General features: G+C 58.7%; 53 protein-coding genes, 4 tRNA genes and 1 pseudogene (2 of these 58 running past the window's edge). 33 read left to right on the top strand and 25 right to left on the bottom strand.

Annotation, left to right across the window (positions count from 1 at the left end; genetic code table 11):
* Positions 1–402 carry the final stretch of an ABC transporter permease gene (locus JSS95_11765; protein ID MBS1800489.1) on the top strand. The gene continues 2,262 nt to the left of window position 1, outside the view, so the window shows 402 of its 2,664 coding nt (coding positions 2,263–2,664); the start codon falls outside the window, past its left edge; it ends in the stop codon at positions 400–402.
* Positions 403–409: 7 nt separating this feature from the next.
* On the opposite strand, the gene JSS95_11760 is transcribed toward JSS95_11765, so the two are convergent.
* The 3 genes from JSS95_11760 to JSS95_11750 all read right to left on the bottom strand — a co-directional run bounded on the left by JSS95_11760 (position 410) and on the right by JSS95_11750 (position 2,557).
* On the bottom strand, positions 410–1,075 hold the full coding sequence (locus JSS95_11760) for a BON domain-containing protein (GenBank protein MBS1800488.1): 666 nt from the start codon (positions 1,073–1,075) through the stop codon (positions 410–412).
* A gap of 112 nt (positions 1,076–1,187) precedes the next feature.
* On the bottom strand, positions 1,188–1,658 hold the full coding sequence (locus JSS95_11755) for a hypothetical protein (GenBank protein ID MBS1800487.1): 471 nt from the start codon (positions 1,656–1,658) through the stop codon (positions 1,188–1,190).
* 14 nt (positions 1,659–1,672) lie between these two features.
* Positions 1,673–2,557, bottom strand: coding sequence for a hypothetical protein (locus JSS95_11750; protein MBS1800486.1), 885 nt, complete (start codon positions 2,555–2,557; stop codon positions 1,673–1,675).
* Positions 2,558–2,691: 134 nt separating this feature from the next.
* Here JSS95_11750 and JSS95_11745 point away from each other — a divergent pair, with 134 nt between their 5' ends.
* From JSS95_11745 to JSS95_11730, 4 genes are all read left to right on the top strand, one after another.
* Positions 2,692–2,982, top strand: a complete 291-nt coding sequence (locus tag JSS95_11745) for a hypothetical protein (protein MBS1800485.1) — start codon at positions 2,692–2,694, stop codon at positions 2,980–2,982.
* 144 nt (positions 2,983–3,126) lie between these two features.
* Positions 3,127–3,471, top strand: a complete 345-nt coding sequence (locus JSS95_11740) for a DUF2934 domain-containing protein (protein MBS1800484.1) — start codon at positions 3,127–3,129, stop codon at positions 3,469–3,471.
* A gap of 93 nt (positions 3,472–3,564) precedes the next feature.
* Positions 3,565–3,951, top strand: a complete 387-nt coding sequence (locus JSS95_11735; GenBank protein MBS1800483.1) for an MliC family protein — start codon at positions 3,565–3,567, stop codon at positions 3,949–3,951.
* A 103-nt stretch (positions 3,952–4,054) separates the two neighbouring features.
* The gene (locus JSS95_11730; protein ID MBS1800482.1) at positions 4,055–4,498 is read left to right on the top strand and encodes a hypothetical protein; all 444 of its coding nucleotides are present in this window, start codon (positions 4,055–4,057) and stop codon (positions 4,496–4,498) included.
* Positions 4,499–4,568: 70 nt separating this feature from the next.
* Here JSS95_11730 and JSS95_11725 read toward each other — a convergent pair whose 3' ends face one another.
* Together JSS95_11725 and JSS95_11720 are read right to left on the bottom strand one after the other, a co-directional pair.
* A complete protein-coding gene (locus tag JSS95_11725) occupies positions 4,569–5,768 on the bottom strand; it encodes a DUF5009 domain-containing protein (GenBank protein MBS1800481.1) in 1,200 nt (399 codons plus the stop codon).
* Positions 5,769–5,858: 90 nt separating this feature from the next.
* Positions 5,859–6,389 (bottom strand): hypothetical protein, encoded by a 531-nt coding sequence (locus tag JSS95_11720; GenBank protein MBS1800480.1) that lies wholly within the window; start codon positions 6,387–6,389, stop codon positions 5,859–5,861.
* A 500-nt stretch (positions 6,390–6,889) separates the two neighbouring features.
* On the opposite strand from JSS95_11720, the gene JSS95_11715 reads away from it, so the two are divergent.
* Both JSS95_11715 and JSS95_11710 read left to right on the top strand, forming a co-directional pair.
* Positions 6,890–12,553: a hypothetical protein gene (locus JSS95_11715; GenBank protein ID MBS1800479.1), complete on the top strand. Its 5,664-nt coding sequence runs from the start codon at positions 6,890–6,892 to the stop codon at positions 12,551–12,553.
* Positions 12,554–12,580: 27 nt separating this feature from the next.
* Entirely contained in the window at positions 12,581–12,871 is a 291-nt protein-coding gene (locus JSS95_11710) for a hypothetical protein (GenBank protein ID MBS1800478.1), read from the top strand.
* A gap of 89 nt (positions 12,872–12,960) precedes the next feature.
* On the opposite strand, the gene JSS95_11705 is transcribed toward JSS95_11710, so the two are convergent.
* Entirely contained in the window at positions 12,961–13,101 is a 141-nt protein-coding gene (locus JSS95_11705; protein ID MBS1800477.1) for a transposase, read from the bottom strand.
* A 118-nt stretch (positions 13,102–13,219) separates the two neighbouring features.
* Positions 13,220–13,627, bottom strand: coding sequence for a hypothetical protein (locus JSS95_11700; protein MBS1800476.1), 408 nt, complete (start codon positions 13,625–13,627; stop codon positions 13,220–13,222).
* A gap of 635 nt (positions 13,628–14,262) precedes the next feature.
* On the opposite strand from JSS95_11700, the gene JSS95_11695 reads away from it, so the two are divergent.
* The gene (locus JSS95_11695; GenBank protein ID MBS1800475.1) at positions 14,263–15,351 is read left to right on the top strand and encodes a hypothetical protein; all 1,089 of its coding nucleotides are present in this window, start codon (positions 14,263–14,265) and stop codon (positions 15,349–15,351) included.
* A 130-nt stretch (positions 15,352–15,481) separates the two neighbouring features.
* On the opposite strand, the gene JSS95_11690 is transcribed toward JSS95_11695, so the two are convergent.
* Positions 15,482–15,823, bottom strand: a complete 342-nt coding sequence (locus tag JSS95_11690; protein ID MBS1800474.1) for a hypothetical protein — start codon at positions 15,821–15,823, stop codon at positions 15,482–15,484.
* 81 nt (positions 15,824–15,904) lie between these two features.
* On the opposite strand from JSS95_11690, the pseudogene JSS95_11685 reads away from it, so the two are divergent.
* Positions 15,905–16,288 (top strand): annotated as a pseudogene (locus tag JSS95_11685) (recombinase family protein).
* Between the two features lie 663 nt (positions 16,289–16,951).
* Here the strand turns inward: JSS95_11685 and JSS95_11680 are convergent.
* Both JSS95_11680 and JSS95_11675 read right to left on the bottom strand, forming a co-directional pair.
* Positions 16,952–17,028: transfer RNA gene (locus tag JSS95_11680), tRNA-Pro, on the bottom strand.
* A gap of 35 nt (positions 17,029–17,063) precedes the next feature.
* A complete protein-coding gene (locus JSS95_11675; GenBank protein MBS1800473.1) occupies positions 17,064–17,603 on the bottom strand; it encodes a DUF4112 domain-containing protein in 540 nt (179 codons plus the stop codon).
* A 74-nt stretch (positions 17,604–17,677) separates the two neighbouring features.
* On the opposite strand from JSS95_11675, the gene JSS95_11670 reads away from it, so the two are divergent.
* From JSS95_11670 to JSS95_11650, 5 genes are all read left to right on the top strand, one after another.
* Positions 17,678–17,752: transfer RNA gene (locus JSS95_11670), tRNA-His, on the top strand.
* A gap of 43 nt (positions 17,753–17,795) precedes the next feature.
* Positions 17,796–18,593 carry a DUF72 domain-containing protein gene (locus tag JSS95_11665; GenBank protein ID MBS1800472.1) on the top strand — a complete coding sequence of 266 codons (798 nt, stop codon included), beginning with the start codon at positions 17,796–17,798 and terminating at the stop codon, positions 18,591–18,593.
* On the top strand, positions 18,594–19,637 hold the full coding sequence (locus tag JSS95_11660) for an alpha/beta fold hydrolase (protein ID MBS1800471.1): 1,044 nt from the start codon (positions 18,594–18,596) through the stop codon (positions 19,635–19,637). It begins immediately after the preceding gene.
* Positions 19,638–19,676: 39 nt separating this feature from the next.
* Positions 19,677–20,270 (top strand): hypothetical protein, encoded by a 594-nt coding sequence (locus tag JSS95_11655; GenBank protein MBS1800470.1) that lies wholly within the window; start codon positions 19,677–19,679, stop codon positions 20,268–20,270.
* 106 nt (positions 20,271–20,376) lie between these two features.
* A tRNA-Arg gene (locus JSS95_11650) sits at positions 20,377–20,453 on the top strand.
* Positions 20,454–20,464: 11 nt separating this feature from the next.
* Here the strand turns inward: JSS95_11650 and JSS95_11645 are convergent.
* Entirely contained in the window at positions 20,465–21,703 is a 1,239-nt protein-coding gene (locus JSS95_11645; GenBank protein ID MBS1800469.1) for an MFS transporter, read from the bottom strand.
* A 178-nt stretch (positions 21,704–21,881) separates the two neighbouring features.
* On the opposite strand from JSS95_11645, the gene JSS95_11640 reads away from it, so the two are divergent.
* Positions 21,882–22,985, top strand: a complete 1,104-nt coding sequence (locus JSS95_11640) for an acyl-CoA dehydrogenase (protein ID MBS1800468.1) — start codon at positions 21,882–21,884, stop codon at positions 22,983–22,985.
* A 6-nt stretch (positions 22,986–22,991) separates the two neighbouring features.
* On the opposite strand, the gene JSS95_11635 is transcribed toward JSS95_11640, so the two are convergent.
* A complete protein-coding gene (locus tag JSS95_11635) occupies positions 22,992–23,954 on the bottom strand; it encodes a tetratricopeptide repeat protein (protein MBS1800467.1) in 963 nt (320 codons plus the stop codon).
* Between the two features lie 303 nt (positions 23,955–24,257).
* On the opposite strand from JSS95_11635, the gene JSS95_11630 reads away from it, so the two are divergent.
* On the top strand, positions 24,258–25,187 hold the full coding sequence (locus JSS95_11630) for a hypothetical protein (protein ID MBS1800466.1): 930 nt from the start codon (positions 24,258–24,260) through the stop codon (positions 25,185–25,187).
* Between the two features lie 29 nt (positions 25,188–25,216).
* Here JSS95_11630 and JSS95_11625 read toward each other — a convergent pair.
* Positions 25,217–25,292: transfer RNA gene (locus JSS95_11625), tRNA-Thr, on the bottom strand.
* A gap of 144 nt (positions 25,293–25,436) precedes the next feature.
* Between JSS95_11625 and JSS95_11620 the strand changes: the two genes are divergently transcribed.
* Positions 25,437–26,609: a glycoside hydrolase family 18 protein gene (locus tag JSS95_11620; protein MBS1800465.1), complete on the top strand. Its 1,173-nt coding sequence runs from the start codon at positions 25,437–25,439 to the stop codon at positions 26,607–26,609.
* Positions 26,609–27,817, top strand: a complete 1,209-nt coding sequence (locus JSS95_11615) for a DUF5009 domain-containing protein (protein ID MBS1800464.1) — start codon at positions 26,609–26,611, stop codon at positions 27,815–27,817. The genes JSS95_11620 and JSS95_11615 overlap by 1 nt, the downstream gene beginning before the upstream one ends.
* Here JSS95_11615 and JSS95_11610 read toward each other — a convergent pair.
* Positions 27,814–30,492, bottom strand: coding sequence for an RNB domain-containing ribonuclease (locus JSS95_11610; GenBank protein ID MBS1800463.1), 2,679 nt, complete (start codon positions 30,490–30,492; stop codon positions 27,814–27,816). The genes JSS95_11615 and JSS95_11610 overlap by 4 nt on opposite strands.
* Positions 30,493–30,531: 39 nt before the next feature.
* A complete protein-coding gene (locus JSS95_11605; GenBank protein ID MBS1800462.1) occupies positions 30,532–31,362 on the bottom strand; it encodes a hypothetical protein in 831 nt (276 codons plus the stop codon).
* Positions 31,363–31,890: 528 nt separating this feature from the next.
* Between JSS95_11605 and JSS95_11600 the strand changes: the two genes are divergently transcribed.
* Positions 31,891–32,604, top strand: a complete 714-nt coding sequence (locus JSS95_11600; GenBank protein MBS1800461.1) for a hypothetical protein — start codon at positions 31,891–31,893, stop codon at positions 32,602–32,604.
* 130 nt (positions 32,605–32,734) lie between these two features.
* Here the strand turns inward: JSS95_11600 and JSS95_11595 are convergent, their stop codons facing one another.
* Complete coding sequence (locus JSS95_11595) at positions 32,735–34,003, bottom strand: tyrosine--tRNA ligase (GenBank protein MBS1800460.1); 1,269 nt, start codon at positions 34,001–34,003, stop codon at positions 32,735–32,737.
* Positions 34,004–34,030: 27 nt separating this feature from the next.
* Between JSS95_11595 and JSS95_11590 the strand changes: the two genes are divergently transcribed.
* Both JSS95_11590 and JSS95_11585 read left to right on the top strand, forming a co-directional pair.
* Positions 34,031–34,441 carry a DUF3253 domain-containing protein gene (locus JSS95_11590; protein ID MBS1800459.1) on the top strand — a complete coding sequence of 137 codons (411 nt, stop codon included), beginning with the start codon at positions 34,031–34,033 and terminating at the stop codon, positions 34,439–34,441.
* Between the two features lie 118 nt (positions 34,442–34,559).
* Positions 34,560–34,985 (top strand): MmcQ/YjbR family DNA-binding protein, encoded by a 426-nt coding sequence (locus tag JSS95_11585; GenBank protein MBS1800458.1) that lies wholly within the window; start codon positions 34,560–34,562, stop codon positions 34,983–34,985.
* A 142-nt stretch (positions 34,986–35,127) separates the two neighbouring features.
* Here JSS95_11585 and JSS95_11580 read toward each other — a convergent pair whose 3' ends face one another.
* On the bottom strand, positions 35,128–35,502 hold the full coding sequence (locus JSS95_11580) for a DoxX family protein (protein MBS1800457.1): 375 nt from the start codon (positions 35,500–35,502) through the stop codon (positions 35,128–35,130).
* A 177-nt stretch (positions 35,503–35,679) separates the two neighbouring features.
* Here JSS95_11580 and JSS95_11575 point away from each other — a divergent pair, with 177 nt between their 5' ends.
* The 5 genes from JSS95_11575 to JSS95_11555 all read left to right on the top strand — a co-directional run bounded on the left by JSS95_11575 (position 35,680) and on the right by JSS95_11555 (position 39,874).
* On the top strand, positions 35,680–36,540 hold the full coding sequence (locus JSS95_11575; GenBank protein MBS1800456.1) for a hypothetical protein: 861 nt from the start codon (positions 35,680–35,682) through the stop codon (positions 36,538–36,540).
* A gap of 159 nt (positions 36,541–36,699) precedes the next feature.
* Positions 36,700–37,239, top strand: coding sequence for a 3-hydroxyacyl-ACP dehydratase FabZ (gene fabZ, locus JSS95_11570; protein ID MBS1800455.1), 540 nt, complete (start codon positions 36,700–36,702; stop codon positions 37,237–37,239).
* Positions 37,240–37,245: 6 nt separating this feature from the next.
* Positions 37,246–38,031 carry an acyl-ACP--UDP-N-acetylglucosamine O-acyltransferase gene (gene lpxA / locus JSS95_11565; protein MBS1800454.1) on the top strand — a complete coding sequence of 262 codons (786 nt, stop codon included), beginning with the start codon at positions 37,246–37,248 and terminating at the stop codon, positions 38,029–38,031.
* A 29-nt stretch (positions 38,032–38,060) separates the two neighbouring features.
* Complete coding sequence (lpxI, locus tag JSS95_11560; GenBank protein MBS1800453.1) at positions 38,061–38,942, top strand: UDP-2,3-diacylglucosamine diphosphatase LpxI; 882 nt, start codon at positions 38,061–38,063, stop codon at positions 38,940–38,942.
* Positions 38,943–39,331: 389 nt separating this feature from the next.
* Positions 39,332–39,874, top strand: a complete 543-nt coding sequence (locus JSS95_11555; GenBank protein MBS1800452.1) for a redoxin domain-containing protein — start codon at positions 39,332–39,334, stop codon at positions 39,872–39,874.
* A gap of 191 nt (positions 39,875–40,065) precedes the next feature.
* On the opposite strand, the gene JSS95_11550 is transcribed toward JSS95_11555, so the two are convergent.
* Positions 40,066–40,803 (bottom strand): hypothetical protein, encoded by a 738-nt coding sequence (locus JSS95_11550; protein MBS1800451.1) that lies wholly within the window; start codon positions 40,801–40,803, stop codon positions 40,066–40,068.
* 182 nt (positions 40,804–40,985) lie between these two features.
* A complete protein-coding gene (locus JSS95_11545; protein ID MBS1800450.1) occupies positions 40,986–42,824 on the bottom strand; it encodes a transglycosylase SLT domain-containing protein in 1,839 nt (612 codons plus the stop codon).
* Positions 42,825–43,012: 188 nt separating this feature from the next.
* Between JSS95_11545 and lepA the strand changes: the two genes are divergently transcribed.
* The gene (lepA, locus tag JSS95_11540; GenBank protein ID MBS1800449.1) at positions 43,013–44,815 is read left to right on the top strand and encodes an elongation factor 4; all 1,803 of its coding nucleotides are present in this window, start codon (positions 43,013–43,015) and stop codon (positions 44,813–44,815) included.
* Positions 44,816–45,157: 342 nt separating this feature from the next.
* Here the strand turns inward: lepA and JSS95_11535 are convergent, their stop codons facing one another.
* On the bottom strand, positions 45,158–45,865 hold the full coding sequence (locus tag JSS95_11535; protein MBS1800448.1) for an OmpH family outer membrane protein: 708 nt from the start codon (positions 45,863–45,865) through the stop codon (positions 45,158–45,160).
* A gap of 90 nt (positions 45,866–45,955) precedes the next feature.
* A complete protein-coding gene (locus tag JSS95_11530) occupies positions 45,956–46,627 on the bottom strand; it encodes an OmpH family outer membrane protein (GenBank protein MBS1800447.1) in 672 nt (223 codons plus the stop codon).
* A gap of 1,028 nt (positions 46,628–47,655) precedes the next feature.
* Between JSS95_11530 and JSS95_11525 the strand changes: the two genes are divergently transcribed.
* Positions 47,656–48,705, top strand: coding sequence for a response regulator (locus JSS95_11525; GenBank protein ID MBS1800446.1), 1,050 nt, complete (start codon positions 47,656–47,658; stop codon positions 48,703–48,705).
* A gap of 264 nt (positions 48,706–48,969) precedes the next feature.
* Here JSS95_11525 and JSS95_11520 read toward each other — a convergent pair whose 3' ends face one another.
* Positions 48,970–49,341, bottom strand: coding sequence for a histidine triad nucleotide-binding protein (locus JSS95_11520; protein MBS1800445.1), 372 nt, complete (start codon positions 49,339–49,341; stop codon positions 48,970–48,972).
* Between the two features lie 7 nt (positions 49,342–49,348).
* Positions 49,349–50,674: a M48 family metallopeptidase gene (locus JSS95_11515; GenBank protein MBS1800444.1), complete on the bottom strand. Its 1,326-nt coding sequence runs from the start codon at positions 50,672–50,674 to the stop codon at positions 49,349–49,351.
* A gap of 221 nt (positions 50,675–50,895) precedes the next feature.
* Here JSS95_11515 and JSS95_11510 point away from each other — a divergent pair, with 221 nt between their 5' ends.
* Genes JSS95_11510 through JSS95_11500 form a run of 3 tightly spaced genes read left to right on the top strand, consistent with a single transcriptional unit; the run spans position 50,896 to position 54,809 of the window.
* Positions 50,896–52,620: a peptidase U62 gene (locus tag JSS95_11510; protein ID MBS1800443.1), complete on the top strand. Its 1,725-nt coding sequence runs from the start codon at positions 50,896–50,898 to the stop codon at positions 52,618–52,620.
* Positions 52,620–54,275 carry a peptidase U62 gene (locus JSS95_11505; protein MBS1800442.1) on the top strand — a complete coding sequence of 552 codons (1,656 nt, stop codon included), beginning with the start codon at positions 52,620–52,622 and terminating at the stop codon, positions 54,273–54,275. The genes JSS95_11510 and JSS95_11505 overlap by 1 nt, the downstream gene beginning before the upstream one ends.
* Before the next feature lie 33 nt (positions 54,276–54,308).
* Positions 54,309–54,809: a hypothetical protein gene (locus JSS95_11500; protein ID MBS1800441.1), complete on the top strand. Its 501-nt coding sequence runs from the start codon at positions 54,309–54,311 to the stop codon at positions 54,807–54,809.
* Between the two features lie 12 nt (positions 54,810–54,821).
* On the opposite strand, the gene JSS95_11495 is transcribed toward JSS95_11500, so the two are convergent.
* The gene (locus JSS95_11495) at positions 54,822–55,595 is read right to left on the bottom strand and encodes a septal ring lytic transglycosylase RlpA family protein (GenBank protein MBS1800440.1); all 774 of its coding nucleotides are present in this window, start codon (positions 55,593–55,595) and stop codon (positions 54,822–54,824) included.
* Positions 55,592–55,834, bottom strand: coding sequence for a hypothetical protein (locus tag JSS95_11490; protein ID MBS1800439.1), 243 nt, complete (start codon positions 55,832–55,834; stop codon positions 55,592–55,594). The genes JSS95_11495 and JSS95_11490 overlap by 4 nt, the downstream gene beginning before the upstream one ends.
* A gap of 252 nt (positions 55,835–56,086) precedes the next feature.
* Here JSS95_11490 and JSS95_11485 point away from each other — a divergent pair, with 252 nt between their 5' ends.
* The gene (locus JSS95_11485; GenBank protein ID MBS1800438.1) at positions 56,087–56,902 is read left to right on the top strand and encodes a hypothetical protein; all 816 of its coding nucleotides are present in this window, start codon (positions 56,087–56,089) and stop codon (positions 56,900–56,902) included.
* 48 nt (positions 56,903–56,950) lie between these two features.
* A protein-coding gene (locus JSS95_11480) for a hypothetical protein (GenBank protein ID MBS1800437.1) crosses the window boundary here: on the top strand, positions 56,951–57,016 show its start. 903 nt of this gene lie beyond the right edge of the window; the window shows 66 of its 969 coding nt (coding positions 1–66); the start codon lies at positions 56,951–56,953; the stop codon falls past the right edge of the window.

The raw sequence follows: 57,016 nt of genomic DNA, 5'->3' as shown, positions 1-57,016 counted from the left end.
ACGGTGAACCAGAGCCTCTCCGCATCGCTGGTGCTGATCTTTGCGGGGCTCTCGCTGCTGCTGGCCGGTGTGGGATTGTACGGAGTTCTGTCGTATGTCGTTACGCAGCGGATCCCTGAGATTGGCATCCGCATTGCGCTTGGAGCGCAGCGAGGACAGGTGCTTGGTCTGGTGCTGCGCGATGGGCTGCGGCCCGTGGTGCTTGGACTTGTTGTGGGGATCGGCGGAGGCGTTGGGGTCGGGTATGTGATCCGTTCGCTGCTGTACCAGACAAAGCCCCTGGACCCGATGGTCTTTGCCGTGATGGCTGCTCTGCTGCTGGCGGTGGCTGCGCTTGCATGCGCAGCGCCAGCATGGCGGGCCTCAAGCGTTGACCCGATGCAGGCGCTGCGGACAGAGTGAGTGGGTCCTATTTTGGTGCGCTGCCGGGAGTGGAACCCTGGACGACGAGGTCGTTGTCGACGCCAAAGACGCCCGGCGCCCCATTGGCCTGGATGTATGCGATCGACGCATCACTCTGGTTGAGGACGACTCCATAGAGGGTGACGTGGCCGTTGTTCACGATGATGTGGATGGCGTGATAACCGATGGGAGGATTCTGCGTAATGCCGCCGGCCATCATGCCGAAGCTGCGTCCGCCCGGCCCCAGCGCGCGCGCGAGCGAACCCTGATTCGCGTTGTATTTGCGCAGCGCTGCCTGCGTATAGATGCGGTTGTAGACCGAGGCGCGAATGCGATCGTCGAAGTTGGACAGAGGCAGCACCTGAATCTCGTTCTCGACCTTTGCGACACCCGCGATATTTTTAACGGCATTGGCAGCATCGTCCTTAAGCGTCGGGCGCGAGGCATAGCCCTTCAGCACGAGGGTTTTTCCGTGCACGCCGAAGGTGATCCAGTCGAAGACGGAGTAGTTGACCAGTCCGCCCAGCTTCTTCTGAACATCGTGGACGATGCGTGTCGTGTCCTCCTGCGACCATGTCGGATCGGGTTGCTGTGCGAAGGCGGCGGGAGCGCCGACAGACAAGGTCAGGGTAAGTAAGGCAACTGCAAATCGCGGGCCAGCGAAACGAGCCATAAACTATCCTCCTGCAGATTTAAGAAGATTTCTCGATTCAAAAACATACTCGATACAACGAGTTGCGTCCAGCGAGAAACCTGGAAGTTGATAAAACTTTTACAACCCGTCCTTAGAACATGGCCGCTATGTTCAGCACCTTCGTAATTGCCGAGATGACGCTGGCGGCCGTCGTGACATTTCTGGTGATGTTGTTGATGTCGCCCTGAATTTTTTTCAGGGCTTCGTTGGAGTGCTTGATTTTGGGAATGAGCGCGAGATACAGGGCGGTGTTCGCCTGGAGCTTCGCAATGTTCAGGTCGGTCAGTATGTCGTAGATGGCATCGCGGGCCCCCTGAACGGTGTCCTTTGATTGCAGGTCCGATGCCTCCCAATATGCGCGGCCAAGCGTGTCGTAGAGGGCCTGATAGGTTGCGATCGCATCGGGCGTTGCAAGGGCTGGCGGGACCGTTGTTGCTGTTTGATCCGTTGGCGGAGCGGCTGGCGCGGAAGTCTGCACGGGCGCAGGCGTTGCAGCGATCTCTACCCTGGCAGATGCCAGGGGTAGAGCGCCTGGTTTCGTCTTTGATTTGGAGGGGGACATGGTTTCTCCAGTTCTTATTTGACGGGCAGCGAATAGTAATAACGAGAGAGGCGGCGGGCCGCGGCATGGAGATCGGCGAGCCTTGCGTTGAGCGACGGAGCATCCTTTGTGGTGGCTGCCGCAGCCAACGCATGATGGGCCAATGCGAGTTGTTTTACGGAATCGGCGAGATCGGCCAGCATGTCGTCGGTGGCCTGTTTGCTGGCGAGGATCTGCGGGAGCTTCTGAATCTCAGCGCGGCGGTCTATCGGAGAGAGGGCAGTGCCGGCGTGGCGAATAAAGGAGTCCTGCTGGGCGAGAAGCTGTTCGTAGTCGTGTCCCGACTGGTCGCGCAGAGTGTCGATGTCGCTGGTGAGTAAGTTGCAGATGGCCGCGACGCTGGGGTCCATCTCCTGAATGACCTTCGGCACGGAGGACTTGATCTTGCGCGCCGCAAGAAATTCACCGAGCGCCTTAAGCGCCGTGCTGGCGGCGTTTGCCTGCTGCGGCGAGATGTCGATGCCCACGGGCGTCGATTCCGAGACGGCGGTCCCCATCTTGACGAGGTTGGCTCCCGCGGCTGTCGCAGCATCGTCGAGTTGAGTGGAGGAGACGCCGCTGGCAAGGTCGGCGATGGTCTGCGCGTAGGTGCGGAGACCGTCTAGGACCTCGGCGCGGGCTTTGAGGCCTTCGGGGGCGATCAGGTGCTTCAACTGGTGGGGATCGAGCGGCTGCGCGGAGTCGTATCGAGCGACCAGCATGGAGGCCTGCGCCTGGTCATTGAGGCGCACGGCAGCGCGGTAGGCGTCTTCCGAGTTGTCGACGACGAGGCCGGTGGCGCTGGAAAAATCAGCCGTGTGCCGTGCCAGCGGCGAAAGAGAGCAGCCGGCCAGAAGGAGCACGCAGATCGAGGAGATCAAAGGGGCCCCAAATACCGGGTTACGCATAGTTGAGAGGAAAAATCGCCGGCTGCGCTTTTGTCAAGGCGCAAAGGTCGCGGTTTTGCGAAGATGCAGAGAGCGGGCGATGTGCTCGGCTGTTCGGAGGTACAGAATTGGGACGTCTAGTGGCAAGGGCCTTGATGTATCTTGCAATCGCGGTTGCAGCGGTATGGGCCGCGGACTGGCTGGTATGGCAGGGACGGGCGATCGCCGGCAGGGGCTACGGATCGATATCGGTCGACCGGATTGTGGTGGCTCCGCTGAAGGGTAACAAGGAGGAGTACTATCCCGATGGCAAGGTAGTCATCCGATGCACCCGCTCGCTGCTGCCGGAAGGGCTGCCGCAGGCGGGAGGACGGCCGTGCTGGTGGGTGGAACGGAGTCCAGTTGAGTTTGATCGATAGGGAGTGGCTACAATGCGGATCTCGCATCGCAGAAGCAGACCTGTCGCGTAGAACAGGCATCGGAGATAAATAGAGAGTGTTGAACCCGCTCTAAACTAATAGAGACACCGCCGGGCGGCGGCTAACCCATGCCAGGAGATAGCAATGAGCATCGACAAGGAGAAGAAGCCAGTCAAGACAGCGGCGAAGCCGAAGAAAGCGGCGGCAAAGGCGCCTGCGGCAAAAGCGGAAAAACCGAAGGCCGCTGCAAAGACGAAGGCCACTGCAAAGACAAAGACGGCTGCGACATCTACGACGAAGGCAGCTCCAAAGGCGGTGAAGGCAGAGGCAAGGTCTGCGGTGGCTGAGCCCCTCCAGGTGAAGCATCGTCCTACGCATGAGCAGATTGCACATGTCGCCTATGGCTACTTTCTCCAACGGCATGGGCAGCATGGTCATCATGAAGAGGATTGGCACAGGGCCGAGCAGGAGCTTCTACGGCTACTTTAGATGAGTTGGCCATATGGAGTCAGAGCCCGGCAGACGCCGGACTTTTCGCTATGGCATGATTTCTACGCCGCTTAAGGATGAGAGGACAAGCAGATGAACCGAAGATGCCGCTCTGTTGTGCCTGGAGTCGCAGTACTGGCCCTGAGTCTTTCTGCTGCCGCAAGCGACCTGACGCTGCATCTCGACGGCGGGCAGAAGTTTACTCGAATTGCCGCGAAGGTTCAGTGCGACGCCAACGGGGTGAAGATGGGCCTCCCCGCGCAGACCTTCACGGTCGAATACCTCAACAGCGCGGTCAACCATCTGGCAATCGTTCCGGTGAAGGGCAACTCGAAGATATTTGTGACCGTGCCATCGGCCGACGGGGCGAAGTATGCGGCCGAACAACTTACATGGTGGGATGCAGGTGGACGCGGGACGACATTTTCGTCGGATTTTCCGGGACCGAAGATGTCGTCTTCGTGCCATCAGGTCAGATGACACGTGCGGCTGTCTGTTTTCGTAAAGCGCTTCACCCGCAACCTGCATCAAACCGGATATGACTAGAAGCGGAAGATCTCCCCACCTTCGATCACTTGCACGCATCGCTCTTCCTGCGAGTTTGTTTGCTATCACCAGTGTTGCAATTGCGCAGGGACCTCCAGGACGCGACCCTTACAACCCGCCTCCGGGACACGGCGGTGTGCCTCCGGGGCAGGCGAAGAAGTATGACCGCGACAGGCATGATGACCGTGACAGGCATGATGATTGGCGATTCCGCGACGATGATCGCGGAAGGTTCTACTCGCACTACCGCAAAGATGCCGATCGTTGGCGCGGCCGCAAGCGCCCGGTATTTGTGCGGGGACAGGCGATTCCGAACGGCTATTATGTGCGCCCGGTGCCTCAATCTTACTGGCAGGGAGCGCCGCCTCCGCCTCCCAACTACCAGTATGGGTACTATGACGGCTACGTTGTGGCTTACAACCCGACGACGCGGATCATCGCGGACGTATTGGATCTTGTAACTGCAGCAGCGACACGCTAAACCACACGCAAATCGAACACGGCGGAGCATCGTCCCGCCGTGTTCTTTGCGTAGGTGCCCATGCGCAAGATCAGATGCGCAGGAAGATGTTTCTGCGATACATCCAATAGAGCGCATACCAGTAGATCAGCAGCGTGAGGCCACCGAGAACAAGCGGTTCGAGCCCGGCGCCGAGCAGGTAGAGGACGCGATCTCCAAGGTTTGTGCGCAGAGAGGACTCGACGAAGTCCTCCCACAGATGCGCAATCAGGTATGCCGCGATGGAGTTCATGCCGACGACGACGAGCGGAAAAGCAAGCCTGCGATGTCCGCGCTTGTCGATCAGCCATGAGAAGGCGGCGAGGAAGTAGAAACAGATGCCGCCGCTGAACAGGGTCCATGCCGGAGTCCAGATGCGTTTGACGATCGGGTTGATGCCGAGGACATGAAGTAGTATGCCGCCTGCGACAAGGCCGGTTCCCGCGATGAGGAAGCGGCGAAAGGGAATCTGCGGGGCAGCGGCGATGAGCCACCGTCCAGCGAAGAGGCCCAGCAACATGGTGCCCAGCGTGGGGATAAAGCTGAGCGTGAGATAGCCGCCGCTGTTGTAGGCAAACGGCGAAGTGCGTGGAAAGAGGTTGAGGAACCAGACGTCGAACGCTTGTCCGAGATTGGCGTTCTTGTTCCAGTGCGCGGCAAAGCCATGTAGAAGATGCGAGTGCCATTCGGGCGAAACGCCGACCGAGGCGTAGTCGAAGTTCGCAGGAGGCAGAGGATACAGCGCCCACGCCAGCCAGTAGCCGAAGAGTATCGCCGCAAACGCTGTCCACTGCCATCGCGGCTTGCAGAAGGCGAGCAGAAAGGCAAAGGTGTAGCCTAGGCCAATCTGCGTCAACGTGTCTTCAAAGGTGAAGTAGGTGATGGGGCGATGGATCGAACGCAGAAAGATTCCCAGTGCGACAAGAACGATGCTGCGCACGATGGTATGCACGAGGCTGTGGGCGAATGTTTCGCCCTTTCGTTGGCGGCTGCGGATGGAGTACGGCAGCGCCACGCCGACGAGGAAGGTGAACGACGGCTGGATCAGGTCGTGCAGCCCGAACCATGTCCATTCCACGTGAGTTTGGTTGAAGGCGAGCACGTGCCAGAAAGCGCTCTGGGGAAAGGCGCGAGCGACGGCGGAGAGGCGAAGCACCTCGGCCATCATGAGCAGCATGACGAGCCCGCGGTAGGCGTCGACCGCTACATTGCGAGGTGGCTTCAGCGCTGAGGTCTGCGTGGAAGGTTCGATATCTGCACCGCCTGATTCGATCTGCCACAGGCTACTCTAAATTCCGCGAGGCGGGAAGATCGAAGACAGATTCCGCGGCCTTTGCTTCGGCTATCTTGAAATGACGAACGACTTGAGGCGCGAGCCGTCGTAGTAGTACTGCGTCGCGGCTGAGATGATCTGCTCCGAGACGAACGAGTCACGCTTGATCGCGGCCTTCGTCCCGTAGAGCCCTCGCCAGTGGCCGGGAGGAAGTTTCCAGACGACGGCGAGAGCGGCCACCGGGGCCGCGGGAATGACATCTTCCGTTTGAAGGCGGTTCTTCTTCAACATGACGATGACGGTCCGCTCAAGCTGATGCTGCTGCTCGTCCTGTTTGATGAGTGCGATAACGAAGGACGAGTCGGCCTTGGGGTGGAAGTTGCCAACCGCGACGCCGGGGCACTCGCCGGGGTGATTTCCCTTCCAGACAGGGAGATCATTGGCTGCGAGATCCTGAGGCTGAAGAATCTTCCAGTTGTCCTGCTCGACTGCGGATCGTACGTAGTCGGGCATGACGTTGATGCAGGCTTTTGGCTGCGCATGGCAGCAGAGAGGGAGGGCTGTGAACGTCGCGATTGCGGCGCATCTCGTGAAGTTCATACCCCTATGTTGATCTGGGTCAGAGGTTTAAGCGATACATCATTTGTGGGAGAACTGCCGATCCGCGAGCCAATTTACTGAGTAAATGGTCGGCCTTAGAGGACGATTTTCGAAAAATTGACCCATTTCGACTGCAATGTCCAAATGGTGCGCCTCCGGTCGTCTCTAGCTCAATCGAAGTGCTGCAAAGGCCGCTCGAAGAGGTATTTAGGTCTTTGTGACAAGGGAGAAATAGCCTCTTGCTTCCTAAGTTCGCTCCCCCAATTTTGGAAATTGTTAAGAAACTTTAGATTAAACCCGACGGCCAGGACTTTTCCATTTAGGCATATCCGCAAGAACCTCCACAAGACCGCGAGCCACCCTTCTTTGAGCAATACCCATATCGGGGGATTAATACAGATTCTAGTTCCGACTACTTTACGGAAACGTTGTTTCCAAATCGAGTTTGTTCAATTTGATGTAACTCTGTTCCCCAGTTTGCTGAGAAAGGGACTGTTACGATGTTTATCTGCTTTGGTAATTCACGGGTGCTACGTGCGCTTTTTCCCAATAAATTTATCATAGCCTCCCCTTTTACGCGCATAGGCAAAAGGCATAGGAATAGCTGGCGCGACTACGTTAAGTATTTTGCTGTAGCGATTGCACTGTTGGCTGGCCTGCCATGCTCTGGTTGGGCACAGTATGATTTCCTGCCCCAGGTAGGAATCAAGACGTTTGCGACCTACCAAAACTCCGAAATCGATAGCGTCGATTTGTCTTCCGGTAATGTGAATCTGCACATACCCTTAGTCGGTTTCCCGCAAATTGGAGGAAAGCTCCGCCTCAATTTCGTTGTCCGGTATAACGAACCTCAATGGATGCTGGTTATGGGAGCCGTCCAAGGATCGCAGGGCGGCACTTATCCCTTTGTGTCAAGTGGATTCTGGAAACTCAACCTCAATCTTAGTAATGCGAGACCGCTTGGAGTAGTTGTATCCCGCGATCAAGGCGTCAGCTCTTATGAGAATGATACTGATCGAATAGGTTACTTATCAGACGGGACTCAGGTCCCCTATACGGTTTCAACCTTCGGGATTCGAGATAAGTCCGGTGCTGAGCACGTTGTAGGTGTGAACACAGGAAACGCTCAAGCAATCTCTTTCCAATCACCAGACGGCTCGGGATGGCGACCAATTGCAGGGGTAGGCTATCAAGACAAGGACGGCCTTATCTATACACCCCACAGTGCAGGCGTTTCTGGTACTACGCTTAGCACATGGGACATCAGTGATGCTCATGGACACACGATTGTTAGCGATGCCAATGGGTGGCTTGATTCGATGGGGCGCAGGATTCCGGGAGCCTGGCAAGGACCAGGGGCTGGGTTCTTCGGAAGTTATCCTCCATTAGAACAAGACCCATATCCAGGGGTTGTAACGAGTGATCTTTCGCATTGTGATTCGACGGCGATTTCAGCGCGACAGTGGGTGGTACCCACTTCTACCGACGCCGGTGGCACCCAATCTTATTATTTTTGCTATTCAACATACTCAGGAAAAACTGCGTTCAACTTCCTGGGACTTGTAGATGGCAGCATCTACTTAAAAGCCGACGACCAGCCGACGTCAGCGGTGCTTCTCTCAAGGATTGTATTGCCGAATAACACATTCTATTCGTTTCAATATGATCCCAATTTCCTTGAGCTTATTGGCGTAAACCTTCCGACCGGAGGCTCCGTTTCCTATGAATGGTCGACAAAGATTTGGGATGGTTGCTCGACTTCTCTTCCAGTGAAAAGGATGGTGACGAAACGCACTGTCACTTCCGATAGCGGAACTTCGGTATGGACCTATAAATGGGATTCCGGCAACTGCAATGCTGCGCCGGGAGATGCGCCGGATGTGATCATTAGCAGGCCCGACGGCAACGATGAGTGGCACCACCGTTATGTTGCAAACAGCATAGCTGATCCATCACATTGGATTGTCGATACCTATGCTGGAGCAACGAACGGCGATCCGGTCAACGCTATCGGCACTCTGCTGAAGCGCGTCGAAACTTTTACCTCCTTTCGCCAAAGTCCATTGTTCCAGGCAAATCCTTCCGCACCTTCTGGCTCCGACGCAAACGGAAACCCAACATGGTATCAAGATGGCTCTGTGCACGAATATTTTCCCGGGCCAGTCGAAAAGACGATTACAACTTTATATGACAAGACCAGTCAGCAAATTCAAACGAGTCAAGAAACCGACACAATTCCTGTAGCTTCAACGGGAACGTTAACTTATTGGAATCCAGACAACTACAGCAATCCGCAGGCGAACCAATGCACACCATGCACACACTACAACGATATAGCAACCGTTCGAGATTATGACCTTGTTCAAGGCTCAGGCAGTGGACCAGGAACGTTGCTCAAGCGAACAGAGACGTCCTATCGATTTCAGGATTCAAGTGGCCAAGCCTATGCTAATGCAGGGATGACAAGCCTTCCATCTCAAGTCCAAGTCTTCGATGGCAGTGGTACACAGGTAGCGCAAACGAAATACTCCTATGACGATCCTGGATATTCGTCAAATGTTACAGCGGGTGAATTGACGTCTACGACGAAATGGATTGATGCTTCTTCTTCTGTGCAGGCGTTTAACTACTACAGCGCCGACGGCACATGGGCTGGCAGTAAGGACGCAAAAGGAAACCTGACCACAGTGACTTCGTTCGACTGCTCGGGACTGTTTCCTTCGCAGGTGACAAGCGCCTCCGGGACTTCGGTTGCCGAATCAGTCACCTACAGCCACGATTGCAATACAGGAAAGGTGGTGTCATATCAGGATGCGAACGGCAAGACGACCACTTACCATTATGCAGACCCTCTGGATCGAATAAGAACGGTTGACTTCCCGGACGGCGGGCACGTCACCGTCAACTATACCGATGGAGCCAATTCAGCGGTAAATGTCGTGACAGATACCGGCGGACCCCAAGGGGTGATGTCGCAAACTGCGTCTTACGATCTACTAGGCCGCACGGTTAAAGTACAAACCAGTACAGGCAGCGACAGTATTTCCGTGGATACCACCTACGATCCGATGGGCCGGGTTTCTTCTACTTCAAATCCGTATTCCAGTACGGAAGGCTCGGCCAGTGACAAAGCCATCAACACCTACGATGCACTTGGAAGGCTGCATATTAGGACAAATCAGGATGGCACGACGCAGACAATCAATTATTCCGGCAATGTGACAACAACGACCGATGAGGCAACAAACTCCTGGCAGCGTACCGTTGACGGTCTTGGAAGGTTGATCCAAGTGGTCGAGCCGAATGGCGCTGCAACAAACTACACCTATACGGCGAGAGGCGATCTTGCTTCGGTGACACAGCCCGGTTTGATCGGCGAGACTGCCAGGAACCGTTACTTCTTTTACGACTGGCTTTCACGGCTAGACCAGACTTACAACCCGGAGTCTGGATGGATTTGTTACGGATATGGCTCCAATCCAGACATCGGCGGGCCTAAAAACTGCAATCCTGACTACGATGCCAACGGCAATGTGCTTCACAAGACGGATGGCCGTGGAGTTCTTACGAGCTATAGCTACGATGCGCTCAATCGCTTGACGCAAAAGTCATACAGTGATGGTACGCCGACGGCGACATTTGGTTACGATGGCAAGATGGCCGATGGAACGGCTTTATCGACTGTCGGAATAACGTCGAATAATTCCCTTGGCAGACTTTCCGCTATGAACGTCGGCTCGGATTTCGGTCAGGCATATAGCTACGACGAGATGGGCCGCATCACGCTTGAGACTTACAAGCTACCCAACTCGAATCAATTGGATTCGGTCAACGCCTGGTACGACCTGTCGGGCAATCTGGTGAACATTCGCTACCCGAACGGATACCTGATCAGCCAGGGATGGGACGTTGCCGGACGGCTCACCTCGTCTGCCCTCGTCAACGTTGCAGGTACACCGCAGTCTCAGAGCTATCTGCAATCTGCCCAGTACCACCCGGACGGGACTCCGGCCAGCTTTACTCTAGGCAACGGAGCGATCCAGACATTCACGGAAAACAACCGGTTGCAGCCGCAGTCGATCACTGTTGGCTCTACCCTGTCGAGTCTTGGCACGTCACCGTTCTTCTCGCACACTTATTGCTACTCCAATTGCGTCACCGGGGGCGGTGGTACAGCGAACAACGGCAACATCTGGCGAATCCAGGACAACCTCAATGCGGGTTTGACCCAGGATTTCGTTTACGACAGCCTGAACCGTATTCGCAGGTTCTCTCTCGGTGGAGCGGCCTATCAGGACTTCTCCATTGATTCGTTCGGCAACTCCAGCCCCGCAGCGGTGAATGGGCCTGCGGTCTTCAGCTTTGATCCGGGAACGAACCAGGTATCGAACCTGCAATGCGCCAGCTATGTCACGCAAGCTTTTGACGGCTCCGGTAACCAGATGTGCGATATGGACCCCAATGGCGCAGCCCGCAAATATGCTTATGACGCCGAAAGCCGTATCGGCTCCCTCTCCATGGCCAGCAGTTCCACGCCGTTCGAGACCTACAGCTATCTGCCTGACGGAAGCAGGATGGGAAAGAACGGAGCGGACGGAAGCTCAACAGGCTACGTAACCTTTGGTGGAAGTGTCCTTGCCGAAAGAAATCAGGATGGTGCGTGGACAAACTATATCTACGCCAATGGCGGTAGAATCGCCAGGGTGGATGCAAACGATATGGCGATGCACGCGCACGGCACGGCAACGAGCACGGCGGCAGGCTCTTCGGCAAGCTGGCTTATTCATCAGTTGGATGGCTACACGGTCAAAGCCGGAGACAAGCTGAGCTGGCGGCAGTACCAAAGCAACGTTACAGGCGGAATTCAGGACATCTTCTTCTGGGTCTGCGGCAGCAACTACCATCGCAACAATGTGGATACAAATGGTCAGGTAATCAACTATGGGAGCGCTCAAAACGTTTGGCAACAGCGCACCATGGATTTATCGGCATTTGCCGGTTGCATGGTTCAGACCTTCAGACTTGGAACGTGGAACTTCTCAAATCTCGGCGACTGGGATATTTGGTTTGCAGATATGGCTCTTACCAGCGGCGATGGAACGGTGGTTCCGCTCTATAACCGCCAAAGCTCGGTAGCTGCTGACTTCTACAGTAACTCCGCCAATGTCACCAACCCGAGTTTCACGGTCGATTCCACCACTGTCCCCACAGACTCCGGGATGAACTATGCGACAACCTTTTATGCTGGCGACCACTTGGGAACAGCGCAATTGGAAATTTCCTTTGGAGGATGGCCCGTCTGGAAAGGAACCTACTCTCCCTATGGCATGGAACTGACTTCACTCCCCACATCCAACCACTTCAAATTCACCGGCAAAGAACGGGATACAGAATCCGGAAACGACTACTTCGGGGCCAGGTACTACGGCTCAAGCATGGGTAGGTTCATGTCCCCTGACTGGAGCGACAAAGCTGAACCGGTCCCATATGCGAAACTCGACAATCCGCAGAGCCTGAACTTGTACGGATACGTAAACAACAATCCGTTGAGCCATGCTGATGCTGATGGTCATTGTTGTGAATCTGACTTCAACTCGTTCACTGATCATCCTGGTCGGTTCGCGGGAGGGCAAACCGCATACGATCGGCAATTCGCTTCAACATTAACCTCGACAACTAAAGCTATCTTAGGAGTAGCAGTTGTTGCGTATGCAGGGCCTGAGGTATTAGCTGAGGCGGGAGTAGCTCGCACTCTTGGGCAGTCTACTAACGTCGCCGTAAAAGCTCTCGGAGTCGCTGGTGCTGGAGTGAATGCTGCGGCAGATTCTATGAGTGCAGTTACAGGGAAAGACGTTGATACAGGGACAAATCATGTCACTGCCGTTACTAATCCACTGGCCGCATTGGTTTCGGCAACTTTGGGTTCGGCCAGTGCTGGCAGCAATGCCAACGATGCCGTGACAGCGGGCAAAGCGATTACCGCAGTTGCAAGCGGTAAGAGCGTAGGAAATCCAGCCGAAGCACTGGGGTCTCTCGGCGGCGCTGTTGACGCATTAAAGAGCACCGCTAAAGCAATTGGATCGTATATTACAGGTCCGCCAAATTTAGCGGCCCCGCAAGCACCCAAACCTCCAGGTTGCTCCGTTGCGGGAGCTTGCCCGTAAAATGTGATTGCCAGATAAAGGAGATTGATGGCGGAAGGAATGAAAACTTCAACGTTTGTGTTGGTTGAGCTTGGCTTGTTAGCCGGTATCGTGCTTGCAGCGTTTACAGTACCCAGAAGCACGTCTCTTCTTTCGTTTTTAATTATTAGTGGCGGTTTCTTTGCTCTTGCAAACGTGCTGCTCATCAGACGAAAAAGACGACTTCTCCGTACTGAAAGCAATGGAGGTAACTTAAAGAGACCCACAAATTATTGGCTATGGACGCTGCTTGCCCTGTATTGGGCGTGGACTCTTCTTGCACGATTTCATCACCAGTAACAATAGGCTATTAACAAGGGGATCGGGCCACCTGGGCGGGTGGCCCATACATCAAAACCCAACCAATCCCTCTGGGTGGCTGTAGAAGGTCAAGAGGTTGTTCCATTGCCGAGTCTGCTGCTTGGCGGCATTTGGTTGAGGCTAGCATGGGGTCGATGGAGGTTGTAGAAGTCGACCCATGGCTGGAGTTGGTCATTCTCTTTCCTCTGAGCTGGACCAGTGTTCGGCATAAGCCCATTCCCGGAGAGCGGTCTGATTGGGACATTCGAGCGAAAGCTCGAACCGCATTTTTACTCTCAGCCCTCATGAGCGGTTCAACTATTCGCTACGCTTTAGAGGCAAGAACTACTATTCAAGTGATTGCCACCAGTCGTTGACTGCATATTCGGCGTCTTCAATGGACATCTTGGCTTCACCACCTCGTTCGGCCCAGATTCGTTGAACGCTGCGTAAACTGATTCCCCATCTCATCGCCGCGCGCTTTTGCGCGTCAGTTAGTGAGACCCCGGCAGCATAGAGACCGCCGATGTAGTGGCAGATGGCCTGTTTTTGTGAGTCGTCCACTACCGGTTTAGGGCCTGAAGGACTTCCAGGAAGCCCTTTCGTCGCATCTTTGGCGATCTTCCTGACAAGCCGGTTGAGCAGGAATGGCGCGTATTGCAGAACGGATTCAAAGGCCCATAGCTTCGATACGGATGGTTCGGGTTCATCGTCGAGAAGCGCGGTGATCTGTTCTCTTGTACGAACATGCTCCATCTTCCGATGCACTCGTCCCGAAAACTCCCAGAGCCATTGGGCCACGCTTTCAATCGTTGAAAACTGCGTAAGTCTGGCAAAGGCATTGTCGATTGCGGCCAGGAGCCGGTCCCGCGTCTCAGGTTTCAAAGCCTAAATCCTCCGCCAAATCTATCCCCCACCCATTATGGCGGATGCAGCCGCAATGTTTTAGGGGCTTATTGTGGCGGACAGAATCCAAGATTCTTCTCTCCATGAGCAGGAGAGAGCGGAATGCGGCTGAGGTAAATTCCGGGAACGCGGTTGCCCCCTCCGCGCCGGTGCTGAACCAGCCTACAGGTCTACAACCGCCGGTCGAAAGCCGGAGGCTCTCTCCTGTTCAGCCTAAAAGGGGGTGGGAGTTTGAGGGCGAAGCCCTCAACAGCGCCGCAGGCGCTGTGCCTTCCCCATCCCAAGACGACGATACCCAAAGATTGATCGAATTCTTTCTCCTGCTGGACGCATGGGACCGGAGGCGCAATGACTCTCCGGTCATGTAGCGGCGATTTTCCGGCGCTGCTGAGTTGCAGGCTGTGTCTAATAGCCTGCAACTCACGTAAATTTACGCGATCCTCGACTCTTCTGATTTTCTTCCCGCCCTCCACGAAGGAAATCGAATGATCGATAAGACCGACGTTCGGATTGCCTGGGGCACACCCTTTTCAACAGAAATGGAAGAAATCGGGAAGCAGCTTCGACGTGGCCAAGTGGCACCGTTTCATCCCTCAAGGTTCTATTCCTTTGTAGGAAGCCTGCGCGAAACCCACAATATCGATGCGATATTGCACCTCAACTACCGAGGGAAGAACGGGAGGGCTAGCAGCAAACTGGAAATCATCGATGCTGGCAAGAAGACAATCCTTGAGATGGCGCAAATCATCAGGCGAGTCTTCGACATCGACCCGTTTCAATGTGAGTTAATGCGGCTCGATCTTGCTTCAGACATTTCTGGCGTGCCGGTTCATGTGTTCCGCGATTTAGCTCGATTCAAATACAAGCGATTTTCGAGTCGAATCGAAAAATCGTTTGAGACTGAAATGGAGTTTACAGCGATGGGAACTGCGGATGCGCAGACGTTCTACGCCGGACGCAGGCCGAACTTCGTAAGGATTTACAACAAGATTAAGGAACTTTATAAGCAATGGCTCAAGCTAAAACAGAGCTGTGAGCGGTTCAATAAGCAGATGCAACGCCTTGAAATGTCGGAAGAACAACGCTATTACGGATCACGGTACTATCCAACGTTTGAAGAATTTTTGAAAAACGAAGGCATTGAGCACGGCCAGGGCCTAACCCTCACACGCATCGAGCGGCAGATCAGTGGTTCAAGGTTTCCGAAGGAATTGCGCCTTTTCGGAGACCTCCGTCGCGCTCATCTTTTCAATCCATACGCATCCATGACTATCATGCCGTCGACGAAGATTCGTTCCTTTGAAAGTCCACCAAAAGGCGTCTCGATACGCGACTGGCTTGCCGCCTATGGCTTGAATGCCTTATGGAATGCGTGTGGTGATGCTCAACAAGCCTTTTCGTTTGTTCAGAAGCATGGAAATGGAAATGGCAAACGTGTACTAGATTCGTTATTGAAGATATTGCCGTCCGAACGTCCACCGATCACAGCAGCAGAGATATTGGACTCCTACGTTCGCTCCATTGAGCGTCAGCAAGTCGGATTATCTGCGAGTCAGGATATACTAACCCCCTAGGCATGGTGAAACGAAGCAAATTTCCGAAGGCTGCATTGGAGTTTTTTCGGCAACAAGGTCGAATTGGCGGCCTCAAGCGTGCTCAAAGCCTCACAGCCAAGCAGCGGAGCGAAATGGCACGAAAAGCTGTTCAAGTGCGATGGGCCAAGCAAAAGGCGGACAAATCAAAGGAGCCATTGTCATGACTGAAGCCGTGATCTACACTCGCGTATCCAGCCGCGAACAGCAGGATGGATATTCTCTCGATGCGCAGTCCAAGCTGCTGCGCGAATACGCGCAACGAAACGGATTGCGTATCGTGCAAGCGTTCGAGGATGTGCAGACGGCAAAGGAAAAAGGCCGCAAGCAGTTTGCCAAGCTGGTGGAGTTCTTTAAGCGCAACCGCACATGCCGCATTTTGCTGGTCGAGAAGACAGACCGGATTTCTCGCAACTTCCACGACGCCGTGACACTGGAAGACCTCGACATTCAAGTCCATTTCGTAAAAGAAGGACAGGTCATCTCGAAGGATTCGAAATCACAAGCAACGCTTGTCTACGGTTTCAACCTCGTGATGGCGCGCCATTATTCGAATAACCTGCGCGAAGAGGTGAAGAAAGGTATGCACGAGAAAGCATCTCAAGGTATCTTTCCCGGCCATGCTCCATTCGGCTATAGGAATAACAAAGCGGAACGCACCATCGAAATCGATCCTGAAGATTCCATTACGGTGCAGCGGATGTTTGAGTGGTACGCGACTGGCGCACACACGCTCACGACGATAGCTAAAAAGATACGTATCGAGACGGGTAAGACGATTAGCCGCGCAAACATCCATCGTATTCTCACGAACCGCTTCTACATCGGTACGTTTCTTTGGCGAGGGGAAAGGTATCCCGGCACACATCCGGTATTCGTAAAGACTGAACTATTCGAGCGTGTGCAAGCTGTCCTCACAGGCCACAACAGGCCGAAGTATTCCAAGCGCGAAATTGCCTTCCGTGGACTCATGCAGTGCGCCTATGACGGCTGTATGGTCACAGGCGATATTCAGAAGCAAAAATACGTTTATTACCGCTGCACGGGGCATCGCGGCAAGTGCGACCTGCCGCGTTTCAGGGAGGAAGACCTTGCCCAACGCCTGGGAGAGCCGCTGAAGGGCCTCCAGGTGCCGCAGGAAGTCGTCTCTCGCATCGTTTCGACGCTAAGCAAAGACAAGCAGCAGGCCGCCAGCAGAGCAAACGCAGAGCAGTCGCGCCTTGAGGCTCGATTGGTTGCTATCCGTAAGCGGCTGGACGGGGCCTATGCGGATAAGCTCGACGGAAAAATCCCGGAAGACTTCTGGGAACGGAAGATGAGCGACTGGCGGATGGAAGAGCAGCAGGTCAGAATGGCAATGGACGGCCTGAATAACGCCGAAACCGGCGACCGGGCCTTAGACGCGCAAAAGATTTTCGAACTCGCAAATAAGGCCTATTTACTGTATGTTTCGCAGGATTCCGCCGAAAAAGCCAAATTGCTCAGAATGCTATTTTCGAACTGCGCCGTTGACGCCGTAAGTGTAATGCCCACATACAGAAAGCCCTTCGACATCATCTTCAAAAGGGCCAAATTGGAAGAATGGTCGGGGCGGAGGGATTCGAACCCCCGACCCTCTGCTCCCAAAGCAGATGCGCTACCAGGCTGCGCTACGCCCCGACTGACTTCAGTTTATCGCATCTCCAGCGACGGGCCTAAAACCAGGTGTGGAACTGGACATTGACTCCAAAGAGCTGGTGCATCAACCCATTTGCCAGCCAGGCTAACAGCAGCATCGGAAGCAACATGATCGCGAAGAGCAACGTACAGAGAACGCCCAGGAATATCCAGCTCTGGATGCTGTGTTTTCTTGGTTCATACAAGCTTCCGGTCAGCAACGCGTAGTTTCGCCGGTTGGCGCGCCATGCGATGTCGAACATATCTCCTACAATGGGGATTGATCCCACCACAACCTCGATGCCCACATTGGCGACCATGCGCGCCACGGTGACATAGGGCACACCGCGGATCCACGCGGCGAGAATGATGATGCACGATGCGATCCCACCGATGACATCCCCAATCCCCGGAACAACGCCAACGATGCCATCGAGTCCAAAGCGAATGGAGGTGCCGGGAATCCTGATAAAGTCATCGAGCACATGCGACAGAATGTCGAGATTCTCATCGTCGAATATCCCGCGAGCGCGACGCACACGGGGGGAGAGTATCTCGGGCTGGGCGGGAGGCTGCATTCCTGTATCCGTTCCGGGGCGGGGGGACAATTTCTCCGCAAACCTCGCTATGATGCTACAATTTAAGTCATACGGCGGCTATAGTTCAGTGGCAGAACGCCGCTCTGTGGCAGCGGATGTCGTGGGTTCGAACCCCACTAGCCGCCCCAAACATCCTTACGACTCCACCGAGCACCCCAGCGGAACCCTTTCGTGCCCCGCGCCCCCCAAGCCGCACTTCCCGATTCAGTAACAGCACAGGCAGCTGCCTCTACACGCATCTTTGGCGGGACTTCAGGTTGGGCATATCCCACCTGGAAACCCGCGTTTTATCCCGACAAGCTTCCTACCAAACGATTCCTCGAGTTCTACGCCACACAACTCAGCTCTGTTGAGGTGAACTACACCTTTCGCGCCCTTCCGACGGCGACGATGCTCGAGAACTGGCTCGCCGCGACGCCTGACTTTTTTCGTTTCAGCTTCAAGGCTCCGCAACGCATCACCCACATCAAGAGGCTGGCAAACGTCGAGGCAGACGTAGCTTACTTTGTCTCTGCCCTGGAACCTGTACGCCAGGCGGGCAAGCTCGGCCTGCTGCTCTTCCAGCTTCCACCGAACATGAAGGCGGACGTTACTCGCTTGACTGCCTTCCTCGCTACTCCCGCTTTGCGTGCTGCGGGAGCGCCCGCCATCGCGTTCGAGTTCCGCCACGAGTCCTGGTTCACAGGCGAGATCTACGATGTGATGCGCGCAAATAATGCCGCGCTTTGTATCGCCGAGAGCGACGGTCTTGCCACACCTGAAGTACACACTGCCTCCACTCACACCAGTTTCCGCCTGCGTCGCACGGGAGCCTACACACAGGCTGAGATTGAGTCATTCGCTGCGCGCTTCTCTGCCCTGGCGAAGGACCGCGATACGTACATCTACTTCAAACACGAGGATGAACCGACCGGAGCACTCAACGCTGTCTCCTTCCTCGAAGCGCTCCGCAAGCAGGCGCACGGCTAGATGGCTACTGTACTCGAGTCCATCGCCGGTCACACGGCACACGCAACGAACTTTGCTCCACGCCGCTTCGTTGCAAACGGCCATCTACAGACCATTCTCGGCAACTTCCTTCCACGGGCCAGCTCGCTTCCCCCGGCTGAGACTGTTCTCGTCGAGGCCGCTCCAGCAATCGACAATCAGATCGCCAGCCGCGTGCGCTGCGACTGCCACTGGCAACCCGCAGACGTTCGCGCACACCGGCCGACGGCCATCATCGTGCACGGGCTGGAAGGCTCTTCCAGCTCACAGTACGTTATCGGCAACGCCAATAAGCTATGGCGGGCGGGCGGAAATGTCATTCGCATGAACATGCGCAACTGTGGCGGAACGGAGGGGCAGACGCCAACGCTGTATCACTCCGGACTATCGAACGACGTTGGAGCTGTGATGCGTCACTTCATCGCAGAGCAGCAGCTTACATCGATCTCGCTCATCGGTTACTCCATGGGTGGCAATCTGGTTCTAAAGCTGGCCGGTGAACTTGGCTCCAATGCTCCCGCACAACTTCATTCCGTTATTGGCGTCTCTCCGGCGATCGACCTTGGCCCTTCGGCGGATGCGCTGCACGAGCCCTGGAACCGCATCTACGAGATGAAGTTTCTCCGGGCATTGCTTGCGCGTTATCGCCGCAAAGTGGCCCTCTTCCCGCAAGCGTACGATCCTGATCGCGCAGACGGCATTCGTTCTATTCGAGAGTTCGACGACCGCATCACCGCGTTCTACTCAGGCTTTACCGGGGCGGACGACTATTATCACCGCGCCGCAAGTGCGCGGGTAGTCGACCGAATCGCCGTTCCAACGCTGCTCATCAACGCTGCCGACGATCCCTTCGTGCGCCTTCTCCCGGCGAGCCGCAAGACGATCACTGCAAATCCGCACATCACCTTGATCGAGAGCCGCAATGGCGGTCATTGCGCCTTTCTTGCCGCTGCCGATACAGCAACCGGCTACGATGGCTATTGGGCTGAGCATACTCTGCTGCAGTATCTGCTCGAACACGCCTGAACGCCGCTTCTTCAGCCCCTTAGCGGATAAGATAAAGAGATGCTTTCCGACTGGACCGTTGAATGTGGCCCCGACGATCCCGTTCTCGTCGTCCCATGGAGCGACCCTGACGACGCAACCCGTCACTTCATCGACCTTCGCGAAAATCCCTACGATCTCGACTGGCTTGAAGAGGCGGCGCAGCACCCACCGCTGCTCCACGCTCTGCGCGCTCTCAACGCTGCCCGGTCACCTGTTTTCAGTGCAAAGTGCGATGTATGGCAGATGGCGGATGACGATCTTGACGCGCTGCGCATGGAACTGGATCTGATCCCCGAAGATTCGCCCGCAGGTATCGCCAGCTATGTCGATCTTGTCTGGCGCGAGCGATCTGTCTTCGTCTCGTTTCATCAGCACGAACAGCTCATGCACCGAATGGCGCGGCTGGCCGCACCGCTCGATCATCATTACGCCATGATGGAGTGCGTGCTACGGCCAGCGCTGGTTGACCTTGCCGGCCCGCGGGAGGGCTTCGCGATCAGCCTTTACATCAAAGCAGCAGGTCACAACCGCGAAACCGCAGAGCAGCATTGGGGAGCGGCATTGAACGACGTCGCCACACTCATTCGCAGCCGCGCCTTCACGGCCGTCTAACTCTCGCCCGCAGGCATCTCGGCGGTTCCTCGGGCAACTGACATACCGCTCATTTAGAATGAAACAAGAAGCGACTCCGGCCACGTAAGAGTCCTTCAACAGGTGTGGGCGAGTAGCTCAATCGGATAGAGCACGAGCCTTCTAAGCTCGGGGTTGCAGGTTCGATCCCTGCCTCGCCTACCACACGCTGCCCGTCAGGCTTCCATCAATTCGTCTTCTCTGGTGTGATGGCAGTGATCCTCAGAAGCATCGCGCCGGCCCATGGCATGACGAACTCCCGCAAGCAGCATCAGGCAGATCGCCAGGCCACACACTCCATTCCACTGCCAGTGGACCCAGGCCAGGGTCGCCAAAGCCGAACCGATCGCTGCGCCGATGAAGTACACCGTCATATAGACCGTATTCAGCCGGCTGCGCGCCGATGGATCCAGTCCGAAGATGCGGGTCTGGTTCGCAAGCTGACACATCTGGGCGCCGATATCCAATGCGACGACTCCAACCGACAGCGCGACCAGATGCCATCCCGTCGAGACGTGCATGAGCTCCTGCCCCCAGAGAAAGAGGTACGAGACCGTCAGCACGATCATGCCCACGGACAGCACCCAGCGCGAGCCATGCTTGTCGGATAGCCGCCCCGCCAAGGGAGCAACCAGCGCGCCTGCCGCTCCTACCAGTCCGAAGGTTCCCGCAACTCCGGCCCCCAGGTGGTAGTGACTCTTCAGCAAAAATGCCAGTGTCGTCCAGAAGCAGCTGAACGAGGCAAACACCAGTGCTCCGACGTGACCCGACTCACGAAGCAGCGGCTGGGTGCGGTAGAGCGTCCACAACGAGCGCATCGCGTCGCCATACTTCAGGTCCTGTTTTGGTGGAAGCTTCGGCATGATGCGCCATAACAGCGGAACAAAAACAGCGTTCATCACGGCCGCAACCACAAAGACGTATCTCCAGCCATGAATGTGGCTGACCCAGCCTGCAAACGTGCGCGCCAGCAGGATGCCAAGCAGCAAGCCAGTCATCACTGTGCCGATGGCGCGGCCTCGCTGGTCATGACTCACCAGGTCCGGCGCAATTGGCAGCGCCACGTGGGTTACAGAGGAGAACGCGCCAATCACCACCGATCCGGCAATCATCCACGCCAGGGAAGGAGCTGCCGCGACGAGCAGCAGCGCAATAGCCACCGCAGCGTACATCCGCATCATCAGCGAACGCCGCTCCAGCACGTCGCCCAGTGGAACAAAGCACAGCAGCCCGATCGCATAGCCAACCTGAGTTGCTACCGCGATGAAACCGGTCTGCCCTGCGGCAGCCCCGTATGTCCGGCCAATCTCCTCCAGCAGCGGCTGGTTGTAGTACATCGTCGAGACGCCGACGGCGCAGGCCAGCCCCAGAAAGGGCAGCGGCGCTCTCGGAGCTGTATGGGATTTCTTCGTCATTCGTTCACGATGTGCAATACCAGTGTAGAACCTTCACTCCGCTACGTCGTTAGAACTCTATTCACTCGGCCCGCGCCGGATGCTAGACTCGCTTCTTTCGCGGTTTGATTGGAGATTGGAGCAACGGATGCACGAGCAACATCGGTCCGCGCTCACACAAGTGAGTGAAGATGAGCGGATGTTTCGCGATACAGTGCGCGACTTCGCCACCAGGGAAATTGCACCTCTCGTCCGTCGGATGGACGAGTCGCAGCAGATGAACGCGGAGTTGCTCCGGCAGCTCTTCTCGCTGGGCCTGATGGGAATCGAAATTCCCGAACAATACGGCGGCGCGGGAGGAACGTTCTTTGAAGCAATCCTCGCCGTTGAGGAGATCTCGACCGTCGACCCCGCCGTAGGCGTGCTCGTCGACGTGCAGAACACGCTTTGCATTAACGCCCTCGCTCGATGGGCAAATGAAGATCAGAAGAAAAAATACCTGTCGATGCTGGCCTCGAACACGATCGGCGCCTATGCGCTCAGCGAGGCCAGCTCCGGCTCTGACGCATTCGCCCTTGAAACACGCGCCGTAAAACAGGGCGGCAACTACGTTCTCAATGGACAGAAGCTCTGGATCACCAACGCGAAAGAGGCTGGTCTCTTCATTGTCTTCGCGACCATCGATCGCTCTGCCGGCTACAAAGGCATCACAGCCTTTCTCGTCGAGAAGGACACGCCCGGCTTCTCGCTCGGCAAAAAGGAAGACAAGCTGGGCATACGCGCATCGAGCACATGCGAACTGATATTCCGCGACTGCCTTATTCCCGCCTCGCAGGTCCTGGGAGAACCTGGCAAAGGCTACAAAATTGCCATCGAGACGCTGAACGAAGGCCGCATCGGGATCGGCGCGCAAATGCTGGGCCTTGCGCAAGGAGCCTGGGGCCACGCTGTTCGCTGGGCCAAAGAGCGCAAGCAGTTCGGTAAACCGATCGTCGATTTCCAGGCCATGCAGTTCCAACTCGCTGAAATGGCAACCGACATCGAAGCCGCGCGCCTGCTCGTCTATAACGCCGCACGGTTGAAAGATGCGAAGCAGGAGTTTCTCAAGGAAGCAGCCATGTGCAAGTACTTCGCCTCGCAGGTCGCTGAGCGCGTCGCATCGCTTGCAGTAGAGGTTTACGGAGGATCGGGTTTTGTGAAGGATTACCCGGTGGAAAAGCTCTATCGCGACGCCAAGATCGGGAAAATCTACGAAGGCACCAGCTTCATGCAATTGGCAACGATCGCAAAGCTGACTCTGTAGCGCCGTTCAGCCGGCGCGAACCAGCCGTCCCCGCCGGCTCACGATGGAAAGCTTCTCGGCCTTCATGATCTTCCGCGCCTGATCGCGCGCATGGCTGGCCCACGGACCCACAGGATCGAGACGCACATACGTCAGCCAGTGGCGAAGCGCCCGGCGTCGATGCCCCTGCCGTTCGTAGGCCAAGGCAAGGTTGTAGTGTGCATCGGCATACTGCGGGACCAACGCAACCGCTTTCTGATATGCCACGATCGCCTCGTTAAGCTGCTGCATCTCGTCCAGCACGTTACCAAGATCGAAGAAGGCCAGAGCGTACTCCGGATCGGCGCTCGTCGCACGGCGATAGAGTCTCTCAGCCTTCGCAAACTGCCGCAGGTTGTAGTGGATTGTGCCCAGATTGATCAACGCCGGAGCATGTTCCGGCTGAACGGAAAGAATCACCTCGTAGAGCTCGATAGCGTGTGAGATCGTCGCCGGGTCCTCTTCCATCTGGACAGCACGCAGAAACATCTCCTGCAGGTCCGCCGCCCGCTGCGAAGGAGTCGCGGTCTTCTGCTCGCTGGCATGAACGATCTCCAGCCGCTGCCCTGACAATGAATCGAAGTCGAAGGCAAGCTGCTGCGTCAGCGGATCGACCAGCGCGCCGTGATGGCGAAACGTCAACCGTGAACCGCGCCGTACCGCAGAGGCTTCCAACAGCGGATTGCGCAAACCGGCGGCGCGCTGCATTGCCTCGACGGAGGCGCGAATACTCTCCGCGGTAATCCGCGTCCGTGCCTTGGCCGCGCTCGATTGCAGATCGCGCAGCGTCCGAAGCTGTCCCAGATCTTCAAACGTGTATTGTTCAGCAGGGGAGATCAGCCCTGCCCGCTCCCACGACGATATCTGTCGCGTATGCAGGTGCAGGATACGAAGCGCGTCTTGACGGCTATATCGGGTCACGTTGGCGTCTCGCAGGTAACCGTCTTTCATAGCAGAGGCTGAAATCTATTTGGAGTATGCGGTGAAGAAGCCGCGCCAATCAAGCCTTTTACGGCCCACCGCATTAAATTTCCGTGGATAACCTGTACCAAATCGGGTTCCCCACGCATTCTCCTACTCAACACCGTGACGCCCTTGCCATCGACGGCCTCATTCTCTATAACTTTGCCGAGGAGAACTACACCGATGCTTCGTTCCCGGCTTCATACTGCGCTCTTTCTCACACTACTCATCGCCACACCAGCAGTCCGCGCGCAGAAGGCCGACCTCAATTTCCTGAATCACAATCAACCTATCCTGGATGCGCACAACTGCTACCCCGGCGACCACGTGCAGCGAGCCCTCAACTCCGGCTTTCCCGTTTCTATCGAGCAGGACCTCGCCTGGTATGTAGACCCAACGACGCACAAAGGCCGCGTCGTCGTCACGCACACCGACAAGCCTGTAGGCACTGAGCCGACGCTCCGCGCATACTTCTTCGACCAGGTTAAGCCCATCGTCGAAAAGGCTCTCGCCGAGCACAAGACAGAGCAGTGGCCGCTCATCGTGCTCCACTTCGACTTCAAAACCAACCAGCCGGAGCTTCTCAGGACCGTATGGCAGTTGCTGGGCGAGTACGAGCCCTGGCTCTCGACGGCGAAGAAGACCGCCGACCCCAGCGTGCTCACGCCCATCGAGCGGCGACCCATTCTCGCCATCACCGAGGACTCCGACGAGCAGGAGAAGGTCTTCTACAACGATGTTCCGGTCGGCGCGAAGCTGCGCCTCTTCGGCTCGGCCCACGCCAGCAAGATCGCGGCCGACTCACCCGAACAACTGCACCATCGTCAGGCGACGATTCCTCCTGAAGAGCTTCTGACCGAGCACCCGACCACCTACCGCCGCTGGTGGAACAACTCCTGGTACGTCGTCGAAGAGGGCGGGGCGAGCCGCGCCGGCGACTGGACCGACACTGACAACAAACGTCTTCGTGCGCTGGTTGACCACGCCCATAAACAAGGCTTCTGGATTCGCTTCTACACACTCGACGGCTTCGACCCTGCGAAGAACCAGGGATGGGGCAGCGACTACAACTTCGGCTCCATGAACGCTGTCATCCCGCGCTGGAAGGCCGCGATCGCAGCCGGCGTGAACTTCATCGCCGTCGATCAGTACGAAGATGTGGCGCCTTACATGAACCAATACGCCAGGTATCTGCGGCCATCGGCAAGCGCACGTCACTGATTCTGAAAGGTTTGCCACTAAAGGAGGAATGGAGCCGATGAGCGGATTTGAACCGCTGACCTACTGATTACGAATCAGTTGCTCTACCAGCTGAGCTACATCGGCATTGCTTTGGGAGTCGTCGGAGGGCCACCCGCCCGTCCGGAAACTCCTTGATTTGCATCTGTAAGTTTACCGGGATTACTCCTCTCGCGCAACGGCCCTCCGCCTTACGAAAATCTCTCCGGATCGGTTAGCCTCATAGCCATCATGAGCTTTATTGCAGGAAAATTCACTCTGCCGCTGTTGCGCGGTGCAGCCCGTATGGCGTTTGCCGCCGCGGTCTTCGGCGCGTCCAGTCTCCATGCCTCCGCTGCTGAGAAAAAAGAGATCATCGGCTACGTCTTTCCACAGGATCGCGTGCTGGCGCCGGCTGAAGTCGCGGGCGGCAAACTGACGCGCATCAACTACGCCTTCGCCAACATCAAGGGCGGGGAGATCGTCCCTGGCTTCTCCCATGACGAAGAAAACTTCGCCATCCTGAACGCACTAAAGCGCAACAACCCATCACTGAAGGTTCTCGTCTCGGTCGGCGGATGGACATGGTCGGGCGGCTTCTCCGACGCCGCGCTCACCCGCCAGTCGCGCGCACGCTTCATCGAGAGCGCGGTGCGCTTCGTCGAGCGCTACAAGCTCGACGGCCTCGACATCGACTGGGAGTACCCCGGACAGGTAGGCAACGGCAACGTCTTTCGCCCTGAAGACAAGCACAACTTCACGCTGCTGCTGGCCGAACTGCGCCAGCGCTTCGACCGGGAGCAGTCGCGCCTGCACAGAACACTGCTGACCTCCATCGCGACCGGAGCGTCCGCAAAGTTTCTAGACAACACCGAGATGGACAAGGTGCAACGCTACGTGGACACCATCAACCTGATGACCTACGACTTCTACGTCGGCGGCCCGGCCACGGGACACGACGCTCCGCTGTTTCACAACGCGGCAGACCCGAAGCGCGGCTCGGCCGATGGAGCGGTTAAACTGTATATTCAGGCCGGGGTCTCCCCACGTAAGATCGTCCTCGGCGTTCCCTTCTACGGAAGAAGCTGGGGCGAGGTCCCGGACGTGAACCATGGTCTGTTCCAGCCAGGCAAAGCGGCCAAGGGTGTCCACTTCTCGTACCCGCAGCTTCCGGATCTTCTGGCGACGGGCTTCTCCCGTTATTGGGATGCAGAGGCAGGAGTGCCGTATCTCTACAACCCGCAGACAAAGGTGTTCGTCACCTACGAGGACCCCCAGTCGCTTGCCGGTAAATGCCAGTACGTAACCGAGCAGAAGCTGGGCGGCATCATGTTCTGGGAGTACTTCAACGACACGACCGGCATCCTGCTCGACGCCGTCCATGCCGGGCTCACTTCCAAAGCCACATACGGAGGCGCGGACTAATGACAACCACCGCGCAGGCGCCGCGCGTCGCCTCGATCGACGTCTTTCGCGGCCTCACGATGATCGTCATGATCTTCGTCAACGATCTTGCATCGATCAAGGGCCTGCCCTGGTGGACCTATCACGCGCCGACGCGCGTCGACGCCATGACCTACGTCGACATGGTCTTCCCCGCCTTCCTCTTCATCCTCGGCATGGCCATCCCGCTGGCGACGGAGCAGAGGCTGCGCAAAGACCCCTCCGTGCTGCGCATGTGGTTTCACATTCTCCTGCGGTCCGCGTCGCTGCTGGTGCTTGGCCTCATCCTCACCAACGCCAGCGCAGGCGATCCCGCATTGATGCACATCGGCACAAGGGTATGGGCCATTGTTGCGCTGCTCGGCGCGATGCTCTTCCTCATGGTGTATCCGCGGACGGAGAAGTATCAGCGCCTCTTCACCATCCTGCGCTACACAGGGCTGGCCGTCGTCATCGTCATGTTCGCGGTCTTCCGCCGCACCACAAGGGACGGCAACGTGGCATGGATCAGAACGGCGTACCCGGAGATCCTCGGTCTACTGGCGTTCGCTTACTTCTGCGTCTGCCTGCTGTATGTGCCGACTCGCCGGTGGCGATGGGCCTCCCTGACATGGTTTGTCCTGCTCACTGCATTCTGTGCCGCATGTACGGCAAGGTGGATCACCTTTCCTTCGCACATGTCCATCTACACATGGCCTCTTGGCAATGGATCATCTGCTTCGCTCGCGATGGCTGGCGTAGCGACCTCGATCATCTTCGTCGGCCCGCACAGCACGCGCTGGCCCTCGTTCTCCGACAAGGCGAAGCTTGCGCTTCCCTTCGCCGCTGCCACGCTGCTCGCGGGCTGGCTGCTGACTCCGCTCGGCATCTCGAAGAACCGCGCAACGCCGACGTGGTGCCTCTACAGCGTCGGCTGCTTCGTGCTGATCTTCACCTTGCTCTACTGGATCTGCGACGTAAAGCGCCGCACACGCTGGGCCGCCTTTACGCACGCGCCGGGAGCCAACACGCTGCTCACCTACCTGTTGCCCGATCTCTGGTACTTCGTCGTCGGAGCACTGGGCATCACCTGGTTTCAGAACCACTTTGCCTGGGGGATCCCCGGCGTCATCCGCGCAACGATCTTTACGGCGGTCATGGTTGCAATTGCGGCGCTATTCACGCGCTGGAAGTTGCGGCTACAGCTCTAGCGGCGTTTTCCCTTCGCCTTCTTGTTGCGAACGCGGTTTTTCGCCTTCCCCTTCTTCGGTTTGCCGGAGCGGTCGGGGCTTGTATGCGCTGCGTCCTTTTCTTTCTTGGACTGGCGCAGCGAACGTGGCGCGGCTGCGTTCGCGTACTCCTCGGGCATCAGCGCGAACTGAAGCCGCCGTGCCTGGCGGTCGATGCGGTCGAGCAGAACGTGGACGTGCTGACCGATCTTGAAGACGCGCCCGTTGCGGCCGCCGACGATCGTGCGATCGGTATCGCGGAAGAAGTAGCGGTCGTCCTCGAGGCTGGCGATCGGCACCATGCCCTCGATGAAGATATCGTCGAGCTCCACGAAGAAGCCGTACTTCGTGCACGAGAGGATGATGCCCTTGAAGTCCTCGCCCACGCGGTCCTGCATGAAGCGGATCTTCTTCCACTCGATCAACTCGCGCTCGGCGTCGTCGGCGCGGCGCTCGGCCTGGCTCGATTCGGCGGCCATCGCGTTGAGCTCGTCTTCCGGCAGCGGGCCTTGAGCGTCCTGCTCTCCCACCCTTCGCTGCGCGAAGGATGGGGCACCCGGACGTCCATGGCTGGCCTTCTCTCCCCAGGGCTGCGGCTCGGTGCTGAGGATCGGAAATCCCTGCTGCTTCGCGCCTGCGCGAAGCAGCGAGCGCAGCAGGCGATGAACGATCAGGTCGGGATAGCGGCGGATCGGCGAGGTGAAGTGCGTGTAGCTGGGCGAGGCCAGCGCGAAGTGTCCGGCGTTCGCCTCGCTGTAACGCGCCTGCTTGAGCGAGCGCAGCATCAGGTACGAGAGGATGCGTTCCTCGGGCTTGCCCTGAATCTTCGCCGTCAGCCGCTGATACATCTGCGGCGTGACAGGAATCGCGTCGGGGACCTCGTGCGTCTGCGCTGCCCTGCCGGAACCTCGCGCATCGCGACGGCCGCCCTTCGTCTGCACGCGCTTGACGGACAGACTTGAGAAACCGAGCGTGTAGCCAAACTGCGCGGCGGTCTCCTCGAACTCGACGATGCGCTTCGGATCCGGCGTCTCATGGATACGGTAGATACCCGGAATTCCCTGCGCTTCAATCCAGTGCGCGACGCACTCGTTGGCTGAGAGCATGAACTCTTCGATCAGCCGGTTCGACCACCCGCGCTCGGAGCGGACGATGGCCTTCATGTTGCCCTCGGGGTCGAACTGCACCACTGGCTCGGGCAGGTCGAAGTCGATGGAGCCGCGACGCTTGCGCTTGGCGTTCAGGCGCAGCGCAAGGTCGTGCATGCGATCGAACTCCGCCGTGAGTTCACCGAACTCTGCGCGCGTCGGCTCATCGCCGTCGAGGATGGCCTGCACCTGCGTGTACGTCATGCGCCGGGCGCTGCGAATGATGCCCTCGCAGACCTCGAAGCCGACGATCTCGCCGCGCGGGTCGATCTCCATGAGGCAGCTCATCACCAGTCGATCTTCATCGGGACGCAGGCTGCACATGCCGCTCGATAGATCGTTGGGCAGCATCGGAATCGCACGATCGGGAAAGTAGACCGACGTCGCGCGCAGTCGTGCCTCGAGATCGAGCGACGTTCCGGGAGTCACGTAATGACTGACGTCTGCGATGTGCACCTGAAGCTGCCAGTTGCCGTTCTTGAGCGGCTCGACGTAGACGGCGTCGTCGAAGTCGCGCGCCGTCTCGCCGTCGATGGTGACGATAGGCAGGCCGCGGAAGTCACGACGCTTCGCCAACTCATCGGGCGCAAGCGTCGCGACGGTCTGCTTCGCGGAGTCTGCCGCTTCGGCAAGGACGTTCGCAGGAAAGACGTGCGGCAGATGGTGCTTGCGGATGACGATCTCGACGTCGACACCAAATGCATCCGGTGGTCCGAGTACCTCGATGACGCGGCCGCGCGCCGGACGGCCAGGCGAGGGGTAGTCGGTAATTTCGACGTCGACGGCGAGACCTTCGAGCGGAGTAAGCGGATTCTCTTCGGCGGTCCACTTACGCTTCTGCTCCTCGGCCTCTTCGCCGAGCACGCGATGCGGCGAGACCGCAGACTCAGGCACCACCTCGTCGCCCTCTACGATGAGGATGGGCTGCGTCATGCGTTCGTCGAAGGGCATGACGTAGTTGCCTTTGGCCAGCGGAAGGTTCTCCCATGGGCTGCGTCGGTGCGAACGCGCGTAGTGGAAGATGCCTACGACGGTTGGGTTGCGGCGCGTGAGGACGCGGGCGACGCGGCCGGAGCGGCGCCCGTCACGTCCGCGCGGAGCTTCATCGACCAGCACTTCGTCGCCCTGCATCGCTCCGTTCAGCTCGTTCGGAGGGATGAAGAGGTCGTCGTCGCGGTTCGCGCTTCCGTTGGGACGGACGAAAGCGTAACCGTCGCGGTGCAGGTCGATGCGTCCGGCGACGAGGCGGTCGCGGGTGGGATGAAGACCCGCAGTTCGTGCAGTGCGCTCGGGTATTGCAGAGGGCAGGCTCCAGTGGTCGCCGTCGATCTTGACCAGGGCGCCGCGCGCGGTGATGCGGGCGAGCTGCTCGAGGAGCAGGCGGCGCTCGCGTCCGCCGCCGAGGCCGAGCTCGCGGATGAGCTGCTTGTAGCCGGCACGCTGTCCGGCGGAACGCTCGATGCGACCGATGAGCTCGCGGTCGGTGTACTTGTAAGGGTGGCCGGACATTTCACCAAGGATAGCGCGGTTCGCTCGAGCGGGCTTCGGTCAGCGCCTGGCGTCGAGCGATGTGGGCTCGCCGCGCAGAAGGTTGGCCGCCTGCTCGAGCGTCGTGGCCGGAGGCGTCTGGCGGAAGTTGGTCTTCACCTCGTCCTCCTGCTCGTTGATGGTGTGGAAGAAGAGCACGTGGCCGCTGAAGTGAATATGCGACTCGGTGATCTGCCAGACCGTGGGCGCGATCTCGCGGCGTTCGATGTTGAAGGTTCCTCCCTGCTCCATCCTGCCGAGGATGCCGTAGCCGAACTTTACGTCGTAGAGCAGGTGGCCTTTGAGCGACTTCATGCGGTTGCCGGGCTTGGTGACAACGATCTCGCCGGCCATGGCGGCGAAGACGCGCGCTTCCATCGAGGGCGCGCTGAAGCTGGGGTCGGGCGTGAAGTCGAGCGTCGTCTCGGTCGGCGTGTCGCTCTTGATGGTCCAGAGAAAGGCGTCGGGCAACATGCGCAGCATCTTCTCGGCGCGAGCGTCGTCGGCGCTGCTGTCCTTGCGCTGTCTGGCTTGCTGCGAGGGGTCGTGGACGAAGGAGTCGATGCGCTGCATCTCGGCGTTGAGCGCGGCGGAGTCGAGCGGCTTGCCGTTCTGCTCGATCTTCTTCTTCACGGAACCCTTGTCGGTCTCGACGACGATGAAGACGAAGTGGCCCTCGGGGCGGATGACGTCGGACTTATAGCGCCAGCGGGACTGGTCTGCCTTGTCGGCGTCCAGCTCCGTCTGGACGGAGACGCGGACGATGGCCTGCGCCCTGGGATCCTGCCGCTGCTGCGCGTGTGCAATCGACCCGGCCAAAGTGGAGAAGACAGAAAGCGTGCAGGCAATCAAACACGATCTCATTAACGTTCGTGACCTCGTTCTATTGAAGTTGGATGCGAACGGGTGGGAATCGTCAACCCATCCCCCCACGTGTTTCCTGTAAAGGATTGATTCAGCTACGCTTATCGGTGGACTTATTCTGCAAAGCATTGATTCCAGATGATTTAGGAAACAAAGCCATGATTCTAAAGGGGAAGGTGCCTATTTTGCATGTCAGCCACTGTTTATTTCCTGCCCTTATGGTTTTAAGCATAGCAAAGTGACTATAACTAATCGGCAACCTATATTTCGTTTGGAATGATAGAGATGCGTAGTTTTTGGGCTTGACAAGATTTCTAAGGAGGGGTCAGTGGCGGCTCGAGCTAAATGCGGGATTGCTCGGCTTTGCCCGGAATGGCACCTCCGGCGTGGTTTGACGCGGGATGACGCCCCTGCGAGTGGTTCGAGCTTCGCTCGGGCAAGAGCGTTTAACGGTGCTCAGCCGAAAACCGTGACGCCCTGCGATATGATCGGCCCATAACTACATTCGGAGAACGAATGAAAGCCGGTTTTCTTTGCCTGTACCTGTCCCTCGTATGCTTCTCGACTGCTACCCCGATGATCGCCCAGGCACCGACCCTGGGAATCCCAACCTACCGCTCTGGGTTGAAATCAATCGCCATTCCTCCGCCCACGCCTGAACTGAACGAGGTCGGCTCCGACTACCGCGTGCTCATGGAATACTTGGCCCCTGATACCAACCGACTGATCGCAGGGTTCTTGCTTGCCGACGATGCTGCTAATCTTCGCGCGAGGGTCGCAAAAGGCGCTTCCCGTTTCGCGCTTGTGGAGACGCTGCGCCGTGCCGAGTTTACTGAGGTGGATGCCACTTCTTTCAAACAGATTTCGGCCACGCTTACCCAGCAATACGGAACCGATAAGAACAACCCGCAGACAGATTTCAAAGCCATGCAAGATGAACTCAACCACAAGCTAAAGGCGCTGGGAGCTACGACCGAAGTTGCGCTCAACAGGCCTGTTCCGATTGGCGCGTTCTTCTCCAAACCTGACGTTTTCTGTTTCGGCATGATCACACCAATTTCAAGTGGAGGGTCTTCGGCCAACATGGTTTCGGCAGTTATCATTCTCCGAGTTCAGAATCGGCTGCTGTACGCCTATCTTGATTCCCGTTATGAAGGTGAAGAGTCACTCAAGTGGGTGCGGAACACCAGCGAACAGTGGGCTGATGCCATTTTGAAAGCCAATCAGTGAGCACAGAACGACAGCATCTTCCCCAATTCGCTTTGTCGTCCACAGCAGCGCGACCAGTTACGAATAGCGAGGAATCTCCCCGTAAACGGAGTTAACGGAAACTTCTCACGTCTTGGATGCGAGGCATTCACTACTCAGTCCATTCAATGCGGACGGCACGTTTGCCTAGGCGGAGGGTGGGCGCGTCGCCTAGCTTGTCGAGGGTGATGGTGCGGTTGGAGAATTTTTCGCCGTTGATGCTGACGGCGTTTTCGCCGAGCTTGCGGGTGGCTTCGCCGGTGGAGGCGGCTAGTCCGGCGAGGACTAGGAGCCTGGGTGTACGGAGGGCTTCGGCGGGCTGGGCGGCGGAATCGGTGGAGGCGGAGAGGCCTTCGGCGGATTTGGAGATTTGGACTACGGGGATGTCGTCGCCTACGGATTTTTGCTGGAACTGTTTGGCCCAGCCTTCGGCGGCGGCATCGGCGGCTTCGTTTGAGTGGAAGTCTACGGTGATGGCGTGAGCGAGGTTCTTCTTGGCCTGCATCGGATGCAGAGCACCTGAGGCGACGTCGGCCTTCATCTGCTCGATCTCGGAGCCGCGGAGGTCGGTGAGCAGGGTGTAGTAGCGCCACATGAGGGCGTCGGAGATGGACATGAGCTTGCCATACATCTCGGCGGGGGGCTCGTGGATGCCGATGGCGTTGTTGAGCGACTTCGACATCTTCTGGACGCCGTCGAGACCTTCGATGATGGGCATCATGAGGATGCTCTGTTGGGGCTGGCCGAAGTGGCGTTGCAGGTCGCGTCCGCGCATGAGGTTGAACTTCTGGTCGGTGCCTCCGAGTTCGACGTCGGCATAGAGTGCAACGGAGTCATAGCCCTGCGCTATCGGGTAGATCATCTCGTGAACGCCGATGGGCTGTTCATCGTTGAAGCGCTTATGGAACTCTTCGCGCTCAAGCATCTGTGAGAGCGTGAACTGCGCCATGAGTTTGACGAGGTCGTAGTAGGAGAGCTTGTTGAGCCACTCGGAGTTGTAGCGGACCTCGGTGAGCTTGGGGTCGAGGATCTTGAAGACCTGCTCCTTGTAGGTCTCGGCGTTGGCGGCGATCTGCTCGGGCGTGAGGGGCTTTCTTGTTACATTTCGCCCGGTGGGGTCGCCGATGAGCGCGGTGGAGTCGCCGATGAGGAAGATGACGGTGTGGCCGAGCTGCTGGAAGTGGCGCAGCTTGCGGATGAGTACGGTGTGGCCGAGGTGGAGGTCGGGTGCGGTGGGGTCGAAGCCAGCTTTGATGCGCATGGGCTTGCCGGAGGCGATGGACTGCTGGATGCGCTCCTTGAGCGATTCAAGGGGGAGGATCTCGGCGGTGCCCTTGGTGATGAGGTCGAGCTGGTCTTCAAGAGATGGGAATGTCGGCATGGTCTGTTTATTCAGTATAAAGAGGCTATGCCGGACAGGGTGAGGAAGCGCGAGCGGGAGACTCCGAAGAAGGAGAAGCTGTGCAGGACCTGCGGGAAGGCGTTTGCGTGGAGTGATGCCCGGGCGCGGGACTGGGATGTGGCGAAGTATTGCAGCCAGGCTTGTAGCGGCTACGCAAAGGGCGAGAAGGCCGCCGAACTGGAAGCAGCAATTCTGGAGCTTCTGGAGGAGTGTGGCAAGGGGAAGACGATCTGTCCTTCTGACGCGGCGAAGAGGGTAGGAGGAACGGGCGCTCGTCGCGATTGGGAGGGGTTGATGCAGCCTGCACGAGAGGCGGCTCGGAGGCTGGTAAAGGCGGGGAAGATTGTCGTGATGCAGAACGGCAGGGTGGTGGATGCGGAGGAGGCGAAGGGGGCGTTGCGGCTTCGGTTGGGGTGAAGGATGGAGCTACGGCGGCATAGGCAAAATGCAGGTCCTTCGACTTCGCTGCGCTTCGCTCAGGATGACAGATTTCAGATCACATCATTACGAGCGAGGGCCCATTATACTCGTGCGCATGGATGCGGAGAGGTTACGCACGATGCTTCTGAAGCTACCGCACGTGGCGGAGACGATGCAGTGGGGTGCGAACCTTGTCTTCTGGGTGGGCGACAAGGCCATCGGTGGAAAGATGTTTGCCCTGGTCGATCTGGATGACAAGGGTGGTCCGGTCATCTCTTATGCGGCTGGCCCTGAGAGGTTTGCAGAGCTGGTCGAGCAGGAGGGTATTCGTCCGGCGCCATATCTGGCGCGTGCACACTGGGTGGCTGTAGAACGATGGGACGTCTTCCGCGCGCATGAGTGGACGCGCGAGCTTGAGGCGGCCCATGCAATCATCTACGCGAAGTTGCCGAAGCGAACGCGCGATGTGCTGGCGATGCCTAACCGCAAACAGGTCGCCGCGAGAAAAAAGAAGCCGGCAGCGATGGGAGAGACGCATTAGCGCAGCTTAGCGTTTCCCAAGTTCCGCCACCTAAATTGAGATTGCAAACCGCAGGTCCTTCGACTCCGTTTGACGCCAAAAGCGCGCCAAACTCCGCTCAGAATGACACGATATTTATGCTACGAACTTTTGGGACACTACACTAGCGATGTTTGACCACGGCGTCGAATTGATGCCAGTAGGAATATATGAGGAAGATCTCAAGCAGAGCAACGAAGAGAGCCAAGGGGAGGCCTTTTGGGTCCATCGTGAAGTGATAGAGAAGAATCACGACGATGATTGGACCGAGGATAGTGAGTGCGGCACCGATGTAACGGCCTATGAGCAGGAACACGCCTGCGATGACGTAGAGCCCGCTGATAAAGGTGATCCAGCCGTATTTGAACATGATGGTGAAGAGGGCTCCCGCGTCTCCGGGTGGCAGCAGCATCGGCAGAAAGTGAAAGAAGCCGTTGAGGCCGAAGACGGTGAAGATGAGGCCGAGCAGGATGCGGGCGATGAGAGTAGCGATCTTCACGAGCAATTCCCCCTTTGAGTGGCGAACTGAACTGTGGACCGTGCTGAGGTTGCACTATCATAGCCGATTTGGATAGCGTCAGCGTATGGGCAGACGTGGTGGCCTGGTAGCCTTCGCTGCCCTGACACATCGGTAGACGTCAAAACGAAGGTGCTTTGCTGGATGACTGGAGTTTCGATGAAGCAGATTTTTTCGCTGGTTCTGGTTTTAGGGATTTTGCTTTTAGGTACGTCTGCTGCTCCAAAGTTGCTGGCGCAGGCGAGCGATATCCCGAGCGCTGCTCCAAGCCAGCCCAAGGGGACGCAGGAGCAGATTGGCAAGAAGCTGATGGACGAGATGGTGGAGGCGCTGGGCGGGCAGGCCTGGCTCGACCGCAAGGACATGCAGGTGTCGGGGAGGACGGCGGCGTTCTTTCGCGGCCAGCCAAACGGCACTGTAATCGAATTCACCGGATGGCGACGGTTTCCCGGCTCAGGACAACCGGAGGCTGAGCGCATCGGCTATCTCACAGATAAAAGCATGATCCTGCCGGGCAAGAAGATCGATGTCGTGCAGATCTACACGACGGACAACATCTACGAGGTGACCTACAAGGGGCGAAAGGAACTTCCGAAGGACATTGTGGCGGAGTACCTGCGCCGGAAGAGCCACTCCATTGAAAGCGTGGTGAGGGAGTGGATCAAGGCGCCTGGGGTGATGATCCTCTCAGAGGGGCAGACGATGGTGGAGCGGCGGATGGCCGACAAGGTCACCGTGTTGAGCGCGAATAACGACGCCGTCACTATCGAGCTGGATGCAACGACTCATCTGCCGCTGCGGCGAACCTTTAAATGGCGCAACGAGCAGTTCAAGGACTTCGACGAAGACGCTGAGACCTACGACGACTACCATACCGTCGACGGCCTGCCGACCGCCTACACGTTGACGCGCTATCGCAATGGCGACATGGTGAACCAGCGGTTCTACACGAAGGTGGCTTACAACCAGGGACTGTCGCCGGACCTCTTCAATCCGGACAACCTGTTGAAGAAGAAGTAGGCGTCAGTTGAAAATGGGGATGGAGGCGCACCCCGATTCGAGGTAGAGAAGCAGATTCCTCCGCTGCGCGGCTGCGCCGCTTCGGTCGGAATGACAATAATCGGCTTTGTTCGCGGCAGCGTCGAAAACGTCGCATGCCGGTTTATACTCAGGGCTGCCATGAGTGAACCGACTGAAAACTCCGCAGTTGCCGTTGCGGCGCCCGAGACGCCTGCGGCGAAGCAGACGATGGATATCAACGAGATCATGTCCATCCTGCCGCACCGCTATCCGTTTTTGCTGATCGACCGCGTGGTCGAGATCGAGCGCAGGCAGCGCATCGTCGCCATCAAGAACATCTCGTTCAACGAGCCGCAGTTCCAGGGACACTTTCCCGACTACCCGATCATGCCGGGTGTACTGATGGTGGAGGCGATCGCGCAGGCCGGCGGGGCACTGCTGCTGACGGAGATTCCCGACCGCGACAGCAAGCTGATGGTCTTCACGGGAATCGACAGCGCGAAGTTTCGCAGGCCGGTTGTGCCGGGTGACCAGTTGCGCATCGAAGTCAAGGTGCTGAACTGGCGCTCGAACGCGGTGAGGATGCAGGGTACGGCGACGGTCGAGGGTAAGGTAGCGTGCGAGGCAACGGTGATGTGCGCGCTGGTGGCCCGCGCGGCTAAAAAAGCTGAAGCCGCAGCGCCAAAGGCCGAGGGCTAGCCGCAGGTGAGCATCCATCCCACAGCCATCATTGCAGAAGGTGCGAAGGTTCCTGCGAGCTGCTCGGTGGGGCCCTACTGCACCATAGGCGCGAACGTGGTGATGGGCGAACGCTGCGAGTTGATCTCGCATGTTGTGCTCGATGGCCACCTGACGATGGGCGACGACAATCGAGTCTTCTCCTTCACATGCCTGGGCATCGCGCCGCAGGACCTGAAGTACAAGGGCGAGCCGACGCAGTTGGTGATCGGCGACAAAAACGATATCCGCGAGTACGTGACCATCTCGCGCGGCACAGTGGGCGGTGGAGGCATCACGCGGCTTGGCTCCGGCTGCCTGATCATGGCCTACGTGCATATCGGCCACGACTCCGTCATCGGCGACGGGTGCATCTTGCCCAACGGCTCTACGCTGGCTGGTCACGTCACGGTGGAGGACTTTGCCGTGCTCAGCGCGAACGCACCCGTGCACCAGTTCTGCACGATCGGCAAGTACGCCTACATTGGAGGCGGAACGACGATCACGCAGGATGTGCTTCCCTACTCGCTGACGAGCGTAGAACGCAACAACCACGCCTACGGCATCAACAAAGTGGGGCTTGAGCGCAAGGGTTTTACGCCGGAGGAGCTGAAGCAGCTTCGCGCTGCCTACAAGCTGTTGCAGCACTCGAAGCTGAATACGGCGGATGCTCTTGCCGCCATCCGAGAGAAGATTGCTTCGGGCGAGTTTGGCGACAAGGTGGCGTACCTCGCCGACTTCATTGCGAAGAGTGAGCGCGGAGTCATCAAGTAATCCTTCGATCAGGACTTCTCAGATAACGAATGACGACGAACGATAAGCTCGGTCTAATCGCTGGTAACGGACGCTTCCCTTTTCTTCTGCTGGATGCGGCGCGAGCGCATGGATTGACTGTCGTTGTCGCAGCGATCAAGGAAGAGACCGACCCGGCGATGAACGATCGCGCCAAGGCGGACGCGAACGTCCATGTGCACTGGATGTCTCTGGGCGATCTGTCGCGGCTGATCGAGACCTTTCAAGCCGAGGGAGTGACGCGCGCCGTGATGGCCGGACAGGTGAAGCACAAGCAGATCTTTTCAAGCATCAGGCCAGACTGGCGGCTGGCGAAGTTGCTTCTCAGCCTGCGCACGCGCTCGACCGACATGCTGCTGGGCGCGGTGGCGAAGGTGCTGGGCGACGAGGGCATCGAGCTGATCTCGTCGACCGAGTTTCTGGAGCCGCTGCTGGCAAAGGCCGGCGTGATGACGAAGCGCGCTCCGGACGACGAAGAGAAGAAAGACATTGTTTATGGGCGCACGGTCGCCCGCGCCATCGCGGGCTACGACCTTGGTCAGACAGTGGTGATTGCCGCCCAGGCCTGCGTTGCGGTTGAGGCAATGGAGGGAACGGACGCTACCATCGAACGGGCAGGCGCTCTGTTTCGCACGCTCGATGCCGAGGACGCTGTCCGCGAGCACAGCGCGGATGGCACGACTCTGCGACGCGCGCTTACGGTGGTCAAGGTTGCTAAACCGAACCAGGACATGCGTTTCGACGTGCCCGTCGTCGGCGTTCCGACGATACGCGCGATGGAGCTGGCAGGCGCCACCTGCCTCGCGCTGGAGGCCGGGCGGACGTTGATGTTCGACCCCTCGGCCATCGTTGCAGCCGCTGACGCAGCGGGAATCGCCATCGTGGCGGAGTAGACTTGGCGAAAACCGGCCGGAATGCCGGATCGAGATAACCCCAGGGGCTAAAGAGTCTGTGTGAGGACTGGAGTTTATAGGTCGGGCTTTCAGCCCTCTCGGTTCTCGGTATTCTATCCATGGGGCTTCGCCCCATGCTGGTATAGCACGCGCCGTTGGCGCTGAAGGTTTTGCTCGTTCTCACACAGTCTCTAAATCCCGCGCATATCCTTTTCAACACGGCTAAAGCCGTGCCCCTAACAAAACGAACTGACCCACGACTGAAAATGTCTCTAAGATGTAACTTCTTCTCGTCCGGACGTAAAATTGCGGTGCACGCCTTACGGGTGCGCGTCTTAGCGGACGCCCGTTCGTCTACTGGAACATGCTTCACAAAAGGGGAAAGAAATATGCGCAAAGGAATGTGGTTCACGGTCATTCTTGGCCTGGTGGCGGCGTGTGGCTTCGGCATTAAGGCCCATGCAGCCGCGGATGCAGTTCAGGTGGGTGCGACAGCGCCGAACTTTACACTGCCCTCGCAGGAGGACAAGCCTGTCAGCCTGAGTGACTACAAGGGCAAGTGGGTCGTACTGTACTTCTACCCGAAGGACCAGACGACGGGATGCACTATCGAAGCTCACAACTTTCAGCGCGACATGGCGAAGTACGATGCCGCCAACGCCGTCGTTCTGGGCGTGAGCCTGGACACGGTCGAAGGCCACAAGGCATGGTGCTCGAAGGACACGTTCAGCTTCAAACTCCTCGCGGACCCGGACCACAAGGTGGTCGATCTGTATGGCGTTCCGGTGTCGACGCATGGCGACATGAAGTTTGCCCAGCGGCAGACGTTCCTGATCTCGCCCAAGGGCAAGGTTGTGAAGTACTGGCCGAAGGTCGATGTGCAGACACACAGCGAAGAGGTGCTGGCGGAGATTGCGGCGGTGAAGAAGTAAAGCTGCACGCGCAAGAGGCGGAGACCGCAGGTCCCTTCGACAAGCTCAGGGCAGGCTCTTCGACTTCGCGGCTGCGCAGCTTCGCTCAGGATGACACCCTTTGGGTGGTTCCAATTTCCTGCAGACGCAAAAATGCCCGGGCGCTCACGAGGAGCAGACCGGGCATTTTTGCTTGCCTTAGTTAGTAGTGCTTACTTCTTCTTTGCGGCCTTCTTGGCTGCCTTCTTAGCCGGAGCCTTCTTGGCTGCCTTCTTTGCCGGAGCCTTCTTCACTGCCTTCTTCGTTGCCTTTTTAGCTGCTTTCTTCGTTGCCAAGGTAATACCTCTCTTACTTGATTTTTTACTGCTTGCCGTGCCCTTCTTGCCGGCTGCCTTTTTAGGGGCAACCTTACCGCCGCGCCGGGCGCCGGCCTTCTTCGCGGCAGATCTCAATGTCTTTTTGGCTGCGGTCTTCTTCGCAGCCTTCTTCGCAGCCTTCTTCACGGCCTTCCTGACTGCCTTCTTTGCAGCTTTCTTGACCGTTTTCTTCGCGGCTTTTTTCGTGGCCGTCTTCACAGCTTTTTTGGTTGGAGCTTTCTTTGCAGCCTTCTTCGCGGGAGCCTTCTTCGCCGCAGCTTTCTTCACAACAGGGGCGGCCGTACCGGCTACCGGAAGTTCGGACGCGCGCATTGGAGGAGTATAGGGTGCCGAGGTCGTCGGGGGTGGAGCAAATATCTTCGCCTCTTCGACGTGGACGCTCTCCTCGCGGCTGAAGCTCTCATGCTCTTCACGCTCGAATGGCTCGTCGTCATCGTCGTCGGAAGATACGATGACTTCCTCCTCTTCGTCTTCCTCTTCGTCGTAGCGATGGCCGAGGTCATCGTCGTCGAAGTCATGATCCTCTGCTGCGGATGCTGCATGGAGCTTGATCGTCTCGTCATCGAACATCATGATCGCTTTTCCCCTGCCTCGCTTTTGACTTCTACGTTCGTACCCGGAGCCCGTCGCCAAACTCTTCTTTTCTCTTGCCGTTGGGTGCGAATGAAAAATTGATTTCGCGCCCGGCACGAGATTCTAGCAACAGAATGCCTCGATGCGCCAGCAATGGCAAGCACTCTTTTTTGCAAGGTAGCTTATCGTGCAGCTTTCGATTTCGATTTGGAAGACGCGGATTTGGATTTTGACGACGATGTTTTCGCCGTCGAAGGCTTCGCGCGCGTCTTCGCCGATGCCTTCGGAGTAGCCTTCGCACTTGTATGCTTCGCCGCCGGCGACACGTGTGAAGTGGATTTCTTAGTCGAGTTTCGCCCGTGTAAACGCGCATGGGGAGCCAGCTTTACCGTCTCGGCAACGGCAATCGTGCGGCCGGCGGGGAGAGCGTTCGACGACGATAACCTGTTCCACCTGCGCAGATCTTCGACGCTGACGCCGAACCTGTCGGCTACTGTAATGAGCGTGTCGCCGCGGCGCACGGTGTACCGGGCTGGATGCGCGGACGCTGCAGTGGCGACCGGAACGACCAGCTCATCGCCTTCGTCGAGACTGTCTCCAGCCGCAATGCTGTTGGTCTCCGCGATCTCTCTTGCGTGCGCATGGAGCACTGAAGCGATCGCCTCCAGCGATTCGCCGGCGCGAACGACGTGAAAGCGCCAGCTCGAGCGCTTGTCCTCGGGAATCTCCTTGATGCGGGAGAGATAGGTATCGCGCGTCCCCGGAGGGATGTGCAGGTCGAACGGAGCATCGTGCGGCGTGCTCATGCGCAGCAGGCTTGGGTTGAGCGCGACGATCTCCTGCAACGATGCGTCGGTCACATCGGCCACAAGATGCAGGTCGATGGGATAGTCGACAGTGACGGTATCGGAGATAACGGGCTCCGCCGGCACTACCTTGTCGAGGCCATACTTCTGCGGGTTCTTCGCCATGATGATGGCAGCGATGATGCCCGGGACGTAGTTCTTCGTCTGGCCGGGAAGATTGCCGCGGCGGTAGAGCTCCCAGAAATCGGCGTAGCCGGTCTTCATCACCGCGCGCTGCACATTGCCCGGGCCCCAGTTGTAAGCGGCCAGGGCAAGATACCAGTCGCCGAACTGGTTGTAGAGCGACTTAACGTAACGGGCATAGGCGCGCGACGACTTCTCCGGATCGAACCGCTCATCGACCCAGCCATTGCGATCGAGACCGTAGGCGCCGCGGAAGGGCATGAATTGCCACATGCCTCCAGCTCCTGAGCCTGCGTTGACGGCCTGCGGTTGAAAGCCGGACTCGACAACCGCGAGATAGATCAGGTCCTGCGGCACACCTTCTTCACGCAGAACCTTCTCGATCATGTCCTTGTACTTACCGGCGCGCTCCAGCGAACGCACCAGATGCGCATGGCCGGTCTGCGAGTTGGTGAAGTAACTGATGAAGCCCGCGACGTAGTCGTTGACCACGAGCGGAAAGTCCGACAGGGTCGTCTTCAGATCGGCCGTGAGCTGCGCGTTGAATGCGGCGTTCGACGGAAACGTGACCTCGTTGGCAGCGTCGAGTGGAGCGGCCTCGAGAACGGGCGAGAGACCGTTGCCCTGCTTGAGCGCTGCAATCTCCAGCGAGTTGATGGAGTCGAGCAGGTGATCGAACTCATCGGAGAGCTGCGGGTCCTTCTTCAGGTCGAGGCCGCTGGTGAGCATCAGGTCGACTGCGGCGTCGAAGTCGGCGCGCGCGGCGTCGAGATGCCCGGCGCGATAGTTGTCGACGCCGCTGCGGTAGGTCTGCTCGACGCGATTGATGAGCTGCTGCGCCCTGTAAGCTCTCGCGGACTCTTCAACCGTTTGCGCTGTGGTGGGCGCCTGCTTTGCCCCAGTCTGTTGAGCGCCGTTGATTGCAGGTGCCGTGGCCTGCGCCGGAACCTTGCCCGGCGCTCCGGCCTTTGCCGCATTGTTCTGCGGACAGCCTGCGAGCAAAGCAAGCGGAGCACATGCCACAGCAAGCATCGTTCGCTTCCATCGCCGCGCCTGATTGTGTTGAGTAGGCCGATGCATTGTTCCTGCTCATTGTATGACGCTGGATGCCAGAGAACCGGAAGCGCAGGCACGGATACCTTCCAAAGATGCGCGGGAGGGCGCGTCTCGACGCTCGTTGCGCTGGTATCATTGAAGGTTGAGGCGTTCCGTCACACTGTATGAATCCCAGCCACATCCGCAACTTCGCGATCATCGCGCATATCGACCACGGCAAGTCCACCCTGTCGGACCGGCTGCTTGAGCTGACCGGCTCGCTGACCTCGCGCGAGATGCAGGCGCAGGTGCTGGACGCGATGGACCTCGAGCGCGAGCGCGGCATCACGATCAAAGCCCACACCGTCCGCATGATGTACAAGTCAAAGGACGGCGACACGTATCAACTGAACCTGATCGACACTCCGGGTCATGTGGACTTCAGCTATGAGGTCTCGCGCTCGCTGGCCTCGTGCGAGGGTGCGCTGCTGGTTGTGGATGCCTCGCAGGGCGTGGAGGCGCAGACGCTGGCGAATGCGTACCTCGCCATCTCGAACGGGCTCGAAATTATTCCCATCATCAACAAGATCGACCTGCCGAGCGCGGACATTCCGCGCACGAAGGAGATGATCGAAAAGTCGGTGGGCCTTCCTGCCGACGACGCGATTCCTGTCTCGGCGAAGACGGGCCTCAATGTCGACGAGATTCTTGAAGCAGTCGTTCATCTGCTGCCGCCGCCGCAGGGCGATCCCGAGGCACCGCTGCAGGCGCTGATCTTCGATAGCTGGTTCGACCCATATAAGGGCGTTATCGTCCTCGCGCGTATCATCAACGGCAAACTCCGCAAGGGCATGAAGATCAAAGTCATGTCCAATGGGCGGGTATTCGACGTGGAGAGCATGGGCGTGATGACGCCGAAGCCGGTCGAGCTGGATGAGCTTTCGGCAGGCGAGGTCGGCTTCTTCGTCGCGACGATCAAGAACGTTGCCGACACGAAAGTCGGCGACACCATCACCGATGTCGAGCGCCCATGCGCCGAAGCGCTGCCCGGCTTTGAAGACATCAAGAGCATGGTCTTCGCCGGCCTCTACACCGTCGATTCGCACGCTCACGGAATGCTGCGCGATGCGCTTGAAAAGCTGCGTCTCAACGACAGCTCCTTCAACTTCGAGCCTGAGTCCTCCGTGGCCCTGGGCTTTGGCTTCCGCTGCGGCTTCCTCGGCCTGCTGCACCTTGAGATCATTCAGGAGCGACTGGAGCGCGAGTACAACCTCGACCTGATTACGACCGCTCCCGGCGTGCAGTACGAGATCACGCTGACCGACGGCAAGGTCATCACCGTCGACAATCCTTCGCGCTGGCCGGACCCTTCAGAGATCGAAAAGATTGAAGAGCCCGTGATCGAAGCCAAGATTCTCACCAATGAGGAGTACCTCGGCAACATTCTCAAGCTCGTCGAAAACAAGCGCGGGGTACAGAAGAACATCGAGTACGTCTCGGAGACGAGGGTGATGATCACCTACGAGCTTCCTCTGAACGAGATCGTTCTCGACTTCTATGACAGATTGAAATCAGTCTCGCGTGGATACGCTTCGCTGGACTATCACCTCGCCGGAAGATGGGTATCGCCGATGGTGAAGATGGATATTCTCGTCTCGGGCGAGCCCGTCGATGCGCTCTCGATCATCGTGCACCGCGACTTCGCCTACGATCGCGGGAAGGCGCTGGTCGAAAAGATGCGCGAGCTGATCCCGCGACAGATGTTCGAAGTCGCCATTCAGGCCGCGATCGGCTCGAAGATCATCGCGCGCTCGACGGTTACCGCCATTCGCAAAAACGTCATTGCCAAGTGCTACGGCGGCGACATCAGCCGCAAACGCAAGCTGCTGGAAAAGCAAAAGGAAGGCAAGAAGCGGATGAAACGCATCGGCAAGGTCGACATTCCGCAGGAGGCGTTCCTGGCTGTGCTGAAGGTAGGAGAAGAGTAGAATCCGCCGGTTTTCTTGCCGGAAAACCGCGCAATCTCAATGAAATTCAGCAGAATCCTTTAACGGCGCAGTAACTTTCATCTGTGGAAAGCCCGCAAGAGCTTCATTTCGATGGCGCGCGGCCTGAAAACTCGCGCAGCCTTTGCGTCGCGAAGCACAACGCTTTCAAAACAATGGGATTAATGAGGAATACCCTATCGCTGCCATTTTGGGATTGCGACGGAAACGGCCGAGATGCTGCGGGTAGCCTGCTCGGCGATTCACAGCTTTTTCCACAGAATGTCTACCCTGGAAACAAAATAAACGAGGTCTCCGCAGTGGAGACCTCGTTTTGCTGAGGGGTTACTTGGCGGCAGGGTGAGGGGTCGTCGTATGCGGAGCTGCCGAGCGAGGACGGGCAGGTGCCGCCGACGGTCCGGACGGTGGCGGAGCTGCGACGCCCGAAGCTGCGTTGTAAGCGTTGACCACCGCGAGTGTGATGTCGATGTTCGGATTCTGGCTCGCCCACATCACGTTGCTGTTCTGCTGGTTGCTGACGTCGAGCAGCAGGGTGTAGCCGTTTTGCGCAACATAGTTCTGGACCGTGGCCGAGACCTTGCGCGCAACCTTGGCGTAAGCCTCCTGCACCTCGGCCTGGTAGGAGTTGTTTGCATCCTCGGCGTCGCGGTTGAGCTGCTTTTCCTTGGTGTCGATGGTCTTCAGGCGGTTGGCGCGCTCCTCATCGCTCAGGGTTGCGGGCGCGCTCTGAAGCTGCTTCTTGAGCGAGTCGACCTCCTGCCCGAGACTTTCGATCTGGGCCCTCTTCGGCTCCCACTTCTTCTGCACGTCCTGAACGGCCTTCTGACCTTCATTGGTGGCGAACACAGCCTGCTCAAAGGCGATCAAAGCGATCTTTGCAGGGATGGCCTGCGGCGGGGGTGGCGGCGTGTTGGCTGCTGAAGCCGCGGGGGCAGCGGGTGCGGGAGCCGGGGTAGCTGCAGTCTGCGCCATCGCAGCGGCAGTCGACAGTCCCGCGCCGAGGGCGGAGACGAGAACAAGGGTGCGGTTCATGCTGTGTTTGATACTCCTTCGGGGTCGTTCAAAGTGGATGCAGCTCTTCGCAATAACAGATACTTGCAAATCTTCAGGATGCCGTGGCCGCTATTTAGACGGCCCGGGCTTGGTTGCAGGAGCAGCCGGACGGGGCCTGTTTGCCGAGGGCGCCGCCGGTGGAGGCGCAGCCACACCCGACGAGGCGTTGTAGGCATCGACAACCGCCTGCGAGATGTCCGTTCCCGGAGCCCACATCAGGGTCAGTCCGCCCTGCTGCTGGCCATTATTGTCGAGCAGCATCGTGTAACCGTTCTGCTGCACATACTTGATGACAACCGGGCCCAGCTTCTGCGCAACCTTGCCGATCGCATCCTGCACGTCGGAGTTGTAAGCGTTGGTGGCGTCTTCGGCGTCGCGCTGGTACTGCTTCTGCTTGGTGTCGATGGTGCGCGCGCGCGACGCACGTTCGTCGTCGGGCATCGTGGCAGGCGCGCTCTGAAGCTGCTTCTGCAACGATTCGATCTCCGCTCCAAGCGCGTCCAGTTGAGCTTTCTTGGGCTGGTACTTGTTTTGCAGCTCCTGCAACGCTCGCTGACCTTCGTTGGTGGCGGCTGCCGCCTGCTCATATTCGATGATTGCAATCTTTGCCGGAACGGCCTGCGGGGCCGGGGCTGCGGCCGCTGCTGGAGCAGGTGCGGGAGCGGCGGCTGCCTGAGCGTGGACATACGCAGCGGGAAGCGCCGCGGCAAGGGCGGATGCAAGTACAACGTGGCGATTCATGCGGTGCTCGATACTCCTTCGGGGATCGTTCAAGAAATCATCCGGTCGTAGGTGCAGGATCGCTACCTCCGAACCAATGGCCCTGCATCCGCTCAATGGCGCACTCATTCATGGAGTGGGCCACCTTGAACCTCGACCATCCGGCGCAAAAACCGGCAGGGAGCGAGAGGGCTGCCAGAACAGTCCGATTATAGGAGCCTGTATGGGGCGGGTCAAACAAAACCGGGTGAATTCCGTCTCTCCCAAAATCTGGAGCCTTCGACAGGGGATTTCCGCGATTTGGGACACCATAACCCTCAAAATTGCCGGAAGTTGCGGTAATTTCGACATTTCTAATTGGCAACTGGATTGCATAGCTTACAGGTATCGTGCTCATGCCTGGGAAGCGACTCGGCTCGTTACTGAGGCATCACGTATTGACCGCCTGCCTGGCAGGTGCTGCTGCTCACAGATGGCGCAGCCCCGAAGCAGATGGTAGATCTCCCGCTAACGGAGATCAACTCTCAGGAGGCCAGTGACTGGCCATTGATCGTTTGATCAAACAGCCGCTCCCACGAAAGCGGGATGCGGCTGCCCCTTCATCAGGGTAGTGCCTTCTTTGCGGGCACTGTAGAATAGATAAAGGATGACGCAAGAGAAGGCTTGCAAAGCAGACGGCTTTGCGCTTACCCTGTCTCTGGCCTCAACCGGCTGCGGGTGCCGGCCTTTGCAGTCGCCAACTGGCAAATTCCAGCATTTGGCGAGTCAAACGGTGATTTCAGGCGCTGCCCGGGTATGTCGCTAATCGTGAGAGGGTGAAGGGATGGCCAGATTGGCCTTCCGCGCTGCGAGTGCCGGTGAATGGACTGGCCGGCAGCTTGAATCAGCTTTTTTAGACGTTCCGTTTTGAGTAAAACTTGAGATCGTTTCCTCCGATGCCGCACTACGGATTTGGTTCGCGCTTCGCCACAGTGGCGAGTGTGTATCGGCACGTTGGCATGGGAGTGATTCGCTAATTGCGCCTTTTTGGCGCAGCAGGAAGTGGAAGCATGGATTCAGAGCAGAATATGCCCGAGGTGCAGTCGCACCAGGGTTCCTCAGCGGCCGCCATCTCCGATGGAGAACCGCAGTATGCAGGTGGCCAGCCCGGCCACGGCATGGGCCAGTCCAAGAGCAGCCGTCGCAGACGGCGGAAACGCAAGAGCAAAGCGGGAGATGGCGTTCAGCCCCAGGCCGACGCCGGCCAGGGCGGCCAGGTTCCCGGACTACAGGCTTCACCCCAGCCCCAGGGATCTCAGCCGTCTTCCGGCCAGCCGTTTCAGGGCGGCCAGCAGCAACAGGGCAACGGCAGCGGCGGAAAGCGCTGGAAGAAGAAGTTCCGCGACCGCGACCGGCAACGCTCCCAGGGCCCGGGCAATGATTTCGCCGGAAACCGCGACACGCATCAGCCCGGCAATAACGCCTACAAGCGCTCCAAGGGCGGCGGCGGCAAACAGCAGCGAGGGCCTCGCAGCTTCGTGGGACCAATGGACCATAGCTACCGCGAGGTGAACGGCAACTTTGCCGATGCCCCGCCTTCAACCATAGAGACCGGCAACGTTCGCCGCTCGAATAACCACGGGGGAAGGAACCTGCACGTCAGCGACTCCCAGCCGATCGACTACTCGCAGGGTCGCGCCATTCCGATTCCTGAAGACGCACCGACAAAGATCTTCTTCTTTATCGAAGACCTGTTCTTCACGGCCAAGATCAATGAGACCTCGCGCAAACTCGGCGTGAAGGTCGCCTTCGTGAAGAACGACAAGGACGTCATCGCGCAGCTTACCGGCGACGAAGAAGACCGTCCCGGCCTGATCGTCTTCGATCTGAACAATGCGAACGCCAAGCCACTGACGCTGATCCCGAAACTGAAATCGAAGCTGAAGCGCGGGACCTCAATTATCGGCTTCCTGTCGCATCTACAGGGTGATTTGAAGGCCAAGGCTGTCGAGGCCGGATGCGATACGGTGATGCCGCGCGCGGCCTTCTCGCAGAACCTGCCCAACCTGCTTCGCCGCTACGGCACAGCCGAAGAGGACGACAACAACTACAACCAGTAGTCTGTGATGAAACGAAGACAAAGGCCGGCGGGAGCGTTCTCCTGCCGGCCTTTTCCCTTGCATCTGGCAGCGCCAGACAAACTACTGTGATTCCTTCGGCTCAGAATGACGCCACTAGGCAATTTTCCTTCAGGCGTGGTCTTTCGACGTGGATTTATGTCGCGCTTTCAGCGCTCGGAGCCTTGATTGGCATCGTTACCTGGGCCTTTGGCCCTTGGACTACACATGAGTGAAAAATGCTCTATTGGCCATAGCGGCGCACTTCTAGCCCGGTGGCCAGGTCAGATGGCGGCCGCCCAGAAGATGCAGGTGCAGATGATGAACCGTCTGCCCGCCGTCGTCACCGGTGTTGACCACGACGCGGTATCCCTTGTCGAGCTTTTGCGCGCGCGCCAGGTCCGCGGCGGCAGACATCAGGTGTCCCAGCAAAGGCTTATGTTCGGCCAGCACCTTCGCCTGCGATGCGATGTGTTCTTTCGGGACGATGAGCAGATGGGTGGGGGCCTGCGGATTGATGTCCGGGAACCCGATGCAGAACTCGTCTTCGTAGACGCGGTTCGCGGGGATTTCGCCAGCCAGAATCCTACAAAACAGACACTCAGGAGAAGATCGTACAGGACTATCGTTTGTTTTCATGAGCCCTTCACTTATCGAAGAATTTAGGACGCTGGCCTGGCGCCCAGGGGTTGTACGCTGCCGCAAAGGCCGCGCGGCTTGAGACGGACGGATGACTGAACATCCAGAATTCGACGAACGGTTTCGGATTGGGATCAGTGAGCGAGACCTCGCCCAGCAACTGGAATGCCTGCTGCGCCGTGGCCTGCGGATCGGCGACGATACCGTGAATTGCCTCCTGTCCATAGATATCGGCTTCGTGCTCGTGCATGCGACTGTAGCCATTGACGATAGGCTCTGAGAAGAACGAGAGCACGGAGAGGACAAGTAGCAGAACCGCGAGAGCACCCCAGTCGTTCTGCGAAGTGACACCCCATGCCCGGCCGTAGCGCGCAATCAGCCACCGGATGCCGCGGTATCCGAGGTAGAACTCGACCAGCAGAAGCGCTCCGAGAAAGAGCAGGGTTGCCGGGATGTGGTTCAGCACATAGTGGCCAAGCTCGTGGCCGAAGATGAAGCTGATCTCGTCGGGGGTGGCTTTAGCAATCGTGTTGTCCCACACCACAACCCGCTTCGACGCGCCGTACCCGGTGACGTAGGCGTTCAGCGACGTAACTTTCTCGCTCGCCTTCATCAGGAACATGCGCTCGGGAGGAATCTGTACGCCGCCGCGCGCGACCACCTGCTCCAGCCGGTCGACCAGCGCCGGATTGGTGGTTACCAGAGGCTCGAATTTGTTGAACAGCGGGTCGATCAGCACCGGGGCGACGAAGACCGACAACAGCACAAACAACATCGCGGGTATCCAGAACCAGAACCACCAACGCGTTGGCGATTTGCGGACCACCCAGAAGAACAGCATCACCAACAGCCCGCCGAAGACAAAAACGAGCAGGAGGTTCTTCGTCGCGTCCCAGGCCCAGCTTGCCCACCCCTGCACCGACTGCCCGTACACCACCGCCGCATGATGGGCGTAGATGTCCAGCGGCAGATCGAGCAGCGTGCTGGCCGCGAGCAGCAGGAACAGAAAGGCAAAGCCCTGAATCCAGCGGTTCGTGCTGAGGCCTACGGCGAAGTTGCGCATACGCGCGATGACGCCGAGCGTCAGCAGCAGCACTAGCTGTAGGATCCCCCAGCCACTGCCCAGAAAGTTGAGGACTACGCGAATCCGCGAGTAGGCAATCGCGCGCGCCAGCTTCTCCGGCGGGAGCGAGTAGGCGGGTTTGGCGTTGGCTGGGGTCTGCACATGGTCCGCAGAGGCACTCTGCGGCACGCTGGCCTGGGCATGAAGGGCAACGGGGACAAGGGCAGTGACCAGCAACAGAAACAGAACAGCAATTGTTTGAACGCGCATCGGACTCCCTCGGTGCGGCTGAGGTTGTGTCAGTTTGCACGAATTCCGGCGCGACGGCAAATGCGTTCATCGAACAGGCAGTCATCTCGACAACCCGTCATGCTCCACGCCGTTTCCATACGTCAAACGGCCATGCCAAGTTTCCAGAGCGGCAGGTATCGCGCTTCCGATACACTCGGCTTCAGCCGGAATTTCTTGCAGTGAAACGAGCACTCTTCGCGATGACACGATTTCGTTCTGTTACCTCCCGGGCCGCGGCCTTCGCCCTGGGAGTCCTCCTTCTCCATCCCTATGCCCCGGCCGAGTCAAAACCGCAGGCGAACGCCGCCCTGCTGGACGCCATGAGCGCCGAGCTTGATCGCGCCAAAACGTCCCTGGGGTCGTCAGACGCGGACAAACAGCCGAAGCCCTACTTCCTGAGCTACAGCGTCTCAGACTCCGACAGCTTCAACATGACGGCGCAATACGGCGCTATCGCGCTTCAGAACCGCAGCCGCCGACGCACAGCCGACGTGCAGCTTCGCATCGGGACAACGGACGAGGACAACACGCATGGCGACCATCGCGCCAGCGCGCTCACCACCATCCCCCTGCCGCTCACCGACGACCGCGAGGCCATCGAGCGCAGCCTGTGGTTCGCCACCAATCGCGGCTACGCCAAAGCACTCGACAGTTTCACGAAGGTAAAGACCGAGCAGCAGGTCCGCGCAAAAGAAGAAGACGCTTCGGCCGACTTCTCGAGCGAGCAGCCGAAGTCGGACATTCTTCCGGCATCGTCCCCGCTGAGCATCGACCAGGCCGCCTGGCAGAAACGTCTGCGCGAGATCTCCGGCCTCTTCCGGCAGTATCCGGAGATATTCTTCGACAGCGTCATCGTGCAATCGTCGACGGAGACGGCCTACTTCGTCTCGTCGGAGGGCGCAAGAATTGCGACCCCCAATCAGGTAGCGCGGCTCGTCATCGTGGCGCGAACCCGTGCCGCCGACGGCATGGACCTGTTCCGCGCCGAGACCTTCGAAGCCGATTCACTGGCGCACCTGCCCGAGCAGAAAGCCGTCATCGAGAAGACGACGGCGATGGCGAAGAACCTTGTCGCGCTGCGCACAGCCCCGATCACCGAACCCTTCAACGGCCCCGCGATCCTCAGCGGGCGGGCATCGGCCGTCTTCTTTCACGAGGTGCTGGGCCACCGGCTCGAGGGCCAGCGCCAGCGCGGCGACGACGAAGGGCAGACCTTCACCAAGTTGCTGGGCAAGCAGATTCTGCCCAGCTTCATGAGCGTCAGCGACGACCCCACCTTAAAGACATTCGATGGCCAGTCGCTGAGCGGCCACTACAGCTACGACGACGAGGGACAGCCTGCCCGCCGCGTCGACCTCATCAAGGACGGTGTGCTGGAGACCTTCCTGATGTCGCGGCTGCCGATCGCCAGCTTTGCGCACTCCAACGGCCACGGCCGCGCCGAAGTTGGCCGCATGCCTACCGGGCGTCAGGGCAACCTGATTGTCAGCTCCACCAAAACCGTCAGCGATAAAGAGCTGCGCCAGATGCTGATCGACGAGGCCAAGAAGCAGGGCAAGGCCTACGGACTCTACTTTGAAGACATCTCGTCGGGCTTCGCTGTCACCACGCGGCGATCGCCGCAGGCCTTCCAGGTCATCCCGCTGGTGGTGTACCGGGTCTTCGTCGATGGCCGTCCGGACGAGCTGGTGCGCGGCGTCTCCATCGTTGGGACTCCGCAGGCCGCCTTGAACCGCATCGTCGCGACGGACAACCGTCAGGAGATCTTCAACGGCATCTGCGGTGCGGAGTCGGGGAGCATTCCGGTCAGTGCCGTGGCTCCCGCCATGCTGGTACGCGAGATCGAAACGCAGCGGCAGGCGCAGGGCAATGCGCGTCCGCCGATCCTTCCCCCACCGCCTGTCGATGGAAAGGAGAAGCAATAATGAAGACCTCACTGAAAAAGCTCTCCGGTGTTTTGACCATTGCGTTGCTGCTCTCCGCACCGGCGGTCAAGAGCTTTGCGGCGGAGACGGACGATCCTGTTCTGAAGGCGATGCAGGCCGAACTCAGCCGCGAGAAGAGCCAGCTCGTATTGCCCGGCATGCAGGCCCCCTACTTCATTGAGTACCGCCTGGACGACTTCTCCAGCTACGAGGCCGTGGCAAACTATGGCGCTCTTACCCGCGAGGAAGAGGGGCATCAGCGTGTTGTCCGAGTCACAGTTCGCGTGGGCGACTACACGGTCGACTCCAGCACAGGGCGCGGCGATGGCAGCGTTGTGCTTGCGCCGCAGGACAACGATCCCGTGGCCCTGCGTTATGCGCTGTGGACAGCGACCGACGAGGCTTACAAAAATGCGCTCCGCGCTTACTCCACCAAGCGCGCGGCGATGGAGAGGTTCCAGTCGACGCGCCAGGAGAAGGACCTCTCCGTGGAGAAGCCCTTCGTTCACATGGAGCCGCTTCGCAGCCTCGATCTCGATCGCGCGGAGTGGAAGAAGCGCATCGTCGAGGCCAGCGGGCTGTATGCCAGTGCGCCGGAGGTTCGCGGTTTCGCCAACCTGGTGCAATACTCCACCGCCAACATTCGCGCCATGGTGTTGAACCGCTATCTCGTCAACACCGAGGGCACGGCGCTGCGCTACAGCACCAGCGGATACAACAACGCCATCAGCGTGGGCGGACAGGCCCCGGACGGCATGCGGCTCGGGCGTGACAACGGCTCCGTTGCCGTCACCGCCGCCGAGCTTGAGAGCTGGCCAGCGTTCCGCAAGCGCGTGATCGATGACCTGAAGAGCCTCGACGACCTCAGCAAAGCGCCGCTGGTTGACGCCGAGGACTACCACGGCCCTGTCCTCTTCTCCGGCGACGCCGCCTCCGATGTGATGATTCGGCTCTTCGTACCGAACGTGGAAGCGGACAGGCCTGAGCTTGGCACGACGGCCCGCACCGGCGGGGCGTATACCTCCAGCTACAGGGCGCGCGTGCTTCCGGAGTTTATGAGCGTCGTCGACAACCCGCTGGAGACGAAGTTTGCCGGACGCTCCGTGCTCGGCGCCTACCAGGTGGACGATGAGGGCGTGCCGGCGCAGCCGGTCCATGTCGTCGCAAACGGCAAGCTGGAGAATTACCTGATCGGCCGCACGCCGATACGGGACTTCCCTGCTTCGAACGGACACGGCCGCGCCGCGCCCGGGGCCCCCGCGCATTCGCGCAGCGGAGTGATGGTCTTCTCGTCGAACAAGCCGCTCTCGGACAGCGAGATGAACCAGAAGCTGCTCAGCATGGCAAAGGACCAGAAGCGCGATGTCTACGCCGTCGAGACGATGGGAGGCGAGGTGCCGCGACTGCTCTATCTTGTCCACCCAGACGGCAGCCGCCAGCTTGTTCGCGGGGCCAGCTTCGACGAGCTTGACAACCGCAGCCTGCGGTCGGAGATCATCGCCGCAGGCAGCGCCCCCTACGTCAACGAGTCGCTGGGCACGGTGCCGCAGACCACCATTGTGCCAAGCCTTTTGTTCGGCGATATCGGTGTGAAGCGCGCGACGGAAGAACAACAGAAGCTGCCCTACTACCCTCCACCGCCCATTGGAAAGTAAGCTGGGCGTAACAACACGCTGAGGATCTTCGAGATGCAAGCAGATTTCAAAACACTACAGTTCGCCACTCTCGCCGCGCTCTTTGCGCTGCTTTACGCAGGGCGCATGGTGAAGGGTTCACCGCGTGAGACACCCGAAGGCATCGCCTTTCCGATTAAGCCGCTGGTGCTTTGGGGACGGGCCATCGTGCTCCCGCTCTACTTCGCGCTCTTCGCGTGGCCGATGTGGAAGGCGTCGCACCATCTCCCGGTGTGGCTTCCGCTGCTGATCGTTGCGCTGCTCGCGCTGGTGCTGTCGCAGATGCCCGGCACCATCGTGCTCACCCCGACCGGGCTGGTGCAGAAGTTCTGGATTCGAGGAACCAAGGCCATCGCCTATCCCGAGGTGATGACGATCCAGTTGACAGGTGCCGGACGCATGACGCGCGTGCTCGGCGACAACCGCGTCAGCATCACGCATACCTGGAACCACAGCGGAGCAGCGGAGTTCATCAAGGAGCTGGAGCGGCGTACCGGCAAACGCGCCATCCGATAAGAGCCGATCGCGTTAGTCCGTTCGAACGAGATACGGCTGCGCGTCCGTCACATGAATGCTCTCGGCAACCTCGGTTGCGTTCGCCTTGTCGGGGCGCGCGGGGTTGATGCGGACCCAGTGCCCCGTAGGTCCGGGGAACTCGATCACCTTCGCGGTCGTGTAGCGGCGCATCATCTGGCTCTTCAGCTTGAGCGCGTCCTTCTCATTTTGAAACGCGCCCACCTGCACGCACCAGCGCCCGCCGGGGATTGCGGTGGGGCTTGTGCTCGGCATGGGCGTCCAGGCCTCGACGCGCACTTTGGCAACACCCATGCGATAGAGCCCCGTCGCCTTGGCCGCCGCGAGCGAGAGGTCGATGATGCGTCCGCGCACGAAGGGGCCGCGATCAGTGATCTTCACGATCGCGGACTGGTTCGTCGTCAGGTTCGTCACCCGCGCCATCGAACCCAGCGGCAGAGTCAGATGCGCTGCGGTCATTGCGTTCTGGTCGTAGACCGTGCCGTCGGCACCCTTGCGACCGGCGTATGGCGGCCCGTACCAGCTCGCGAGTCCAGTCTCCACCAGCGCGGGCTTCTCCTGAAGATTGGGAGGCAGCGGCGCGGGACGCGGCTGCCCGAGCGATGGCGCGGTCGAAGAGCCAGGGTTGCGCGCCGAGTATGTCCCCGAACCCTGCCTGGCAAACGGAGGCGGCGGCGGACGGTGCGCCTGCACTCTCTTCTTGTGGCAGCCGCTCGCCGCCAGCGCAAGCGCCGAGACCAGCACGGCGAAGGTGAGGCGGCGATTCACGGCTGCTTTGCATCTCCTGGAGACGAGGGCGGCCTGCGTCCCGCGCGCTCGTCCATGCGCTGCGCCAGCCGTTGCAACTCCCGCGCGGCTGCACGAAGCGCATCCGAACCATTCCTGCGAACGTCGGGAACGACCTCGTCGTTGAAGTAGTCGATCAGCTTGCGCACGTCGTCTTCCACACGAGCGCCCGCCTCATGCAGACGCTGCTCCCATGCGTATTTTGGCGGGTTCTCGGGCATACACACTTCTCCAACTTCAATTATCAGAATGAGGAAAAAGCGTGGTCAATCGCCCACGACCGCTATTCCGCTGCCAGTGCCGAGGTGGTAACGTCGATGAAGCAGCGAACCATTGTCTTTGGAAATACAACGCCGGGTTTGCAGGATGCGTCTCTTTAAAAGCCGCGCCTGTTCTCACCTGCGTATTGGCGCCAATGCACGCTTATCTTCCGAGAGACGCGAATCCAGAAATCTGTTTGTGAGGTCAGTTCATTGACAGTTCCCGTCTCTCTTTCATCCATTCTGCGCTACGGCACTTTGACGGCAGCACTTTTGTTGTGCCTTACCGCAAACCGCGGGTCTGCGGAGACGGCCCCGCACGCCAGTGAGCTCGCTACCGCAGCTTTGCTGCCTGATTCGCCTGGCGCTTCTGTCGCAACAGCCACCGGCTTCAGCAGCTCGAATGCAGACGCAGCGGCGTGGCCCTGGCAGACAAATAACACCGGCCCCAAACCGGCGGCCCTGCCGCAGGTGAAGTTCATCGCCGCCGGCCAGCCCGCGCCCAGGCAGAAAGCACACGACAAGATCGAGCTTGGCTTGCGGGAGTCCGTGACGCCGTTCAGCATGATCGGCTGGGCGGCCTCGGCCACCTGGTCGCAACTGATCGACTCCAGCCCGAACTACGGCACCAATGGGAAGGCCTTCGCGCAGCGCCTTGGCGCAGCGGCCGCGCTGAACAGCAGCAAGGAGATCTTCTCCGACGGCGTCCTCGCCACGGCGTTTCACCAGGACCCGCGCTACTACCAGATGGGACACGGCCACACGTTCATCGATCGCGCGATCTATGCGGGAACCAGACCTGTTATCGGGCGTACCGACGGAGGGAGAACGATCCCGAACTTCGCCTTCATCCTTGGCACCGGAGGCGCGGCAGCCCTCACGCACACCTACTATCCGGAGCGCAACGTCACTCCGGGACAGGTCATGCAGACCTGGGCGACCTCGCTGGGCGGAAGCGCCTTCGGGTATCTTCTGTCCGAGTTCGGCAACGACGCCATCAACTGGCTGCACATCAGGAAGCATGAATAATTCCTCCGCGAACGGGGTTAAACCTCCCAGGCAGGAAAACGACAAGGCATGTATAAGGCTCTGATTCTGGGGACACTGCTTTCCGTGGCGCCGGCCATTGCACAGACGGCCAGC

This window comes from Acidobacteriota bacterium (assembly GCA_018268895.1).
Taxonomy (GTDB): Bacteria; Acidobacteriota; Terriglobia; order Terriglobales; family Acidobacteriaceae; genus Edaphobacter.
This window is presented reverse-complemented; position numbering and strand designations above follow the sequence as displayed.

Excerpts from the sequence above, each read along its gene's own strand:
- JSS95_11490 (MBS1800439.1), bottom strand. The coding sequence starts at position 55,834 with ATGCCCGAGAACCCGCCAAAATACGCATGGGAGCAGCGTCTGCATGAG.
- fabZ (MBS1800455.1), top strand. The coding sequence starts at position 36,700 with ATGAGTGAACCGACTGAAAACTCCGCAGTTGCCGTTGCGGCGCCCGAG.
- JSS95_11595 (MBS1800460.1), bottom strand. The coding sequence starts at position 34,003 with ATGCCGACATTCCCATCTCTTGAAGACCAGCTCGACCTCATCACCAAG.
- JSS95_11640 (MBS1800468.1), top strand. The coding sequence starts at position 21,882 with ATGTTTCGCGATACAGTGCGCGACTTCGCCACCAGGGAAATTGCACCT.
- JSS95_11695 (MBS1800475.1), top strand. The coding sequence starts at position 14,263 with ATGATCGATAAGACCGACGTTCGGATTGCCTGGGGCACACCCTTTTCA.
- JSS95_11645 (MBS1800469.1), bottom strand. The coding sequence starts at position 21,703 with ATGACGAAGAAATCCCATACAGCTCCGAGAGCGCCGCTGCCCTTTCTG.
- JSS95_11620 (MBS1800465.1), top strand. The coding sequence starts at position 25,437 with ATGAGCTTTATTGCAGGAAAATTCACTCTGCCGCTGTTGCGCGGTGCA.
- JSS95_11500 (MBS1800441.1), top strand. The coding sequence starts at position 54,309 with ATGCAAGCAGATTTCAAAACACTACAGTTCGCCACTCTCGCCGCGCTC.
- JSS95_11575 (MBS1800456.1), top strand. The coding sequence starts at position 35,680 with ATGAAGCAGATTTTTTCGCTGGTTCTGGTTTTAGGGATTTTGCTTTTA.
- lepA (MBS1800449.1), top strand. The coding sequence starts at position 43,013 with ATGAATCCCAGCCACATCCGCAACTTCGCGATCATCGCGCATATCGAC.
- JSS95_11515 (MBS1800444.1), bottom strand. The coding sequence starts at position 50,674 with ATGCGCGTTCAAACAATTGCTGTTCTGTTTCTGTTGCTGGTCACTGCC.
- JSS95_11530 (MBS1800447.1), bottom strand. The coding sequence starts at position 46,627 with ATGAATCGCCACGTTGTACTTGCATCCGCCCTTGCCGCGGCGCTTCCC.
- JSS95_11715 (MBS1800479.1), top strand. The coding sequence starts at position 6,890 with ATGTTTATCTGCTTTGGTAATTCACGGGTGCTACGTGCGCTTTTTCCC.
- JSS95_11660 (MBS1800471.1), top strand. The coding sequence starts at position 18,594 with ATGGCTACTGTACTCGAGTCCATCGCCGGTCACACGGCACACGCAACG.
- JSS95_11550 (MBS1800451.1), bottom strand. The coding sequence starts at position 40,803 with ATGATGTTCGATGACGAGACGATCAAGCTCCATGCAGCATCCGCAGCA.
- JSS95_11735 (MBS1800483.1), top strand. The coding sequence starts at position 3,565 with ATGAACCGAAGATGCCGCTCTGTTGTGCCTGGAGTCGCAGTACTGGCC.
- lpxI (MBS1800453.1), top strand. The coding sequence starts at position 38,061 with ATGACGACGAACGATAAGCTCGGTCTAATCGCTGGTAACGGACGCTTC.
- JSS95_11585 (MBS1800458.1), top strand. The coding sequence starts at position 34,560 with ATGGATGCGGAGAGGTTACGCACGATGCTTCTGAAGCTACCGCACGTG.
- JSS95_11740 (MBS1800484.1), top strand. The coding sequence starts at position 3,127 with ATGAGCATCGACAAGGAGAAGAAGCCAGTCAAGACAGCGGCGAAGCCG.
- JSS95_11705 (MBS1800477.1), bottom strand. The coding sequence starts at position 13,101 with ATGCCGAACACTGGTCCAGCTCAGAGGAAAGAGAATGACCAACTCCAG.
- JSS95_11700 (MBS1800476.1), bottom strand. The coding sequence starts at position 13,627 with ATGGAGCATGTTCGTACAAGAGAACAGATCACCGCGCTTCTCGACGAT.
- JSS95_11590 (MBS1800459.1), top strand. The coding sequence starts at position 34,031 with ATGCCGGACAGGGTGAGGAAGCGCGAGCGGGAGACTCCGAAGAAGGAG.
- JSS95_11600 (MBS1800461.1), top strand. The coding sequence starts at position 31,891 with ATGAAAGCCGGTTTTCTTTGCCTGTACCTGTCCCTCGTATGCTTCTCG.
- JSS95_11555 (MBS1800452.1), top strand. The coding sequence starts at position 39,332 with ATGCGCAAAGGAATGTGGTTCACGGTCATTCTTGGCCTGGTGGCGGCG.
- JSS95_11545 (MBS1800450.1), bottom strand. The coding sequence starts at position 42,824 with ATGCTTGCTGTGGCATGTGCTCCGCTTGCTTTGCTCGCAGGCTGTCCG.
- JSS95_11755 (MBS1800487.1), bottom strand. The coding sequence starts at position 1,658 with ATGTCCCCCTCCAAATCAAAGACGAAACCAGGCGCTCTACCCCTGGCA.
- JSS95_11520 (MBS1800445.1), bottom strand. The coding sequence starts at position 49,341 with ATGAAAACAAACGATAGTCCTGTACGATCTTCTCCTGAGTGTCTGTTT.
- JSS95_11655 (MBS1800470.1), top strand. The coding sequence starts at position 19,677 with ATGCTTTCCGACTGGACCGTTGAATGTGGCCCCGACGATCCCGTTCTC.
- JSS95_11635 (MBS1800467.1), bottom strand. The coding sequence starts at position 23,954 with ATGAAAGACGGTTACCTGCGAGACGCCAACGTGACCCGATATAGCCGT.
- JSS95_11610 (MBS1800463.1), bottom strand. The coding sequence starts at position 30,492 with ATGTCCGGCCACCCTTACAAGTACACCGACCGCGAGCTCATCGGTCGC.
- JSS95_11525 (MBS1800446.1), top strand. The coding sequence starts at position 47,656 with ATGGATTCAGAGCAGAATATGCCCGAGGTGCAGTCGCACCAGGGTTCC.
- JSS95_11510 (MBS1800443.1), top strand. The coding sequence starts at position 50,896 with ATGACACGATTTCGTTCTGTTACCTCCCGGGCCGCGGCCTTCGCCCTG.
- JSS95_11535 (MBS1800448.1), bottom strand. The coding sequence starts at position 45,865 with ATGAACCGCACCCTTGTTCTCGTCTCCGCCCTCGGCGCGGGACTGTCG.
- JSS95_11710 (MBS1800478.1), top strand. The coding sequence starts at position 12,581 with ATGGCGGAAGGAATGAAAACTTCAACGTTTGTGTTGGTTGAGCTTGGC.
- JSS95_11615 (MBS1800464.1), top strand. The coding sequence starts at position 26,609 with ATGACAACCACCGCGCAGGCGCCGCGCGTCGCCTCGATCGACGTCTTT.
- JSS95_11675 (MBS1800473.1), bottom strand. The coding sequence starts at position 17,603 with ATGCAGCCTCCCGCCCAGCCCGAGATACTCTCCCCCCGTGTGCGTCGC.
- JSS95_11760 (MBS1800488.1), bottom strand. The coding sequence starts at position 1,075 with ATGGCTCGTTTCGCTGGCCCGCGATTTGCAGTTGCCTTACTTACCCTG.
- JSS95_11720 (MBS1800480.1), bottom strand. The coding sequence starts at position 6,389 with ATGAACTTCACGAGATGCGCCGCAATCGCGACGTTCACAGCCCTCCCT.
- JSS95_11505 (MBS1800442.1), top strand. The coding sequence starts at position 52,620 with ATGAAGACCTCACTGAAAAAGCTCTCCGGTGTTTTGACCATTGCGTTG.